Source organism: Sphingomonas rustica (assembly GCF_039652585.1).
In the GTDB taxonomy this organism is placed as follows: Bacteria; Pseudomonadota; Alphaproteobacteria; order Sphingomonadales; family Sphingomonadaceae; genus Sphingomonas; species Sphingomonas rustica.
In genome coordinates this window covers 167,364-225,034 of record NZ_JBDIZK010000008.1, presented here as the reverse complement: position 1 = coordinate 225,034, position 57,671 = coordinate 167,364, and the positions used below count along the sequence as shown (strand labels likewise).

Below are 57,671 nucleotides of genomic sequence, written 5' to 3'. Positions count from 1 at the left end.
CGCTGGCGCCGCCGTTGAGGATCGACCCCAGCTTGTAGGTCTTCAGATCCTCGGGCTTGATGTTGGCGATGTCGACCTGGATCAGCTGGCCGACCTTGTCCTCGACCGACATGGCGGCAAGCAGTTGCTCGACCCGAGCCTCGATCCGCGGATCCCTGGTCACCTTGCTCTTCACCACCGGCCACAAGGCGGGGTTGGCGACGGCGGAGCCCGCGCGCTTTTCCTGCGCCGCGGCGGGCAGCGCGACGGCGACGCTGGCCAGGAGCCCAAGGGCGATCGGACCGAATCTCATGTCTAACCTCTCATCGTGATTTTCGGGCCTTGTGAACGTTCACAAAGCCCGGTGCAACGTCATTGCCGGGGGAGGCCAGCCCCTCCCCCGGGCAGAACGGACTATTGGAACAGGCGCGGCGCGAAATCGGCGAGATAGCGCCGCCAGTTGATCCAGGTGTGGCCGCCCGGCGTCTCCTCATAGACATGGGCGATGCCGTATTTGTTCAGCACGCCGCGGGTCGGCGCGACGGTGGGATAGAGGAAATCCTCCTTGCCCATCGCATAATAGACCAGCTTGAACTCCTTCGCCCCGCGCTTCAGCGCGGCATCGTTGGCGGTCTCGTAGTCGGTGACCTGCTTCTGCGCGTCCGGGCCGAAGCCCAGCCCCATCGAGAAGATGCCGATATAGCGGAACAGGTCCGAATGGGTCAGCCCGTTGCGGATCGTGTGCGCCCCGCCCATCGACAGGCCCGCCATGGCGCGGCTCTGCGGCGTGTTGAGCGTGCGGAAGCTGCGCTCGACCTGCGGCATCAGGTCCTTCAGCATGTCGTTGCCGAAGTCGTTGTTGTTGAGCAGGTCGGTGCCGGGCCGGTCGGGCGTATGGCCGAACGGCATGATCACGATCATCGGCTTCGCCTTGCCCTCGGCGATCAGGTTGTCGAGAATGTAATGGGCATGGCCGACGCTGGTCCAGCTGTCGTCGCTGTCGCCGGCACCGTGCACCAGGTACAGCACCGGATATTTGGTGGTGCCGTTCATATAGCCCGGCGGGGTATAGACGTGCGCCCGGCGCTTCACGCCCAGCGATTCCGACCAGTATTCGATCTCCGACACGGTGCCGTGCGGCACCTCGCGGCGATAGGTCTGGAACGCGCCCTCGGGACCCATCGTCTCGAAGGTCGAGTTGATCCCCATCCGCTCCTCGGACCAGGTGGTGCCCATCGGGTTCGGCACGCGGGCGCCGTCGACCTGGAAGTTGAAGCGATAGGTGTCGGCTGCCACCGGCTTGATCGTGGTCGCGCTCCACAGGCCGCTCGCGTCGCGCGTCATCGCCAGGCCGTACGGCGTGCCCGGCGGAAAGCCCATCGGGATGGCGTCGGCATTGTCGGTGCTGGTTACCTTCACTTCCTGCGCCTCGGGTGCGCAGATGCGGAAGGTCACGCGGCCGTCGGCCAGCTGCTCGACCGGCTTGTAGCTGGGCGGCGGCGCGAACATGCCCTGGGGGCGGCACGACGCCGCCTGGTCCGGGGCACCCTGCCCCGGCGCCGGCGCCGCCGGCTGAGCCCAGCCGATGGCCGGCGCCATGAGTGCGACGGCAGCCACTGCCATCCTCGATCCGATCGTCTTCATTGCCTTATGCTCCCTGAATTGATCCGGGGTTCCCCGTGAAGGGAACCCCGCCCCCTTTGATATGATCGGCCCGCTCAGAAGGCCTTGGTGACCGACAGCTGCATCGCGCGGCCGAATGCGTTGTGCGCGAACAGGTCGATCGACGAATTGCCGCTGGCGGTCGACAGCACGATCGGCGGTTCGCTGCCGAACAGGTTGTTGACCGTCAGGCCCAGCCGGACGCCGCGCATGAAGCTCCAGCGTTCCTCGCCGCGCGGATAGCTGAAGGACAGGCTCAGGTCGAAGGTGGTCCAGGACGGTACCCGGCTCTGCGGCATCGGGCTGGCGTTACCGCTCAGCGTGATCGGCAGGTCGTTGACATAGCTGCCGACATAATTGCCGAACATCGTCGCGGTGAACGGTCCGTTGTTATAGGTCACGCTGCCGCGTCCGCGCCAGCTGATCGGGTCGCCGACCGTGTCGAGCCGCTTGACCAGCGGCGCGCCCGCGACCGTCGCCTCGGCATTGCGCAGGATGTGGTTGACCGACACGTTGAAGCTGAACGCGCCGATATCGGTCATCCGGCTGTAGTTGACCGAGACGTCGATCCCTTCCTGAACCGTCTTGGCCGCGCTGATGCTGCGCCCGTCGATGATCAGGTCCGCGTTGCACAGGTCGCGGGGGTTGAAGCCGGCGATCGCGGAATAGAGGAAGCCCGAAAACTCCTGTGCCCGCGGATCGATCGAGGTGCATCCGGTCGCGGTGCGAACATTGTTCAGCGGGATGATATAGGCGCTGTAGCGATTATAGAGATCGACCGTGGCCAGCGCGCCCGGCACGAACGTGTTGATCGTGAACGGCACGCCCGCCGTGCCCAGCTTGTTGGCATAGTTCAGGTTGTAATAGGTGCCGGATATGCGCAGCCCCGGCGCGAAGGTCGGGGTGAAATCGGCGCCGAACTGCCAATTGGTGCCGGTTTCGGGGCGCAGGTTCTTGTTGCTGCCGATGATGTTGATGACGTTCAGCGACCCGTTGGGCTGGCGGGTGCCGTCCAGCAGCGCGGCGATCTCGGGCGTGGGGGTGATGTTGCCGCCCAGCGCGAACGAGAAGGCGCCCGAATTCAGCTCGGGCAGGCCCGGCGCACGGAACGACGTGCCCCAGGATCCGCGGATCTTGAACCCCTCGGTCACTTCCCAGGTGGCGCTGACCTTGCCGTTGGTGGTGTTACCGAAGTCCGAATAATCGTCATAGCGCAACGCCGCGCTGGCCGTCAGGTCACGCACCAGCGGCACGTCCATGTCCTGGTTGACCAGCGGCATGTAGAGTTCGCCGAACGCGGCATATTGGCGGCGCGTGGTGCGGGCATTGGCGTCGGGCGTCGACACCGATCCCGGATCGGGCGGACGGTTGCCGGCATTTTGCAGCTTCTGGATGCCGTAATAATATTCGCCGCCCACCGCGAACTTCCAGCGGCCCGGCGCCCAGTCGATCAGCGTGCCGTCGACCTTGGCGACGATGTCGTGGCTCCAGTTCTGGGCATATTGCTGGTTGTTGCCCAGGATGAAGTCGAGCTGCCCCTGGGTGAACGGTGCGGTCGACAGCGGGTTGAGCGCCAGCGGGTTGCTGGATGGCAGGTTGACCAGCTGCTGGATCGCGCTGACCGCGGCCAGCCCCGCGAGATTGTTCTGCTCGAACGAGATATAGGTGCCGAGATAGCAGATGCCGCAGGTCTTGTTCTGGCCGAAATTATAATAGGCCTCGGCCGTCAGGTCGGAGAATAGCGGCAGCCGCGCACCGAAGGTGTTGTTGAAGCTCTCGTCGAAATTCTCGTTCCCGATGCGCAGGTCGGCCGGCATCCGGTCGACCAGGTTATACTGCACCTGGATCGGCTGCGGCCCGAACGTGAAGTTGGTGGTGTTGAAGCGAAGCAGGTCGGGCAGGCCGGCCAGCGGCGCATAATATTGGCTGTCGGGATTGATGTTCAGCGTCGGGTTGGTGGCGGCATTGCCGCCGGCGAAGGTGCGGGTGAACTGGTCGGTCCGCGTCCAGAAGAATTCGTTGTAGAGGCTGAGCGATCCGACTTCCTGGTTGATCAGGATCGATGCCTGCTTGCGCGTCTGGCGGCTGAGATAATCGTCGTAGAATCCGCGTTCGGCCACGTTGGGATAGGTCGTGCAGGTCGTCGTCGCAGCACCGACGCACGATCCGCTGCGCACCTCGCGCAGGTCGGCCAGCGTCAGGATGCGGCCGTCGGGATTGGCGGGCAGCGCGTAATAGGTGTTGGCGCCGCCCAGGATGAAGTCGGGATTGACCAGCCCGGCGCCGAACGGGTTGGCGGGGTCGGTCGTCGGGATGACGATGTTGCCGTTCAGGGGAACCGTGGCGGTGCCCCCGGTCGTCAGTCGATTGTCGTTGCCGCCATAGGGCCGCTGATCCTCGCGCAGGCGCGGGTTGCGTCCGCGCAGATACGGATTGCGGCGCGAATATTCGAAGGTGGCGATGACGTTGCCGGCGCCGCCGGCGACGGTCCAGTGGGTTCCGGCGACGCCGCTGAGCGCCCATTCGTCATTGCCATAGGCACCGGCGGTGTAGCGGCCCGACAGCTCGACGCCGTTGAAATTCTTGCGCAGCACATAGTTGATCACGCCGGCGATCGCATCCGACCCGTACACGGCGGAGGCGCCGTCCAGGACCACCTCGATCCGCTCGACCGCCGCGATCGGCACCTGGTTCGCCTCGGTAAAGGCACCTGCGGTTCCCGACGGGGTGACGCGGTGGCCGTTGACCAGTGTCAGCGTGCCGCCCTGGCCGACGCCGCGAATGTTGATCGCGGTGCCGCGCGTCGGATTGCCGCCCGACTGGGCGCTGCCGCTGGGACCCGCGCTGGCGCCGTCGAACGATCCGCTGACATTCTGGACCTGCGGCAGGGTGCGCAGCACGTCGGCGACCGAGTTGCGGCCGCTCGACAGGATGTCGTCGCGGCTGACGGAGATCGCCTGGCTGCCGATCGGCTTCACGCCCGAGATGTTGGATCCGGTGACGACGATCTCTTCGCCGGCGACGGGTTCGGCATCCCGAGCCTGTTCCACTGGTGCGGCGACGGTTTCGTCCTGTGGCGCCGTTTCGGTCGGCGCTTCCTGAGCCAGTGCCTGGCCCGACATCAGCAACGTGGTGGCGATGACCGCCATGCTGGCGCGACCGCGCACGTCGCGTGCAAATCCCCTCATAATCCTCTCCCCCTCAACGAATTGACCCCTCGCCACCGGTATTCCGGCCTGCCGAGACACCGATGTCTAGTCACGGCCGGACATCGGTGTCCAGACAAATTCAGACAACGATGTCGGGATCGGGATGCTATTTGGCATAGCAGATTGAAAGAACAGGATTTCCTGACATTCCAATCGGTTGCAGTGTTAGCGCTACCTTGCTTTGGGAACGTTCACTCGAAAGGGAGGTTCGGGATGCCGGCCGACTCGGCGGTCTCGTGCGCCAGAAGCGCCAGTCCCGGATCAGAACCGAAATACGCCAACAGGCCGTCTGGCAATGCGCCTGTCGGTGCAGTGCGGCACCGGCCCACTCCAGAATCGCTCTTCCGCGATTTTTCAAACAGTCTCTAGAGCCGTCGCAGCGCCTGCGCCGGCCTGACCGAGAGCACGGGGATCGATCCGATCAGGCCGATCCCCAGCGTCAGCACCGCGCCCGCGGCCAGCGTCGACAGGACCACGATCCAGTCGGGCGACCAGTGGAATTCGAACACGCCGGTGATGACATACCAGGCCGCCAGCGTGCCCAGCCCCAGAGCCAATGCGGTCAGCACCAGCGCCAGCAGGGCATATTCCAGCGCCTGCGCCGCCAGGATCTGGCCGCGGGTCGCGCCCAGCGTCTTGAGGATGATGCTGTCATAGGTCCGCGCCTGCCGCCCCGCCGCGATCGCGCCGATCAGCACCGCGATCCCGGCCAGGATCGCGACCGACGCCGACAACAGGATCGCGGTCGCCATCTGGTCCAGGATCGTGCGCACCTGGCCCAGCACCTCGCTGACCGCGATGATCGACGCGGACGGGAAGGTGCCGAGCAGCGCGCGCGACACCGCGCCTTCGTGGCGCGGCTCGACATCGATCGTGGCGGTCAGGCTGTGCGGCGCCGCGATCAGCGTGTTGGGTGAGAAGACCAGCACATAGTTGAACCCCATCGTGTCCCAATTGACCTTCCGCAGCGAGGCGATGCGCGCCTCGATCTCGCGGCCAAGCACGCTGACGGTCATCCGGTCGCCGACCTTCAGGTTCAGGATGCGGGCCGCCTCGCGGTCGAGCGAGACGAGCGGCGGCCCGGCATGATCGCGCGGCCACCAGCTGCCGGCGACCAGCTCGCTCCCCTGCGGCAGCGTATCGGCATAGGTCACGCCGCGCTCGCCGCGCAGGAACCAGGCGCCCTCGGGCAGGGTCTGGAGGTCGGCGACGCGGGTGCCGCCATAGGCGGTGATCGTGCCACGCAGCGAGGGCACGACGTTCATCTGCGCCTCGGGCGCGGCGGCGTGGACGATGTCGTCGAAGCGCTCGCGCGATTCCGACGGGATGTCGAGCACGAACAGGCTGGGTGCGCGCTGCGGCACGGCGCCGTCGATCTCGGTCTTCAGGCTGGTCTGGATCGCCGCCAGCGTCACGAACAGCGTCAGCGCCAGGCCAAGCGCGATCACCAGCGCGACGGTCTGCGCGCCGGGGCGATGGAGGTTGGCGACCGCCAGCCGCAGCAGCGGGCGGCGCGGACGCGGCAGGCGCGCCGCCACCCGGCGAATGAGCGCGCCGATGCCCAGCAGCACCAGCAGTACCGCCGCGATCGCACCCAGCACCGCGGCGGCGAACAGCGGCTCGCGCGCGGTGACGAGCGCCAGCGCGACCACCACCGATCCGGCCGCGGCGACCAGCAGCGCGGTGCGCCGATCGATCCGCACCCGTTGCTCCACCCCGCTGCGCAGTTGCGCGGCGACCGGAAGCGCCCGCGCCCGCGCCAGCGGCGGCAGGGCAAAGGCAAGCGCGATCAGCGCGCCATAGGCGGCACTGGTCATCAGCGGCAGCGGATGGATGCCGATGCCCGGCGTGACCGGAAGCAGATCGCCGGCCAGCGCGATGAACGCCAGTGGCAGCACCGCGCCCGCGGCCAGCCCCGCCAGCACCGCGGCCGCCGTGGCGGCGCCGATCTGGAGCAGATAGATGCGGCTGATATCGCCCGAGCTCGCGCCCAGGATCTTCAGCGTCGCGATCCCGCCGCGCTTGTGCGCCAGATAGGATGCGACGCCGTTGCTGACGCCGATCCCGGCGATGACCAGCGCCGCCAGCCCGATCAGCGACAGGAACTGGCCCATCCGCTCGAAGAAGCGCACCGCGCCGGGTGCCGCCCGGTCGCGGTCCTTATACTCCCAGCCGGCGCTGGGGAACTTCGCCTTCAGGCGCGCGATCGCCGCCTCGGGACTGCGCCCGGGCGCCAGGCGGATACGGTATTTGGTCTCGTACAGCGCGCCCGGCTGGATCAGCCCGGTCCGCGCCAGCCCGTCCAGCGACACGATCGCGACCGGCCCCAGCGTGAACCCCTCGCCCACCCGGTCGGGCTCCACGTCGAGGATCGCGGCGATCCGGAACGCCGCCTCGCCATAGCGCACCGTGTCGCCGACGCGCAGCAGCAGGCGGTCGGCCAGTGCCCGGCCGATGACCACCTGGTCGGCGACCAGCGGGGCATAGGTGCCGGGCGCCAGCGTCACCGCGCCATAGAGCGGATAGCGCGGATCGACGCCCTTCAGCTCGGTCAACACCGCATCCGGCGCACCCGCCGCCGGAAGGGCGCGGCGGGCCATGGCGCGGGTGCGGATCGTGTCGCTGACCCTGCCCAGCCGGGCAAGCTCGGCATGTTCGGCCGGCGACGCCTGGCGCTGGGTCATCGCCACCTCGACATCGCCGCCCAGCAGCACCTGGCCGCGCGACGACAATTCGGAGGTGATCGACGCGGTCAGGCTGCCGATCGTCGCCAGCGTCACCACGCCCAGGAACAGGCAGACCAGCAACAGCCGCAACCCGCGAAACCCGGCATTGAGGTCGCGCCGCGCGATCCGCCACGCGGCGCGCCAGCCAAGCGCCCGCGCGCCGGTTGCCGTCCCGCTCAAGCCGCGCCGTCCGCGACGATGACGCCGTCGCGCATCGTCAGCACCCGGTCGCACCGCGCGGCCAGCGCGGGATCATGGGTGATGATCAGCAGGGTGGCGCCGGCGGCGCGCTGGCGATCGAACAGCAGGTCGACGATCGCGCCGCTGGTCGCACCGTCCAGATTGCCGGTCGGCTCGTCGGCGAACAGGATGTCGGGCCGCCCCGCGACCGCGCGGGCAATGGCGACGCGCTGCTGCTCGCCGCCCGACAGCTGCACCGGATAATGGCTCAGGCGGTGGCCCAGCCCGACCGCCTCCAGTTCGGCCGCGGCGCGATCGAACGCATCGGCGGCACCCGCCAGTTCGAGCGGCACCGCGACATTCTCCAGCGCGGTCATGGTCGGCAGCAGGTGAAAGGCCTGGAGCACGATGCCCACCCGCCCGCGCCGCGCCCGCGCCAGCCCGTCCTCGTCCAGCGTGTCATAATCGATGCCGGCGACGCGCACCGTCCCGCCGCTCGCCTGTTCCAGTCCTGACAGGATCGCCATCAGCGACGACTTTCCCGAACCCGACGGCCCCAGGATCGCGACGCTGGTGCCGCGGGCGATGTCGAGGTCGATCCCCTTGAGGATTTCGGTGGGCGCCGCGACGGCGCCAAGCGTCAGGGTGACATTGCGTGCGCGGATTGCGATATCCGCCGCCGGATCGATCGACATTATGGAAGGTGACATCCTTGTCCAACAGACTTGCGCCATATGCGGCCGCGCTGCTGCTGCTCCAAGGGCTGGCGGCGTGTTCGGACGGGAATAATGTCCCGAATCGGCAGGAAAATGCGAGCGATACGGCACCGGGCAACGGCACGGCGGTCGCCAGCATCAGCGAGCAGCGGCTGATCGTCGCGTTCGGCGACAGCCTCTATGCCGGGTACGGCGTGACCCAGCAGCAGAGCTTTCCCGCCCGCCTCCAGCGCGCACTCGCCGAAAGCGGGATCGCCGCCAGCGTGCGCAACGCCGGTGTCTCGGGCGACACCAGCGCCGCGGGGCTGCGCCGGCTGGCCTTCACCCTCGACGGGCTGGAGCGCAAGCCCGACCTGGTGATGGTCAATCTGGGCGGCAACGACATGCTGCGCGGCATCGACCCGGAGGAAACCCGCAAGAACCTGACCGCGATCTGCGAGGAGCTGAAGCGGCGCGGCATCCCGATCCTGCTGACCGGCATGATCGCCGCGCCGAACCTCGGCAAGGACTATGCCGACAGCTTCAACGCCATCTATCCCGACCTTGCGAAACGCTATGACGCCGCGCTCTACCCCTTCTTCCTCGACGGCGTGGTGACCGACCCCAGGCTGATGCAGGACGACCGCGTCCACCCGACCGCGCAGGGCATCGACGCGATCGTGGCGAAGGTCACCCCGCTGGTCGCCGGGGCGCTGGCGCAGCAGTGAGGCGGGGCGCTCAGTCGAGCCCGGTCTTGCCGGGCGCCCAATAGGCCTTGGTCGCGATGCGCGCGGCCGGGACGTGCCGCGCCTTCAGCGCGCGCTTCAGCACCTGGATCGATCCCGCGCGCCCGGTCAGGACCAGGGACGCGCCGGCATCGGCCTGTTCGACGAGCAGTTCCGCCATCGCCGGCAGATGCCCCTCGTCCGCGCACCGGGCGAACAGCGCGATGTGGCGAAGGCCGAGCGCCGCGGCGACCCTGCGGCCCCGATCCAGATCGGCGACCTCGAGCAGGATCGACACGTCCCATCCGGCCAGATGATACACGGCAGCATAGGCAAGGCCGAGCGACGTCTCGTCACCGCAGATCACCAGCGGTCCGGGCATCCGGTCGAGGGACAGCGACGCGCGCGGCCCGAACAGGTCGCAGCGGTCGCCGGGGACGACGCCGTTCAACCACCGGCTTCCCGGCCCGCCGCCATCGGCGACGCCCAGGATGCAGGCGCGCCCGGCGACCGGGTTCCACTCGATCGGCGTATAGGTCCGCGCCACGAACGCCGATCCCATCGCGACCTGCAGCTTCTGCCCCGGCGTCCAGTCGACGCCTTGCAGTACCGGTCCCTCCATCGTGATCAGCCGAAAGCCGTCGGCGACCTGCTCGCTGGCGACGATCGTCGCCGGCTTCATCAGCAGCCGGATCAGCGCCCGGTCCAGCCGGCCCGCGACCCTGAGCCCGGACGGTGCGGCGGCATCCATCGCGCCCATCACGCCAGCCTGACGGCGAAGTCGTTGCCGCGGCGAGAGTCCGGCAGCGCCAGCGACACATAGCCGTTGCGCGAATCGCGAACATGGTTCCGATAGTCCGGATCGAACGCATTTTCCGCGACCACCACCGATCCGGGCCTCAGGTGTGGCTCCACCAGCTTCAGCACCGGCAGATAGAGAGAAAAGGCGCCGTCGATCAGCAGCAGGTCGACCGTTCCGCCGACATCCCGCAAGGTCTCGAGCGCGTCCCCCGTGCGGATCTCGGCCAGGTCGGACAGGCCGGCGCGCGCCAGATGATCCTCTGCTCGCGCAACCTTGGCCGGCTCCATCTCGCTGCCGATCAGCGTCCCGCCGCCATTGTCGCGAAGCGCGGCCGCCAGATACAGGGTCGAGATGCCCATCGACGTGCCGAATTCGACGATGCGCCTCGCCGCGCACGCGCGCGCCATCGCATAGAGGAACCGGCCATAATCGGCCGACACCGCCAGGAAATTGCCGGCACGGGCGCGATAGGTCGCCGGGTAATCCGCGCGCTCCTGCGCCAGCAGATCGGCGACCACCGTATCGATCGAGGCACCCGGCGCCTCGATCGCCGCCATCATCTCCGCGACATGGTCCCGATCCGATCGTTCCGCGTCCTGGTGCAGCACCGCCAGAAGCTCGGCGAAGCGGGGGCTGGTCAATGTCGTCATGCGTGATCCTCAAACTCGTTGCCGCAAGGCGGGACGCCTCGACGAGGGACTGAAGATCGGATACCGGGCATCGCCAGTGGCGTCATTACGAAGTCCGGACAGAATGTTATTCGATTCCGCCATCACGGTCCGGCACAGGAGGGACAGCGAATGCCGATCCTGACCGATCTCGATGCCTCCCACTGGATGGAGCCCGACGAGGTGCCCCGCCCGATCGTCGCCTTCGGGGCGGAGATGTCCGACATTGGCGGGTTCGAGCTCGATTTCCATCGCCACGCCAAGGGACAGCTGCTGCTGGTCCAGCGCGGCGCGCTGAGCTGCGAGGTGGAGGGCGGATTGTGGATCGTCCCGCCCGGCAGCGCGCTGTGGATCCCCGGCGGCGCGCTGCACGCGATCCGGGCGACGGGTGCGCTCAAGGGGTACAACGCCTTTATCGGCTTCGACGTGGCGGTCGGGCTGCCCCAGGCCTGTCGCACGGTTTCGGTGACGCCGCTGCTGCGCGAACTGCTCACCCGCGCCGCACACCTGCCCTATCTCTACGAGGAAGGCGGCGCGAACAGCCGGCTGGTCGCGGTCATCCTCGACGAACTCGCCGCGGCCCGGGTCGAGGACCTGCACCTGCCGATGCCCGGCGATGCCCGGCTGAGGAAAGTGGCCGAGGCGATGATGGCCGCGCCCGCGGACCGGGCGACGCTGACCGGATGGGCCGCCCGCGCCGGCATGAGCGAACGGACGCTGGAACGCCTCATCAGCCGCGAGACCGGCATGAGCTTCGGCCGCTGGCGCCAGCAATTGGCCGTCGTCCTGGCCGTGAAATGGCTGGCCGACGGCGCATCGATCCAGCAGGTCGCCGGCGACCTCGGCTATGAAAGCGTCCCCGGCTTCGTGACGATGTTCCGCAAGGCGCTGGGGACGTCGCCCGGTCGGTACATGGCGGAACGCCACGCGCGATAGGGCGCACGCCTCTTGCCCTGGTGAAGTGGCGTGGCACATCCCGTACGCAAGGCCCTTGAGGCGTCGGCTCGCACTGGGCGAGGTACGGTCGCCATCGTCGTGCGGAACTGGGCAAGGGACGAATGCGCACATCCGGCCCGAGCAGGATCAAACCTCCGCCAGTCGTCGCATCAACCAGCTTGGATGCCCGGCCCGCCCGCGTTGCCGCTCCGGCGAGTCTCGTCGATCAACGCCCTCATCCGCGACATCAGGTGAACGATACCTGCGAGAGAGACCAGGAGCGTGATCCCTAGAGCCAATAGGACCGTCAGTATCCCGCTCCAATTTGGCTGGCCGCCCAACAGAAAGCCAATCTGCACGAGCGCGATGAGCACCCAAAGTTGCCAAACCGCCGCGCCAGCCAAGCCGAGCAGGATCAGCGATAAAACTGAATATCCCATCAGCTTTCGCGTCACTGACATGCTTCCGTCCTCCGGCCCATCCGCCTGCCGCATCGTCGCGATCACCAATGATTTGATAGTCTGCCTGATCGGCATAGACCAGCCGGGTTCGAACCGATGCGGATCGGCTCAACCTACGCTGCCGCCACGAGAGGTCGTATTCACCCGGCACCGATTTCCGTGAACGAGAGAGGCGAAAGCCCTTCATTTCTGCGGAAAGAATTGCGGGCAACGGCACACGCGCACGCAAGGTTACTACGTGGCGCAAGAAATCGCGCCGACCTATTGAAGTCCCTCGAGATGTTGTGAATGGTCCGCAGATGATGGTCTTTACAGCCCGATCGCCCTGGTTTGTTCGTTGACCGCTCCTGTACCTTTGGACCGCCGCCCTCGCCGTGGTCATAAATGTTGCCGCGGGCTGGCAATATGACGGTGATCTTGGCTGGTGGCTGACCACACTCTACGCTGCGCCCGTTCTGGGCCCCGCAAGCTATGTTCTTCAGTTCTTCGATGACAAGGGTGCCGCGATCGTGAGTTTCAGCTTCCTCATCACCCTGACGATCGGCCTCGCAATCGCCGTTCAACGGTGTGAGACGGCGAAGCTGACACGCTTTGACGACGGATGGTGATCGGTCGCTACCCCGTCCGCTTCACCGCCGCCCTATCCCGCGCCTCGCATCGCTCAATGATCGCCAGCGTGTCTGCCGTGCGGCCATTGGCCTTGTCGAGCTGCCCGGTCTGAGCATCTGCGAAGGCGATCCAGTCGCCGACCACGCCGCCCACCGGCAACGGCGCGCCGGGGACCCCCTGGCGCCAGCTATCGGGGATCAGCGTGCTGCACGCACCGGGGGTCGCCACGATAGGCGGCGCGCCGGCACAGCCCGGCAAGACCGGCATCGCGCACGCCATCGGCAACAGGCGCGCCAGCACCCTCGGCATTCCGGATCGCATCGTCATTCTCCCGTGTGAGGGCGTCGCCCCGTGTGTCGGCGGCGGCACGGTTGCCGACCGTGTCGACCGCGTCGCGGCCCGATCGGACCGCGGCATCCGCCTGGCCCTTGTTCAGCCTGGCCTCGCTCCGCGCGTTGCGCGCCGACTGGCAGGCGTCGAGCCACAGGATGCCCAGGACCAGGATGATGAGCCCAAGCCCGACCAGCAGCTTCGACAGGCGGGTCATGGCGCCGTCCCCTCGCCGTCCGCCGGCGGGTCGCCGCGCGCGGCGGGGATCGAGTTGGACAGCGCCTCGGTCAGCTTGTCGCGATCCTGATGCTCCCACAGCGACTTGATGACGCCCAGCACCTCGCGGAACGACAGCAGCAGCGCCGTGAACAGCCCGGCATCGGCCAGCGGCACCTTGCCGTCGGGCGTCACCTCGCCCAGCATCCCGTCGAAGGTGTGGCCGATCAGGAAGAGGATCGCCATCGCCAGCATCGTCATCGCGATCAGCCCGCCCAGCTGGAGCCGCACGCTCATGCCGCCACCCGCGTGCGCAGCCAGCCATAGGCAAAGGCGCGATTGGCCGGCCGCGCCTCGCACAGCTCGATATAGCGCGCCGCCTGCAGCCCGTTGAGCGCGGCCAGCAGCACGCGCTCGCCCTCGCCGCCGCGCCGCGCCAGAAAGGCGCCCAGCGCCGCCAGCGTCGCCCGTCCGGCCATGCCGTCGACGACCAGGTCCGGGCTGCCCGCGCGGTCGTTGCACGCGTTCAGCACGCGCTGGAGGAAGCGGGACGCGACCGGCGGTCCCATGTTGACGCCGGTATCGACCAGTTCGGCCGCGACCGGCATCGACATCCCGGCGATCGCCGCATAGCCCGGCGCGACGACATAGCGCCGGCGATAGATGTCGAAGGCGGTTGCGCGCGGCAGGTCGCGCATCGGCCCGGAATAGCCATTGGCCCGCGCCGTCGCGATCGTGATGCCGTAATTGGTCTCGCCCCCGGCATCGCGCGGGTCGTTCACATAGCCGCCCTCATTGGCCAGCACATCCTCGATGATGGCATCGATGGTCTTCATGATCACGGGCCCTCCGTTGGGGTTGCGGCGCGACGCTCGATCGCGACCGGCGGGGGAAGCGTCGCGGGCGGCGCCGGGATCAGGCCGGCGGACCTGCCGGCCAGCCACAGCGCGCTGAACAGGCTGGCGATGCCGATCAGTGCCGGCCACCAGCTGCGGATGCCGCCGATCAGGCCGATCGCGCCGTCGCGACGGTCCTTGTCGCGGAACAGGGTGTCGACACGGTCGTCGAGCGTTTTCAGCTCGACCGCCAGCGCGGCGACCGACTCGCCGACCTTGTTCGCCTCCAGCGCGGCCAGCCGCTCGAGCATGGTGACCTGGGTGCGCTGCATCTCCGACATCGAATCCGCCAGCCGCCGGATGCTGGCGGACAGGTCCTTGATGATCTCGTACTGGAATCGCGTGTCGCGTTCGGGCGAGGCGTCAGACATGGCCCGCCTCCCGGCCGATATCGCCCGGGACGCCGGCGGCAGCGGGGATCTGGGGTGGCGGCAAGGCGGCGGCGGACACGCTGCCGGCCGCCGGACAGGGGCCGGCAGGCACGCCGGTGGAGATGACGATCATTGGCTTTCCCGAGGATGGTTTCTCCTCGGGTTAGCCGCGCCCTGCGCGTTCAGGGGCGCCAGTGCACAGCCCGGCGCCGGGCGCTCTCAGGTCCGTGCGATCACTCGTTCCACAGGCGCGCGGCGCCGCGCACGCCCGAGCTGTCGCCCCAGCGCGCCGCCACGATCTGCCCCGACCAGCTGCCGCCGAAGCTGAACCGGTCGATCACCGCGGGCAATGCGGCATAGAGTTCGGTGACGTTGCTCATTCCGCCACCCAGCACGAACACGTCAGGATCGACGATGTTGACGACCATCGCCATCGCCCGGCCCAGCCGGTCGACATAGGCGTCGAACGCGGCGACGGCGTGCGCCTCTCCCGCGCGCGCGGCGGCGATGATCTCGGGTCCGGTCAGCGTCTGGCCGCTGCGCGCCGTCATATCCTTCTGAAGGCCGGTGCCCGACACCAGCATGTCGAGACAGCCATGATGGCCGCACCAGCAGGCGGGCCCGGGAAATTCCCCGGCCGTCATCCAGGGCAGCGGGACATGCCCCCATTCGCCGCCCATGCCGTTCGCGCCCTCGACGATCCGCCCGTCGATCACCAGCCCGCCGCCGACACCGGTGCCGATGATCACCGCAAAGGCGGAGTGTGCGCCCGCCGCCGCACCGTCGACCGCCTCGGACAAAGCCAGGCAGTTGGCGTCGTTTGCCATGCGCACGTCGCGGCCCAGCGCCTCTGCCAGATCCTCGCGAAAGGTCCGCCCGTTGAGGAAGGTGGCATTGGCGTTGCGCATCCGCCCGTCGCGCGGGTTGATCGATCCGGGCGTGCCGACCCCGATCGTGCCGACGCTGCCCGCCTCCGCCTCGGCCCGGGCGATCAGGTCGCGAATCTCGCGGATGGCGCGGTCATAATCCCCGGGGTTGGGCGTACGCAGCCGCGCCAGGAAGGTGCCGTCGGCGTCCAGCGCCGCGGCTTCGATCTTCGTGCCGCCCAAATCAATGCCGATCCGGATCATCATCCCCTCTGTTCCGGCCGAAACCGCACGACGCGATCCGGCCCCTCGATTCTTTTCATTTCCCGGAGCACGCGGCGTCCGAAGCGTCCCGTTCGCCGAAATGGCATAGATCGGCAGGATCGCTCCACAATAAATAACATAATTTGTGATATTTTTTGAAGCGCGATCGGATAGGAATTGCGATCCCACATGACGATCGGCTTGGACCCGGCTAAGTGCTGAATCGGGGCACGAAAAACAGACGCCTGGGGGATGGGATGCGGAACAGTTTCGGGGACAAGGCCGGCGTTCGGCCGGACGCATCCACCATTGACGGACGCGACTCGCGCCTGTCGCGCAGCCTGTCGGGTACCAATCTGGAACGGGCCGGCGACTATAATCTGCGCACCGTCCTTCAGGTCGTCCGGCTCAACGGCGACACGACCCGCGTCGCGATCGCGCAACTGACCGGCCTGACCGCGCCGACCATCGCCAACATCACCGGCCGGCTGATCACCATGGGACTGGTACGCACGGCCGGACGCATCAAGGGCGGGCGCGGCCAGCCCGCACTGCGGCTTCAGGTCAATCCCGACGGCGCGTTCGGGATCGGCCTGAACATCGATCGCGACCATCTGACGCTGGTGACGCTGGACCTGGCCGGCGAGGTGCGCAGTCGGGTGACGCGCGAGATCGCCTTCGCCATGCCCGAGGATGTCGTCGCCTTTGTCGACGCGATGCTCGACGACCTGATCGTCGAGGGCGGCATCGACCGCAAGCGGGTGCTGGGCATCGGCGTGGCGATCCCCGACGACCTGGGGCGCATCACCCTGCCCCATCAGCCGACCGGTTATGACCGCTGGAATTCGGTCGACGTGGCGACGCTGCTGCGGGCGCTTCCCTGGCCGGTGCACCGCGACAATGATGCCGCCGCCGCGGCGCTGGGCGAGGCCGAATATGGCACCGCGTTCGACAATCCCAGCTTCTTCTACCTGCTGATCAGCGCGGGGCTTGGCGGCGGGCCGGTGATCGACCGGTCCTATCATCGCGGCGCCAATGCCCGCAGCGGCGAGATCGGGCTGATGCCCGACACGACCGGCCGGCCGGGCGCGACGGTTCAGGACACCGTGTCGCTGTCGGCGCTGCTGGCCCGGCTGGAGGCAGCCGGGTTCGACGCGCCGACCGTCGCCGACCTGTCTGGCGACGATCCGCGGCTGGAGCCGGTGGTGGCGGCATGGATCGAGGATGCGGTGCGCGCCCTCACCGCGCCGCTGGTCGCGATCAACTGCCTGCTGGACCCGGACGCCATCCTGATCGGGGGCCGCCTGCCCATGACGGTGATCGAGAGGCTGACCGCGGGGCTGACCGCCGCGCTCGACGACGTGCCCCAGCCCTCGCGCGCGCGGATCATGCCGGCAGTGATGGCGCGCGACGCCCCCGCGATCGGCGCGGCGATCCTGCCCTTTCTCGACCATATCCTGCCGTCGGACTCGATCCTGATCCAGACCGGGCGATAGGTCGCGCGCTTCCGATCCGGGCACACCCGACTTTCATCTGCCCCAGACACGAAGACGGGGTGGGACGCCGTGTGGCGTCCCACCCCGCAAGGGGGGATCACTGGATCAGAAGCTCAGGCGGGTCGTGATCGAGAACTGCCGGTCGCTCTTGAAGAAGGCACGCGGCGCTTCCTGCCCTTCGGAGTTGAGCACGAAGGTCGTCCGCGTCGTCGAGTCCAGCAGGTTCTGAACCTGCAGGCCGATCTTGAACTGCTTGTTGACCGTGTAGAACAGCGAACCGTCCATCTGCCCCGCTGCCAGCGCATAGACCGGCAGGAAGGGGAAGCAGCAGTCGCGGTTGGTCAGCAGATACTTGGACCGCCAGCTATAGGCGAGGCGGAAGTACAGGCCGCCCAGGTCATAGAAGCCGGCGACGTTGACATTATACTTCGACAGCTGCGCCAGCGGCAGATTGTCGTAGATGCCCTCGACGTCCAGAGGCGGACGGCTGCCGTCCGCCGGACCGTTGGCCGGCCGCGCATTGGGAATGTTGCCCGCGTCGATATAGGTGAAGGTCGCCTGCGCACCCAATCCGCGCAGCAGCCCCGGCAGGAAGTCGAACGTCTGCTGGTACGAGACTTCCGCACCCTTGATGTCCGCCTTGCCCGGAACGTTGATCGGACCGTTGATCGTGACGTCGAAGGTCTGGCCATTGTTGGTCAGGCGGCGGCTGTATGCGGCATTGTCGAGGATGATGTTCGACAACTGCTTGTAGAACAGCGCACCGGTCAGCGAGCCGACCTTCGCGAAATACCATTCGGCGGTCAGATCGACCTGGTTGGCATCGATCGGGCGCAGGAACGGATTCCGCGAATTGGACGAGAAATTATAGATGCCGGTGGTGTTGCTCGACGACGGCGCGACACCGACGAAGTTGCGCAGGTCGGTGAAGCCCGGACGCGAGATCGCCTTGGACGCCGCCAGGCGGAACAGCAGCGTGTCGGTCGCCTGATACTTGATGTTCAGGCTCGGCAGCCACTTGTCATAGCTCTGGCTCGCAACATCGGCGATCGACCCGTTGTTCGAGAAGGCGACGATCGCGTTCTGCTGCGCAGCGCTCAGCGTACAGATCGGACGGATATTCCCCGAATCGTTGGGCGAGGCGCAGAATGCCGCCACCGTCGGATAGACGCCCAGCGTCGACTGGATGTTCGGGAAGGTGATGCCGCCATCGGAGGTGCTGCTCGTGTGGACGAAACGGACACCGATATTGCCCGACAGGCTGCCGCCCGCGAAATTGTCGGCGCCGAAGTCCAGCCGGACATAGCCCGAATAGGTTTCTTCGCGCGTCCGGTACACTTCGCTGGGGCGGAAATAGCCGTCGACCAGGTTCGTATCGCGATCCTCGAGCGGAGTGTAACCGCCGCCAGATGCCGCGGTGGCACGACGCAGCAGATCGGTCAGTGCGTCATGGTCGCGCAGGAGGCTGTCCGTGATGCCCCAGGTGGTCGGCGGCGTAACGGCCTGGCCACGGAAGAAATTGGGGAAATTGACGCCCGTGGTCTCGTTCGGATACTTGTCGACCGAGGCAGTGCCGCCCTGTGTCCAGGTGTCCGACACCGCACCCCAGTTGTTATAGTCGTTGGCCTTCACCGTCTGGTCGCGCTTCGTGTAGCGGCCACCGACGCGGATCTTGCGCAGGAACGACACGTCCGACAGGTCGTAGTCGGCATCGGCGCGGAACGCCCATTCATCGCCATCGCTATGCGTGCGATTGTTCATCGCGTCGCGGATGAAGACCTTGGTCGGGTCGCGGAAGTAGCTGGCGACGCTCGAGCCGTCCGGCGTCACCGTGGTGATCTGCGGCACCTTGCCGCGGCCGTCGATCGACACGCCGCTGAACGTCGCGAGCTCGACGACGTCGTCCGAATCACGGCCCTTCGAGAAGACATATTGTCCGTCGAAATTCAGGCGGAGCCGATCGGTCGGCTCCCACTTGATGTTGAGCGTCTGATCCTGGGTTGAACCGTCGGTCTTGAAGAAACGGTTGCCCAGCGTGGTGTACTGATTGCCGCCATTGCGGATCAGCGTGCCGCTGGTGAAGACACCGTTGCTGTCATAGGTCGGGCTGGCAAAGTTCTGACCCGCGATCGGCGCGAAGGGATTGTATCCCTGCGGAAAGATCTGGTTCGCGTCGGCATAGTAGACGTTCGGCTCGACCGTGCGGTCCAGCCAGGTCTGTCTGGACTCGGCGCGCAGGAATTGCGCGGTTACCAGGAAATTGCCGCTGGCATTCTCATACTGCGCCGCGCCGGCATAGCCGATGCGGGTGCGGTCGAACTGCTGCGAGCGCATGCCCGCGCCCAGCGGGACGAATACGCTGTCGCGACCTGCCGGCACCGGATAGCGGTCCCAAAGGGTCGACTCGTACGGGGTGCCGGCATTGAGCTTGCGGCCTTCGCCCGCATCCTGAACGCCATTGCCGTTGGTGTCGTCGTTGTACCGCGGCAGGAACGCCGAGTAGAATACCGAGTCCGAGCGGCTGTACTGGCGATTGTAGCTGGCGCTGGCGAGGATGCCGAAGCGTCCGCCATTGCCCAGTTGCCACTGCTTCGAGAACAGGCCGACGACGGCCGGCGCGCTACGATCGGCATAGTCGCCGTAATTGACCGTGCCCGACAGATACAGCAGCGTGTCCTTCGAATCGAAAGGCTTGCGCGTGTTGATGCTGACCGTGCCGGAGATGCCGCCCTCGATCAGGTCGGCGGTCAGGTTCTTGTAGACCTCGACCGATCCGACCAGTTCGGTCGGTACGTCGTTGAAGCCGATCTCGCGGCCGCCCGACACGCCGAAGCTGTCGCGGCCGTTGAATTCGCCGCGGACATAGCTGAGGCCGCGGATCGTGACGCCCGAACCCTCGACCGAGAAGTGCGCGGTGTCGCTGGCGGCGGCGAAGCGGGTGATCGCCACGCCGGCCACGCGCTGCAGCGCCTCGTTGACCGACCGGTCGGGAAGTGCGCCGATATCGTCGGCGGTGATCGCGTCGACGACGGTGTCGGCGTTGCGCTTGATGTTCTGCGCATTGGCAAGCGCCTGGCGCACGCCGACGACAACGATGTCATCAGGTTCTCCCGCAGCATCGGTCGACTGCGCCGGAGCGGCCGGATCGGCCTGCTGCGCGGGTGCATCGGCACCCGCGGTCTGCGCGAATGCGGGCTGCGCCGCACACATCAGCGCGAGTAGCGATACGCCGACACCCAGTCCGACACGGCTCTTCTGCCGGCCGACGCCATCTTCTGCACGAATGTTCATAAATTCCCCTTCCGTCCTCACCCGAACCGTTCTCCGTTCAGAGCCGGAGAATTCTCGTTGCCCACGCGCGGGTTTTCCCGTCGTGGTGCGCAGCGTGGTATCTCCGGCGAAATTGGCCCGCAAGCAAAATATCCCAACTTGATATAAGTATTCGAGCGGGTAAGCTTTTGGGCAACAGGCGGCGCCCGTTGAGGTATCGTCACGCGGCTGTCAACCGGGGGAGAGGCCAGAGTGAAGTCGGACGAGCGGATCAGGGTCGTCGTCATCGGGGGCGGGACCGCCGGCTGGATGACCGCCGCGGCGCTGACCACGCTGGCTTCCGGCGCGGCCGACATCCACCTGGTCGAATCGGCGGAGATCGGGATCGTCGGCGTGGGCGAGGCGACCCTGCCGCACCTGCGCGCCTTCGTGACCCGGCTGGGGATCGACGAGGCGGCGTTCATGGCCGCCACCCATGCGACCTTCAAGCTGGGCATCGAATTCCGCGACTTCGGCAAGGTCGGCGACCGCTATATCCACCCGTTCGGCGGCTATGGCCGTCCGCTGGCCGGCGTCGGCTTCCACCATTACTGGCTGCGGCGCCACCATGCCGGCGCGGTCGCCCCGATCGGCGAATATTCGACCGCGGTCGCTGCGGCCGAGGCACGGCGCTTCCTCCGCCCGGGCGGCGATCCCGACGATCTGGCGAGCGCTTTCGGCTATGCCTATCAGTTCGACGCCACCCGCTTCGCCCCCTTCCTGCGCGCCCATGCCGAGGCACGCGGCGCCGTGCGGACCGAGGGCCTGGTCGAGCAGGTCGAGCGCGATCCCGTCAGCGGCGACGTGGCCGCGGTCGTGCTGGCCGACGGCCGGCGGATCGAGGGCGACCTGTTCATCGACTGTTCGGGCTTTCGCGCGCTCCTGATCGGCGGGACGATGGACGAGGCGTGGGAGGACTGGTCGCACTGGCTGCCCTGCGACCGCGCCGTCGCCGCGCCCTGCGCCTCGCCGCCGGGCGGGATCGAGCCTTTCACCCGCGCCACCGCGATGCCGGCCGGATGGCGCTGGCGCATCCCCCTCACCCACCGGGTCGGCAATGGCTATGTCTATTCCAGCGCCCATCTGTCCGACCAGGACGCGACGGACGCGCTGGTCGCGGCGCTGGAGAGCCCGCCCCTCGCGGACCCGCGCCTGCTGCGCTTCCGCGCCGGGCGGCGGCGGCGCAGCTGGGTCGGCAATGTCGTATCTGTCGGCCTCGCCTCGGGCTTTCTCGAGCCGCTGGAATCGACCAGCATCTATCTGGTCCAGATGGCGATCACCCAGCTGATCGAGCATTTCCCCGGCCGCACCGTCGCCGATGCCGACCGCGACGGCTTCAACGCGCTGGTCGATGCCGAATATGACCGGATCCGCGACTTCCTGATCCTCCATTATCACGCCACCACGCGCGACGATTCGCCCTTCTGGGACCATGTCCGGACGATGGCGATCCCGGACAGCCTGGCCGAAAAGATGGACCTGTGGCGGCGATCGGCCCAGGTCTCTCGCTACAGCCACGGCCTGTTCCTCGAACCCTCGTGGATCGCGGTCTATCTGGGCCAGAACATCGTGCCCGAGGGGTGGGACACGCGCGCCGACCTGCCCGATGCCGCCGGGCTCGATCGCGCGCTTCAGGCGCTGCACGGGGGGATCGCCGCGGCGGTCGCCGCCATGCCCGATCATGCCGATTATTTGAAGGCGGCCGCGTGAACGCACGCCGGCCGATGAATGCCGTCGTCGTGGTGGGCGGCGGGCTGACCGCGCTATGCGCCGCGATCGCCTATGCGCGTGCCCTGCCGCGCGCGCAGGTGACGCTGGCCGTCACGCCGATCGACCCGGCCGCGCTCGCCGATCGGCTGCCGGCGGTCACGCCGCCGGTCGCCGCAACCTTCGACACGCTCGGCATCGATCCGCGAATGCTGGTCGCCGCCGGCGCAGCGACGCACCGGGTCGGCGAGCGGTTCGACTGGGGCACGCCGCCCTTCGCGATCGGCGAGGGCGAGGGTGTCCCGGCCATCGCCGGCACCGCACTGCACCAGCTGTGGCTGGCGCATGGCGACGGCGCCTATGACGCGCTGGTGCCGGGCGCCGCGCTGGCATCGGCGGAGCGGTTCGTGCTCCCGACGCAGGACCCGCGCTCGCTGCTGTCGCGCACCGACTATACGCTGCGGCTCGACGCCGACCGGGCGACGCCGCTGCTCGCCCAGGCGGCACAGGCGGCCAGGGTCCGGGTCGTCCGCGCGTCCGCGCTGTCGGTCACGGCCGGGCCGGACGGCATCGCCGCGATCGATGCGGACGGCACCCGGATGACCGCCGATCTCTATATCGATGCCAGCGGTCCGGCGGCGATGCTCGCGCCGCCGGGGGCCGAATGGATCGACTGGCGCGAGACGCTTCCGGCCGACCGGCTGCTGCTCGGCTCGGCCGCTGCCGCTCCCTCACCCACCGACCGCTATGTGCGCCATGCGATCGGCTGGACCGCGCACTGGTCGCTTGCCGGCCGGACGCTGTCCGCGCTCGCCTGTCGCGCCTCCGCCACCAGCGAAGCGACCGCGCGCAAGCAGATGCCCGGCGAGGCCGAGCTGATCGCGGTGCAGCCGCGCCGCCGGGCCGCGCCCTTTGCCGGCAATGTCCTGGCGTTGGGCGATGCCGCCGCCGCGGTCGGGCCGCTCGGATGGATGGGCTTCGCGCTTGCGCTGGCGCAGCTCGAGGTCGCGCTGGAGCTGATGCCCTCGGCCCAGCCGGAGCCAGGCCTGATCGCCGAATATAATCGCCGCGCGACGCTGCGCGCCGACCGCGTCCATGCCTATCTGGCCGCCTTCCACCTCGCCGCACCGGCGCGCACCGGCGGCTTCTGGCATCCGCTTCGCAAGGTGACGCCGCCCGCCGAGCTGGCGACGGCGCTGGCCCAGTTCGGCCAGCGGGGCAGCCTGCCCCCGGTCGAGGAAGAGATCGTCCCCAAGGCCCAGTGGCGCCAGGCGCTGATCGGCCTCGGCGTCCGGCCCGCGCGGCTCGATCCGATCGCATTGTCGGTCCCGGCGGCGCAGGCAAAGGCGGCGCTCGGCCAGCTTCGCGATGCGGTGGCGATGTTGCCCGCGGCGCTGCCGCCCTATCCGGACTATCTGACCATGACCAAGCGAGGCGGGCGATGAACGCGACACCGATTTCCCGGGTGGTGATCGTCGGCGGCGGCACTGCCGGCTGGATGGCGGCGGCCGCTGCCTCGCGCTTCCTCGACGACGGACAACGCACGATCACGCTTGTCGAATCCGATGCGATCGGCACGGTGGGTGTGGGCGAGGCGACCATCCCGCCGATCCGCGGCTTCAACGCGCGCCTGGGCATCGACGAGGCGGAATTCCTGCGCGAGACCGGCGGCACGGCGAAGCTGGGCATCGAGTTCGTCAACTGGGGCAATCGCGGCGAGCGCTATATCCATCCCTTTGGCACCCATGGCCGCGACATCCAGGGGCTGAATTTCCACCAGCTCTGGCTCAGGCTTCAGGGCGAACCCGGCATCGGCGAGATCGAGGACTATTCGATGTCGGCGGTGGCGGCCCGCGCCGCCCGGTTCGCCCCGCCGGTGGCCGATCCCCGATCGCCGCTGTCGCGGATCGAATATGCCTATCATTTCGATGCCGGCCTCTATGCCGCGTTCCTGCGGCGCCGGGCCGAGGCGCAGGGCGCACGGCGGATCGAGGGGCGGATCATCGGTGTCGAGCAGGACGAGCGCGGCCATGTCAGCGCCGTCCGCCTGGAGGGCGATCGCCGGGTCGAGGGCGACCTGTTCATCGACTGCTCGGGCTTTCGCAGCCTGTTGCTGGGCGAGACGATGGGCGTCGCGTTCGAGGACTGGTCGCACTGGCTGCCGTGCGACCGCGCCATCGCGGTGCCGACCGAGCGGACCCGGCCGCTGCTCCCCTATACCCGCGCCACCGCCCACGACGCCGGCTGGCAATGGCGCATCCCGCTGCAGCACCGCACCGGCAACGGCCATGTCTATTCGAGCGCCTTCGTCAGCGACGACGACGCCGAACGCGTGCTGATGGCCAATCTCGACGCGCCCGCGACCGCCGATCCGCGCCGCCTGTCGTTCAAGGCCGGCCGCCGCGAACGGATGTGGTCGGGCAATGTCGTCGCGCTCGGCCTGGCCGGCGGCTTTCTCGAGCCGCTGGAATCGACCAGCATCCACCTGATCCAGGACGGCATCTCGAAACTGTTCGCGCTGTTCCCCGACATGCGCTTCACCGATATCGAGCGGAACGAGTTCAACCGGCTGATGGGCAACCAATATGCCGCGATCCGCGACTTCATCATCCTCCATTATTGCGCCACGCAGCGCGACGACACGCCCTTCTGGGACCATGTCCGCACCATGGCCCTGCCCGACACGCTGGCGCACAAGATCGCGCTGTTCCGCGAGAAGGGCCGCGTCTTCCGCTATGACGACGAGCTGTTCTCGATCCCCAGCTGGGTCGCGGTGATGCTGGGCCAGGGGATCGTTCCGACCGGCTATGACCCGGTCGTCGATGCGCTCGATGCCGACCGCGTCGCCGCCGAGCTGCGCCAGATGCGCGCCGGCTATGCCGCGGCGGCACAGAAAATGCCACTCGCCGGCTGACCCGTTCCGCGGCGGCATGGGGGCCGCCCGATCCCGATCCGACAAAGGAGTATGACGTGGTGAAAGTGAACAGACGTTTGGCGCTGCTTGGGGGTGCCGCGACGCTCGCCGCCTGTTCGGCAGGGGCGCCGCTGGGCGGGACGCCCGCCGGCCCGTCGCGGTTCGTGACCGTCAGCGGCACCGGCTTCCGCCGCGACGGCAAGCCCTATCATTATGCCGGCGCCAATATCTGGTACGCCGCCTGGCTGGGCGCCGATACCGACTATGGCAATCGCGGCCGGCTGGGGCGCGAGCTCGACCGGCTGAAAGGCCTGGGCGTCCGCAACCTGCGCATCCTGGGATCGGGCGAGGTGTCGCCGCTGAAGAACTCGATCACGCCTGCGTTCCGCGACCAGAGCGCGAATTATAACGAGGACCTGCTCGAGGGTCTCGACGTGACGCTGGCGGAGATGGCGAAGCGCGACATGACCGCGGTCATCTACCTGACCAATTTCTGGGAATGGTCGGGCGGCATGATGACCTATCTCTACTGGGTCAATGGCGGCCGCTACATCAACATGAACGATCCCGCCCATCCCTGGCCGCAATTTGCCGACTGGAACGCCGATTTCTACACCAGCGGCAAGGCGCAGGAGATGTACCGCGACTATATCCGCGCGGTCGTGTCGCGCATCAACAGCGTCACCGGCAAGCCCTATGCCCAGGATCCGACGATCATGGCGTGGCAGCTTGCCAATGAACCGCGCCCGGGCGGGTCGGACAAGGTGGCGGTGCCCAACCTGCCGCACTTCTATCGCTGGGTCGACGAGACCGCGCGCTACATCAAGGCGCTCGACCCCAACCATCTCGTCTCGACCGGGTCGGAGGGGCTGAAGGGATCGATCGAGCGCGAGGAAGTGACGCTGACCACCCACCGCGCGCCGTCGATCGACTATCTGACCGCCCATATCTGGCCCAATAACTGGAGCTGGATGGACGCGGGCAAGCTCGCCGAAACCTATGACGGCGGCGCAGCGAAGGTCGCGACCTATATCGACGCGCATATCCGCATGGCCACGACTTTGGGCAAGCCGCTGGTGATCGAGGAATTCGGCTATCCGCGCGACGGGCAGGATGCGTTCGACCCGAAGATCGGCACGACCTTCAAGGACCGGTTCTACCGCCAGATCTACACCGCGGTCAAAACCAATGCGAAGGCGGGCGGCCCGCTGGTCGGTTCGAACTTCTGGGCCTGGAACGGCGAGGCGCGCACGCCGCATGCCGATTATCGGTTCCAGCGCGGCGACCTGGGGTACATGGGCGATCCCCCGCACGAGCCGCAGGGCTGGTACGGCGTGTTCGACAGCGACGCGTCGACCCAGGCGATCATCCGCGATCATGCCGCGATCATGGCGGCGCTGTGAGGCTCGACCGACGTCAGGCATTGGCGGCGGCGGCGGTTCTGGGCCTGGCGCACGGCGCGCCGGCCTGGGCCGCCGCGCCCGACCGCACGCTCAGCAACGCGCGCGCCACCCCCGCGGCGCGGCGGCTCTACGCCTATCTGTGGAGCCAATATGAACGAAAGACGCTGACCGGCCAGCAGGAACAGGGCTCGGGCCCGCCCAACCCCAATGGCGAGCTCGACTATCTGCAGCGGGTGACCGGCAAGCTACCCGCCATCCTCGGCCTCGACTATATCGACCCCGCCGACAATGATGCGGTCAACGACCGCGCGACCGACTGGGCGCGCACCGGCGGCATCGCCACGATCTGCTGGCACTGGGGGGCGCCCGATGTCGGCACGGGATACGAGAATTCCAAGAAGGACTTCGACCTCGTCGCCGCGCTGAAGCCCGGCACGCCGCAGAACACAGCGATGATGCGCGACATCACCGAGGTTGCCCGGCTGCTCTCGGTGCTGCGCGACCGCGGCGTGCCCGTGCTGTGGCGCCCGCTCCACGAATTCACCGGCACCTGGTTCTGGTGGGGGCGGCACGGCCCGGAGGCTTTCAAGGCGCTCTGGGCGCTGATGTATGACCAGTTCACCCGCGTCCACCGGCTCGACAATCTGATCTGGGTGCTCGGCTGGGCCGGCCAGAATGTCGACCCCGCCTGGTATCCCGGCCGCGCGACCGTCGATGTCGCCGGCGCGGACATCTATGTCCAGGATCACGGCAACCTCGCGCCGATGTTCGCGCAGGTGAAGGCGATCGTGGGCGACACGCTGCCGATCTGCCTTCACGAGAACGGCCCCGTGCCCGACCCTGCCCTGCTCGGCCCCTCGGCCGACTGGCTGTGGTTCATGACCTGGCACACGCGCTGGCTGACCGGCGCCGACCAGAACACGCCGGAACAGCTGCGCCGCGACTTCAACTCGCAGCGCTATGTCACGAAGGACGAACTGCCGGGCTGGCTGCGCGCGAAACGATAGAAAGTGGGACCGGGCGCGTGCCGGGCATCGCCCTGCCCGCCCGGTCCCTGCCCGGATCAGCGTCGCGCCGCGCGCGCCAGTGGCATGGTCAGGCAGTGGATCCCGCCGCCGCACGCCGCGAATTGCGAGATGTCGACGACCTCGACCGCGAACCCGGCCCTCACCAGCTGCTGCTCCACCCGCGGATGGCCGGCCGCGGCGAGGATCGTTCGCCCGTCGAGCGACAGGATGTTGCAGCCCAGCTTGCGCCCCTCCTTGTACGACACCGGCAGCAGGGTGATCCCCCGACCCTCCATCTCGGCGATGAAACCGTCGCTCAGAACATCGGTGCAGGCGAGCGCGGTTTGGCGATCGAGCATGCAGAAGATCGTGTCGAGGTGCAGGAAATGCGGATCGAAGGGATGGATGATCGCCTCCCATCCGCGCCGGCGGAACAGCCTGGCCAGCGCCTCGCTGCCCGCGCGGTCGGTCCGCTCGCCCGAACAGCCGATCACGACCAGCCCGGGGCGAACGATGCAGACATCGCCGCCCTCGATCGTCCCTTCGCGGATCCGCATGACCGGGCGGATGTCCTGCGCCGCCAGCGTGGCGACCAGATGGTCGACCTCGACCGAGCGATGCGCAAGCGCGGGATTGAGCGCGACGACGCCCCAGGGAGTGGTCACCGCGACATCGCGCGCGAAGCACAGATCGGCCAGACCCTCGGCAGCGGGGATCACGTGACAGGCGACGCCGTGCCGCTCTAGCAGGTCGACCAGCGCGGCGTGCTGGCGAACCGCGGCGGCACAATCGGTGGCGAAGCCCTCGCGCAGCGTCTCGCGCGTGACCGAACAACAGGGCACCGCCTCCAGAAAGGTCGGCGCGCCCAGCACGACATCGGTCAGCCGGTCGCTCTCGCATTCGACCCGCCACGGCGCCGTCGCGACGCGGTCGTCGATCAGACCGCCCGCACCTTCTTCGAAAATCAGCTTCATCGTGCCTCCAGGGCCGGGTCAACCCGTTGAAGACGGGCCAGTTCCCGGACCCAGGGCCGGCATCCGATCGCGAGCGAAAGACCGCACCGCGCGCGCATCCCTGCCCTGCTCTCGTGCGTTGGGGCGGCGACTTGGCAAAAGGGCAGTCTCATGAAAACGAGCGGCAGCACGATCCTGATCACCGGCGGCACCAGCGGCATCGGACGCGCGCTGGCGGAGGCGCTGCACGATCGCGGCAATCGCGTCATCGTGACCGGCCGCCGCCAGGCGCTGCTGGACGAGATCGCTGATGCCCGCCCCGGCATCGCGGGGTTGAAGGCCGACCTGAGCGATCCGGCGGAGCTGGACCGGTTTGCCGCGACGGTCCGCGAGCGCTTTCCCGAACTCGACATCGTATTCGCCAATGCCGGCATCTCGCGCGGCGAGGACGTGACCGCCGACGACTGGACGACCGCCGATGCCGAGGCGATGGTCGCGACCAACATCGTCGGCACGATGCGCCTGGCCGCGGCCCTGCTCCCGCATCTGCGGCGGCAGCAGGATGCCGCCTTCGTCGCGACCACCTCCAACCTCGCCTTCGTCCCCCTTGCCAGCTATCCCGCCTACAGCGCGACCAAGGCGTTCCTTCATTCCTGGCTCCAGTCGCTGCGCCATCAATTGCGCAACACCAGTGTCGAGGTGCTGGAACTCTCGCCGCCCTATGTGCAGACCGAATTGTCCGGGCCGGCCCAGGCGAGCGACCCGTATGCCATGCCGCTGGACGCCTTCATCGCCGAGGTGATGACCGTGCTCGAGACGGGCGCTCATCCGGACGGAGAAATCCTGGTGGCCCATGACCGCCAGGTCCGCACCGCCGAGCGCGATGGCCGGTTCGCCGAACAGTTCGGAGCGATGAACCCGGACTGATCGGGACCGGCGGACTGTCACAGCTCATGCAGGACTGACCGTCGGCCAGGCCAATCGTGCGCTCGCACGTCCGGGCGAGGGTTGATGTCGCCCGCACGAAATGTACAGGTCCGATAACTCAGCGTATTTTCTGTTTTTGAAATATTTTCTACAATTGCGTTGCAATTCTCCTTCGCGCCTGATTTGATCCCCTTCGGCAATTGATGGCCTGACGCAGAGCCTGTCCGATCGAGGGCAGGCCGCATCGGTCCGCATCTGCCGGACCGAACATCAGAGGGGGATCAAGATGAAGACCGTTCGCCAGCTACGGTGCGGAGCAAGCGCATTTTCGATGATCATGGCGCTCGCCGCGGCACCCGCCATGGCTCAGGATGCGCCCGAACCGACCGCTGCCCCCGAAGAGATCGTCGTCACGGGGTCCCGCATCCAGCGCTCCGGTTTCGACGCGCCCACCCCCACCACCGTCATCGGCGAGGCCGAGCTGAAGCTGGGCAACCGCCCCAGCATCGCCCAGGTGCTGAACGACACGCCGCAATTCCGCCCGACATCGACCCCGGCGACCACGGTCGGCAACACCACCAGCGGCGTTTCGAACGCGGATCTGCGCGGGCTTGGCGCGGTGCGCACGCTTACCTTGCTCAACGGGCATCGCTTCACCGGCAGCAACGACCTCAACATCGTGCCGCAGAACCTGATCAAGCGGGTCGATGTGGTCACCGGCGGCGCATCGGCCGCCTGGGGATCGGGCGCGGTCGCCGGCGTGGTCAACATCATCCTCGACGACGAGATGACCGGATGGCGCATCGGCGGCCAGACCGGGATCTCGTCGCGCGGCGACGCCGCACGCTATGGCGCGGACGCCGCCTGGGGCACCAATTTTGCCGACGGCCGCGGTCATTTCATGATCGGCGTCGACTATATGCAGGAGAATGGCGCGTTCGATCGCAAGAGCCGGCCCAATCTGGAGGCGGGCGTGTTCCAGCGGGCCGATGGTCAGCTGGTGCTGGCGCGCGACCCCAACCTGACCATCCTCAATCGCGGCGGATCGGTGCTGAGCCTGACCGCGGTGCCGCGCAACCTGGTGTTCAATCCCGACGGCAGCGTGAGCCCGGCCCCGCTGGGCAGCGAGACCGTCGGCCAGTACACCCTGGGCGGCAACGGGCAGAACCTGTATGATTACGTCGCGGTCAGCAGCCCGTACAAGCGCGCCAACATCTATGCCCGCGCGACCTTCGAGCTGACCCCGTCGCTCAAGCTGTGGGCCAATGGCGGCTTCAACCGGATGTGGGCCGATTACGGCTTCTTCCCGGAAACGCCGGTCGTGGCGATCATGCCCGACAATGCGTTCCTGACGCAGACGGCGCGCAGCCAGCTTGCCGCCGCAGGCGTGACCGCCCCGTTCGCGCTGGGCCGGATCCTGGACGATGTCGGCGCCGAGAAGATGCTGAACTTCAGCTATGCGCGCCGCAATATCGAGGGCGCGATCGGGCTGGACGGCAGCTTCGGCGGCGGCTGGACCTACCGGCTCTATTACGATCATGGCGAATTGCGCAGCGACCAGCAGCTGTCGAACCAGCGGATCGCCGCTCGCTTCAACCGCGCGGTCGACTCGGTGCTGGTCAACGGCACCGCCACCTGCCGCGTCAACGCCGATGCCAGCACCGCGAACGACGATCCGGCCTGCGTGCCGATCAACCTGCTGGGCAACGGCAACATCTCGGACGCGGCGGCGAAGTACGCGTTCGGCGCGGCGCAGCTGATCTATACGATCAAGCTGGACGCGGCGGGCGCCAGCCTGGCCGGCCAGCCCTTCTCGACCTGGGCCGGGCCGGTCGACATCGCGGTGGGAACCGACTTCCGCTGGGAAGGCCAGACCACCCAATATGTCGACCCGCTCTCGCAGGCGCGCGCCTTCGCCACGCTCAATTCGTCGGGCACCGACGGCAGCTTCAGCGTCAAGGAAGCGTTCGGCGAGGTGAACGTGCCGCTGCTCGACGTGACCGATGTCGCCCATCTCGAGGTGAACGGCGCGGCACGCTATTCGGACTATAGCACCAGCGGCGGGATCTGGTCGTGGAAGACCGGCGGCACGCTGCGGCTGGTCAACGACCTGCTGCTGCGCGCGGTCTATTCGCGCGACATCCGCTCGCCCAGCATCACCGAATATTTCCTCGCCCGGTCGACCAATATCGGCAACGTGCAGGATCCGTTCGTCGGCGCACCGGCGAGCAACGTGTTCGTCTATGGTGGCGGCAATCGCAACCTGACCCCGGAGACGTCGCACACGCTGACGCTGGGCGGCTCCTATTCGCCGAGCTATCTGAAGGGCGTCAGCCTGTCGGTCGACTATTACGAGATCACGATCGACAATGTGATCACGACGATCACCGCGCAGGACACGCTGAACCAGTGCTATGCGGCGAATCCGGGCGACCCGACCTGCGGCGGCGTGCTGACGCGCACCGCCAACGGCACGCTGGAGTCGCTGACCAACTCGTACCGCAACCTGGCACGCTACAGCACGCGCGGCATCGATATCGAGGCGGCCTATCGCGTGCGCCTGGGGGACGGGACGCTCAGCTTCCGGGCGCTGGCCAACCACATCTTCAACCTTCGGGTCAACGGCACGGACGTGGCGGGGATCGTCGGTGCGGATACCGCCTTCTCCACCCCCAGCTGGCGCGCGACGGGCACGGTCCGCTATGACGGCGAGCAGTTCGGCGCGAACCTGCGCGTCCGCCATGTCGGCGGCGGCATCTACAGCACGCTGCTGGGCGGCAACGGCAAGCGGATCGCGAACAACGAGATCGACGGCCGGACCTATGTCGACCTGGGCGTCGAGATCCGGGCCGGATCGTTCACGCTGTTCGGCAACGTCAACAACCTGTTCGACCAGGACCCGCCGTTCGTTCCGTACACCACGCCGCATTACGACACGATCGGCCGGTATTTCTCCACCGGCGTCCGCCTGAAGTTCTGATCGGGCCGGAGCCCCTACTCCGGAACCGGCGGCAGGGCGGCGGTGCGATGGCACCGCCGCCCTGATGCGTTCTGCATGAGCGCCGCCGACCGGCCATGAAAATGGCCCCGCCCCTCGATTGGAGGGACGGGGCCATGTTCAGCGTGCGACGCGGATCCCTGGCCTATGGCGCCTTGCGCGCCGTGGGATCGACGCTGCGGATCGGACGGTCGAGGCTGCGCAGCAGCGCCGCGGCGACCAGCGCGATCCCGCCCAGCATCGCGAAGAAGCGTGCCGGGTCGGTGTGGCTCCACAAGGTGCCGACGAGCCCGGCCGACAGGCTGCCGGTGAAGATCGCCAGATACCAGGCGGCGACGGTCGTCGCGCCGAGGCGCGGCGGCGCAAGCCGGGCGAACAGGCCGAGGCCGGTGGGGAGCACCAGCAGCTCGCCGAAGGTGAAGATCGCGAAGAACAGGACGAACCACAGCCAGGCGCTGCGTTCGCCGCCATCGCTCCAGGCGACCGCGGACAGCAGGAAATAGGCACCGGCCACCACCACGGCGCCCACCGCCATGCGCTTGGCGGGCGAGGTGTCGCGGCCCTCGTCCGCGCGGCGACGCCACCAGGCGAGCAGGGGCGGCGTCATCAGCATGACCAGCAGCGGGTTGAGCGACTGGAACCAGGTCATCGGGATCAGGAATCCGGCGACGCCGCGATCGAGACCGGTATCCGCCCACAGCGCGACGGTGTTGCCGACCTGTTCATATGCCCCGCGGAACACGGTGACCGACAGCGCGACGCCGACCAGCACCAGGAAAGTGCGGCGGTGGTCGGCCCAGCGCGTCGGCGGCAGATCGGGCGTCGCCTGGCGCGGCGCCTCGGGCGGCAGGTAGCGCTGGCCCCACAGATAGATCAGCAGGCCGGCGACCATGCCGATGCCGGCGGCGCCGAAACCGTAATGCCAGCCATAGAATTCGCCGAGCGTGCCGCAGATCAGCGGCGCGAGGAACCCGCCGATATTGATGCCGACATAATAGACATTATACGCCCAGCTGCGCCGCGGGTCGCCCGGGCCGTACAGGTCGTTGATCTGGCTGGGGAGGCTGGGCAGGAACAGGCCGTTGCCCAGCGCGATCGTGCCGAGCGCCACGTAGAACAGCGGTTCGAACGCCATCATGAAATGGCCCGCGGCCATGATGCTGGCGCCGATCACCACCGCGCGCCGCTTGCCCAGCAGGCGATCGGCGATGACGCCGCCGACGATCGGCGTGAAATAGGCGCAGGCGGTATAGGCGCCGTAGATGAACGACGCCTGCCCCTGCGCCAGCAGCAGCTCCTTGGTCATGTAATAGACCAGCAGCGCGCGCATGCCGTAATAGGAGAATTGCTCCCACATGTTCGTCAGGAACAGCACGGTCAGGCCGCGCGGCTGGCCGAACCAGGTGGGGTCCGCGGCGGCGGCGAGCGGCGCGCGGCTCATGCGACCAGCTCCTGTCCGGCACCCCATACCGCGTCGTCGCACCAGACGGTGCCGTCGCGGTAGATCAGGCCGGGGCTTCGGTCCTCCGCCAGGAAGATCGGGCCGTCGAGATCGACCACCTCGCACCGTTGTCCGACGACGAATCCGGGCGCGGCGCCCAGGCTGCTGCACACCATGCAGCCGACCATCACGCCCAGCCCCGCATCGCGCGCCGCATCGGCGATCATCAGCGCCTCGGTCAGGCCTCCGCACTTGTCGAGCTTGATGTTGAACACGTCGAACCGGCCGACCAGCCCGGCGACATCGGCCAGCGTCTGCGCGCTTTCGTCGGCGGCGATCGGGATCGGCGAGTCGAGCCCGTCGAGTTCGGCCTCGCGCCCGCGCGCCAGCGGCTGTTCGATCAGCGAGACGCGGGATGCGACCATCGCCGCGACGAGCGCGTCGAGATCGGCCGCGACGAACCCCTGGTTGGCGTCGACGCCCAGCCAGACATCGGGCCGCGCCGCGCGGATCGCGGCAATGCGCGCCCTGTCGAGATCGAGGTCGCCGGTCAGCTTGACCTTGATCGACAGCGCGTCGCGATAGGCGCGCGCCTGCTCCGCCATCGCCGCCGGGTCGCCGGCACCGATGGTGAAGGTGGTGCGCAGCGGCCGGGGGATGTCGAGTCCGGCAAGTGCCCAGACCGGCATGCCGCGCCGGCGCGCCTCCAGTTCCCACAGCGCAGCGTCGATCGCGTTGCGCGCGCCGCCGGCCGGCAGGATGGTCAGCAGTTCCTCGCGCGTCGCGCCCGCCTCGACCGCGCCGCGTGCCTGCTCGACCGCATCGATCATGAGGGGCACGTCGTCGCCGAGATAATAGACGCCCGACGCCTCGCCGCGGCCGACATGGGTGCCGTCGCCGATGGTGACGAGGATCGCGTCGCGGCCGTCGAAGACCTGGCCCGAGATGCGGAAGGGAGCGGCGAGCCGCAGTCGTTCGACTGCGACATCAAGCGTCAGGCGTGTCATCGGCGTGCACCATCTTCACGGGAAGAAACGCGAAATGGACCGGCCGGCGCTTCCCCCGCCGGCCGGTCCGGATGCCGCCGGAGCGGCACCTGTGTCAGTCGGCGGTCGCGCGGACGACGGTGCCGCCCTTCATCACGAAGGCCATGTGTTCGAGCACGCGAACGTCGCGCAGCGGATCGCCGCGCACCGCGACGATATCGGCCGCCTTGCCGCGCGCAATCGATCCGATCTCGTTCGACAGGCCCAGATGGTCGGCACCCCAGACGGTGGCCGCGCGGATCGTGTCGAGCGGGGTCATCCCCGCCTCGACCATCAGTGCGAATTCCTGGGCATTGTCACCGTGCGGCGAGACCGCCGAATCAGTGCCGAACGCGATCTTCACCCCGGCGCGGTGTGCGCGGCGCAGCGCGTCGACCATCAGCGGCCCCACGGTGCGCGCCTTGGCGCGGACGTTTGCGGGCATCCATTCGGCGGTTTCCGCCTGGCGCTTCACCGTGTCGCCCGCCAGCAGCGTGGGGACCAGATAGGCGCCCGACGCCTTGAACAGCCGGATCGATTCGGGGTCGAGATAGGTGCCGTGCTCGATCGAATCGACGCCGGCGCGCAGCGCGGCATTGACGCCGTCGGTGCCGTGCGCATGCGCCGCGACCTTGCGGCCGAGCCGGTGTGCGGTCTGGACGATGGCGACCAGTTCATCGTCGCTCATCTGCTGGCCCAGTCCGGCGGCCGTGTCGGACATGACGCCGCCGGTCGAGGCGGTCTTGATGATGTCGGCGCCCTGCTGCACCGCCAGCCGGACCGCGCGCACGCAGTCGTCAGCACCCGAACACAGCGTTTTCGGGCGCATCAGCTCCATGATCTCGCGGTTGAACCCATGGGCGTCGCCATGCCCGCCATGCGCCGCCACCGCGCCGCCGGCAACGATGCGCGGACCCGGCACCTTGCCCGCCGCGACCGCATCGCGCAGCGCGTTGATCGCATCGGGTCCGGAGCCGAGATTGGCGACGGTGGTGAAGCCCGCGCGGACCGTGCGATTGGCATATACGACGCCGTCCAGCACTTCGTCCGCGCTGGTCTTGGTCACCGCGTCGAGCCGGTTGCCCGCGCCCGATTCGAAGGTGATGTGGACATGGCTGTCGATCAGGCCGGGCAGCACGAATGCGTCGCGCAGGTCGACCACGTCGCCCTCGCCGACGAAGCCGTCGCGGATCTCGACGACGCGGCCATTCTCCACGACGACGGTCTTGCTCTTCTCGACGCGGCCGCTGGCCGGATCCGCCAGAAGCGTTCCGGCCTGGACATAGGTGCGCTTCGCCGCCGGCTTGTCCTGCGCCGCCGCCGGCTGGGCCGCTGCGGCAAGCGCAAGCGCCGCCAGGATGATCTTCTTCATCTTCCGCTCTCCCCTTGATGTCATGATCGTCGCGGTCATGCCGCGCGTCCCCAGATGTCCTCGCCGCACCAGGCATCGCCATTGGCATATCGGATCGCGGGCTGGCGGTCGGCGGCGAGGAAGATCGGCCCGTCCAGGTCGACGATGTCGCACAGCTGGCCGACGACGAAGGCAGGCGCCATCGACAGGCTGGTCGAGACCATGTTGCCGACCATCACGCCGAGGCCGAGTTCGCGGGCGCGGCGGGCGATCGCCAGCGCCTCGGTCAGCCCGCCGCACTTGTCGAGCTTGATGTTGACCACGTCGAAGCGGCCGACCAGCCCGTCGACATCGGCGAGCGTCAGCACGCTTTCGTCCGCGGCGATCGGGATGGCCGAGCGATAGCCGTCGAGATCGGCCTCGCGCCCGCGCGCCAGCGGCTGTTCGAGCAGCTTCACGCCCGCGTCGAGAAGCCCCGCTACCAGCCGGTCGAGCTGGTCGATGGCAAAGCCCTGGTTGGCGTCGACGCCGATCCAGCATTCGGGGCGCGCCGCGCGGACCGCCTTCACCCGGGCGAGGTCGAGGTCGAGATCGCCGGTCAGCTTGAGCTTCAGGGCGCGTGCCTGGGCAAAGTCGCGCGCCCCCTGTGCCATCACCTCCGGATCGTCGGCGCCCAGGGTGAAGGTGGTGCGCAGCGGGCAGGGCTCGGGCACGCCCGCCGCCTGCCACACCGGCACGCCGCTGCGCCGCGCCTCCAGCTCCCACAGCGCGCAGTCGATCGCGTTGCGCGCGCCGCCCGCGGGCAGCAGGCCCTGAAGATCGTCGCGGGTCAGGCCGGCTTCCACGGACTCGCGAACATTCTCGATCGCGGTGACCATCGCCGGCACGTCGTCGTCCAGATAATAGACGCCGGCCGCCTCGCCGCGCCCCTGGTGAACGCCGTCGGACAGGGTGACGACGACGACCGGCGCCTCGGTGAAGACATGGCCCGAGATCCGGAACGGCTTGGCGAGCGGAAAGGTCTCGACCATCACGTCGAGCGACAGGGCGGGGTTCGGGGTCATCGCGATCGGTCCTTCCGCGTTCATCGTGCGACCGCAGGCGGCAGCGCCGCCGCGATCCGGGAGAAATGCGTGTTCACGTCGAAGCGCTGGCCCTCCGGCGTCCAGCCCAGGCGGACGATCACCGCGTCGAGCGAGGGGATCGCGGCGACGACCTGGAAATTATGCCCGCGCGCCATGATCGCATCGGCCGGCAGTCCCGGGAACAGCCGCGCGGCCGGCCCGGTCTCGTCCCCCCGGTTCAGCCAGAATTGCGCGCTGTAGACGGGCCGCGGCGCCGCGGCGACGGGGGTGCGGACGATGTCGACCCAGGCGTCGGACAGGATTTGCCTGCCCCCGGCCCTGCCGCCGTTCAGGTACAGCAGGCCGAACCGCGCCCAGTCGCGCGCGGTGCCATAGGCATAGGAGCTGCCGACCATCACCCCGGCTTCGTCGGGCTCGATCAGCATGCCGGTCATCCCCGCCGGCTCGAACAGCCGGGTGCGGGCATAGCGGTTCATGCCCGCCAGCGTGCCGCCGGTGGCGCGAAAGACGATCGCCGAGAGCATATTGGTGGTGCCCGACGAATAGCTCCATTCGGTGCCCGGCGCCTTCGCCAGCGGCAGCGCCGCCGCGACCGCCGCCATGTCGCTCGCCTCGAACAACATGCGGATCGAGTCGGTGCCGGGGACGTAGGATTCCTCGAACTTCAGGCCGCTGGTCATCGTCAGCAGCTGGCGCAGCGTGATCCTGCCGCGCGGATCGCCCGGCTTCTGCCATTCGGGGATCGGCGCCGGCGCGTCGAGCTTCAGCACGCCGTCGTCTACCAGCAGGCCGATCAGCGTCGCGGCGATGCTCTTGCTGGCCGACCAGCCGAGCAGCCGGGTGTTGCGATCGAAGCCCGGAGCATAGCGTTCGGCGACGATCTCGCCGCCCTGCACCACCAGGATCGCGCGGGTGTCGGGAAGGCCGTCCTTGTTCTGCTCGGTGAACGCGCCCTCGACCGCCTTGTCCAGCGCGGCGCGGTCGATCGGGCGGCTGCGGCGGACGGTGTCGGGCCGGGCGGGCGCGTCGCCCATCGGCCAGGGCTTCGCCGCCTGCGACCGCATCGGCCGCAGCCCCGCGGCCTGGCGCAGCAGCGTCGGCCGGGCGACCGTGCCGGTCAGCAGCGTGCAGCCGACCTGCGGCCGGTACAGGGCGGTGCGCGTGCGGGCGCCGGGGGCGGATGCGGTGACGGTGCCCGCCTTGCGATCGACCGTGAGGGTGATCGCCCTGGTGAAGGGCGCATAGCCGAGGATATCCTCGCGCAGCACGTTCGCCTGAGTCCGGCCGCTGACGAAGATGCCCGCGCACGCGATCTGTGCGGATACGGCGGTGCCGAGATCGTCGGCCCCCGCGATCAGCCGGCCATCCTGTGCCGCCGCCACGCCGGGCGACGACCAGGCGAGCGCGGCAGCGGCGAGGCCGAGGACCGACCGGGTACGACGCGCGATCATGCCTTGCACTCGTGGCGCAGCACCGAGCCGGCGCGCGCGCCGGTGTGCCTGCCCTTGTCGATCGTGACGACGCCGTTGACGATCACAGTGTCGATCCCGGTCGGCAGCGCGGTGGGCTTGTCCCAGGTCGCGCCGTCGTCGATCCGGTCATAGTCGAAGATCACGATGTCGCCGCGCATCCCGTCGCGGATCAGGCCGCGATCGGTCAGCCCCATGCGCTGCGCCGGCCAGCCGGTCATCTTGCGCACCGCATCCTCCAGGCTGAGGATCGGGCGGCGCTTCACATATTCGGCGATGACGCGCGGGAAGGTGCCATAGGCGCGCGGATGGGGCAGGCCCAGCGCGTCGACCGCGCCCAGTTCCTGCGACGCGGCGGCGTCGCTGCCGATGCTGACCCAGGGCTGGCGCAGCGCGGTCTCGATGTCCTGCTCGCTCATCATGAAATAAAGCGCGACCGACCGGTTCGGCAGGCCCTCGAGCAATATGTCCCAGGCCGCATCGGCGGGATGGCGGTTCAGCGCCTTGCCGATCTGCTCCAGGCTCTGGCCGTGATACTGGCGGTACTTGTCGCTGAAGCCGTTGGCGAGGCGGACATTGGCCCAGCCGCCCGAGGCGTGGACGAGGTTCGACCAGCCGGGCATCGACCCGGCCGCGACCTCGCGCTTCATCCGCTCGCGCAGCTTCGGATCGCGTAGCCGCTCGATCCCCTTCTGCACCCCGTCGGCCCATACCCAGGTCGGCGCGATGATCTCGAGCCCGGTGCCGCCCGCAGTATAGGGATAGAGATCGGCGGCGATGTCGACGCCGCGCGCGCGGGCGGCGTTGATCGTCGCGATCGCCTGCGGCATCAGCTTGCCCCAGCCCGGCGCATAGGCCGCCTTGAGGTGAAAGATCTCGACCTTCACCCCGCCCTTCTCGCCGATCTCGACCGCTTCCTCGATCGCCTTGACCAGCCCCTCGCTCTCGTCGCGCATGTGCGTGGCGTAGAATCCGTCACAGCGTGCCGCGACCTTGGCCAGCGTGACCAGGTCCGACGTGCTCTGGAAGCTGCTGGGCGAATAGATCAGCGCGCTGGTGATGCCGAACGCGCCGTTGCGCATCGCGGTCATCACCTCGGTGCCCATCGCGTCGAGCTGGGCCGGGGTCGGCGCGCCCGCGCCGTCGCCCATCACCGTCACCCGGGCCTGGGTCGAGGAATAATAGGTGCCGAAATTGACCGAGATGCCCTGCGTCTCGAGCTGGCGGAAATAGTCGGGGATCTTCGCCGCCTCGACCGGGGTCCCGCCTTCGCCGGCGATGACGGTGGTGACGCCCATGCGCAGCTTGTTCTCGGCGGCGCCATTGGCCAGCAGGACGCGGCCCGACTGGTCCATCATGTCGATGAAGCCCGGCGAGACATAGCGGCCGGTCGCATCGATCTCGGTCTTGCCGCGCCCGGGAACGGTGCCGATGCGCACGACCCGGCCGTCCTTCAGCGCGACGTCCGCCTTCACCCAGGGATTGCCCGCGCCGTCGAGCACGCGGCCGCCGCGGATGACGATGTCATAGTCGGGCGCCGCGCTGTTCGAGACGAGCAGGACCGCCGCGACCAGGCAGCCGAAAATCTTGCGCTTCATCTTCCTTCTCCCCTTCATCGTGCCGCCATTGTGCCGGCGCGCACCTGACCCACGACGTCCCGGACCGCGGCGATGACCGTGTCCGGCCGGTCGTATTGAATGTAGTGGCCGGCATCCGGCACCAGCTGCTGCCGGCTGCGCGTGGACAGCGCGGCGATCTCGCCGTTCAGCGTGGCCCAGCGCTGCTTGAACCGCGCGCCCTCCTCGGGTGTCAGGCCGAGCGCCTTCAGTTCCGCCGGGGTGGGCGGCTTCATCGCGGTCAGCACGACCAGCGGACGATCCCCCAGGGTGCGGACGGCGCGCGCGGCATCCATCGTGCGATCGAACCCGGCAAGCTCGGCCCTGGCGCCCCGGATCGAGCTGCTGGCATAGGCCGCCATCCGCTCGCGGTCCCGCGCCGACAGCAGCGGCGAGCCGGTGCCGGCGGCCAGGAACCGGACCAGGCCGGTCCAGGACAGCGCCGAGGCGGTGTCGACCACGGCGGATACCTTGCCCGGATGCATGTTCGTCCGGGTCACCTTGCCAAGTTCGACGACCTGGTCCGGATGCGAGGAGTCGACGAAGACGAGCCCGGCGACTTGGTCGCCGTAGCGACCGGCATAGGTCCGGATATAGGGTCCGCCGATCGAATGGCCGACCAGCACCAGCGGATCGGTGATCCCGGCCGCCTTCAGCGTGGCGTGGAGATCGTCGGCGACCGCGACGGCATCCTGCGGGCCATCCTTCGCGTCGCTCCACATGATCCCGGCACGGTCATAGGCGCAGGCGCGCGTGACCCTGGCGACCTGCTCATGGACCAGGCTCCATTCGACCGACCCGCCCGAGCCGAGCCCCGCTTCGAAGACGACCGTCGGCGATCCGGTGCCGCGGCAATCGATGTGGATGCTGCGCCCGCCGATATCGACGCGCTTGCCCGGCGGCGGGAAGTCGCGCGCGGCAGCGCGGCGGCCCAGCGCCTCGTAGATCGCGCCGACGATGACGACCAGGATCAGCAGGGCGAGCAGCCCCAGCAGGATCCGCTTCGCCCAGCGCCATGCGCGCCGCCATCCGGTGACCCTGGTCATTCGCCCCTCCCCTGCCCGGTCGCGGTTCGCGCCGGTCCGTTCGCTTCGGCTGCAGGGGCGGCGACGCTCATGCCAGGCAGGCGTCGACCAGGCGCGCGAACGCGTCGCCCCCGCGGATCGGATCAGCCACCGGCAGGCCGAGCCGGCGGCTCTCCTGAGCCATCAGCGCCTCGGCCGCGTCCGCATCCAGATGCGCGGTGTTGAACGACAGCCCGGCACAGCGGATCGCGGGGTTGGTCCGCGCGCCCATCCGCAGGTTCAGCTCGATCGTCTCCTCGATGCTCGGCAGTGCATAGCCGGGCGCGCCCAGCACGTGCGTGCGGCCCGGCTGGTGGCAGACCACGATCACGTCGGGCTGGCTGCCGTGGAGCAGGCCGAGCGACACACCGGCATAGGCCGGGTGGAACAGCGATCCCTGTCCCTCGACCACGTCCCAGTGGTCGGGCGCCGCATCGGGGCTGAGCAGTTCGGCGGCACCCGCGCCGAAATCGGACACGACCGCATCCATCGGCAGGCCGCCGCCGGCGATCATGATGCCCGTCTGGCCGCTTGCGCGGAAATCGGCGTCGACGCCGCGATCGGCGAAGGCGCGGGCCAGCGCCAGCGCGGTATATTTCTTGCCCAGCGCACAATCGGTACCGACGGTCAGCAGCCGCTTGCCGCTGCGCTTGGCGCCATTGGCGACGGTCAGCCCCTCGGGCGGATGGCGCACGTCGATCAGCCGGCGTCCCAGCCGCTCGGCCGGCTCGGCCAGGCCCGGCACGTCGCGCAGCCGGACGTGCATGCCGCTGACCAGGTCGAGCCCGGCCTCCAGCGCCTCGATCAGCGCGGGGACCCAGTTCGGAGGAATCACGCCGCCGCCATTGGCGACGCCGATCAGCATCGATCGCGCGCCGGCCGCTTCTGCCTCGGCAGGCGACAGTGCCTGCAGCCCGGTAGTCACGCTGGCGCCGGCCAGGCGATATTCGCCCATGCACTTCTCCGGCGCCCAGTCGCGCAGGCCATAGGCGGTCTTGGCATAGCCGCCCTCGGTCGTGTCGCCGAGGAAAAGCAGATAGGGCTGCGGAAGCTGCAGCGCGCCGATGGCGATGTCGTTCTGTGCGATGGTCACTGCTGGCCCCCGGATAGTCTCTGACGGGAGCCGCAACCGGCCCCTCTCCATATCCACTGGATATTTTCTGATTAGGATCATTGCAAGCCTAATCAGAAAACTTGGGTCAGAAATTCAGCCCGAAGCCGATGAGATGGAAGCCGATCGCGACCCACAGCAGGACGAGCGCGCACAACGGCACCACGATGCTCCACAGCCGCGCCAGCCAGCCGCGCTTTCCGTGCCAGACGAGCCAAGCGTTCCACAGCGACAGGCCGAGCAGTCCGACGAAGATGATCGGCGTCGCCAGCTGAAGCAGGATGAGCGCCCAGTCGAGCTGGCCGCCGAGATTGTCGAAGCCGGACAGGAGCTGCTGCAGGAACATGAACCAGCCGAGGAAGACCGCCACCGCCAGCGCGGCGAAGGCACGCGTGAAACGATGGCCGCGCAGCGCCGTGCCGGAAAGCGGGGATGTCGCGCCATAGCGGCGGCGCACCAGCGCAGCGACCGGCCAGGCAAGTGCGGTAAGCAGCAACGCCGCAAGGCTCAGCAACAGTGCCGGCGTCAGCCATGCGGTTGAAAGTGCCGCCGACACCGGTTCGAACACCATGAAGGGTGAGGAATCGAGGCCGAAGCGGACGACCTTGCCATTTTCCACCACCGCGGCGAGGCGCATCCGGCCAGTCGCGTCACGCCAGACGAACGGCTCGATCTCGACCCATTTGCGGACCTGCCCGCCCAGGCCCGCCGAGGGCGTGAAGCGGATACCGCCCTCGCCGTCCGAGGTCACCTTCACCTGGCCGGCGAGTTCCAGGACCTTCAGGAACGTCGTCTCGAACCGGCGCGACTTGTTGTAGGTGCCGATCATCATCCGCGCATGGAGGCGCGCCGTTTCGGCATCGACGCGGCCGTCACGCGGTTCCGCGGGGTAATAGCGGTCGGCAAACCCGTCCAGCAGGTCGCTGCGGATCGCGCCCGACACCTTGTCGCTGCCGGCCGCGTTCATCGAGAAATAGATGCCCAGCCTTTCCTGCGGGAACATCCACAACTGGCTGTGGAACGCGAGCGTGTCGCCGGCATGCGACAGGACCCGGCGGCCGTTGATATTCTGTTCGTAGAAGCCCAGCGCCATGCCGTTCAGCCCCGGGATGCCGAGCGTCCGGCGCTGCATCAGCGCTTCGGTCTGCGGCTTCAGCAGCGGCCCGCCGTCCGCGAGGTGCGCGATCAGAAAGCGGCCCATGTCCGCACCGGTTGCGCTCAGCGCCCCCGCCGGCGACAGGCTGTTCATCTCGAACTTGCCCGCCGGCCCCGATCCCAGGAGATAGCCGGACGCCATCAACGGACGCAGCGACGGGGGCAGCGGCTGGCGGAAGCTGGAATGCGCCATCCCGGCGCGCGCGAAGATGTTGCGCTCGGCATAGTCGGCGAACGGCATGCCCGAGACGCGCTCGACGATATAGCCCGCCAGCGCGGTCCCGTAGTTCGAATAGGCCGGGGTCGTGCCGGGGTCGAAGATGCGCGTCGGCGTCCAGCGCTTCAGCACCGCGCCGAGCGGCGGCATCCCGGCCGGATCATAGCTGTTCAGCCCGCGCTGCGCCTCCTCGAAGCCGGCGCTGTGCGTCATCAGGTTGCGCATCGTGATCGGCTTGCCACCCCGCGCCGGGATGGTGAAATCGAGATAGGCGTTCACGTCGCGGTCGAGATCGATCTTCCCCTGTTCGACCAGTTGCATGACCGCGGTCCAGGTGATCGTCTTCGAGATCGAGGCCTGACGGAACAGCGTGCGTTCCGGATCGACCGGCTTGCGCGAGGCGACATCGGCATAGCCGAAGCCGCGCTGGGTCAGCACCTTGCCGTCCTTGACGACGACGACCACCGCTCCGGCGGCGTCGCCGCGCTGCAGGGCATAGGGCAGATAGCCGTCGAGCCACGCATCGACATCGGCCTTCGTCAGCGGGGCAGCACCGACGCGCGCCGTCGGAGGCGTTGCGGGCGCGGCGGCGGCGGGCGCCTGTGCGGGCGCCTGTGCGCGGACACCGCCGGTCATCGCGCCGGACGTCGCGACCATCGCCGCCAGCACCGCGGCAAAGGCGGCCTTACCGAATTTCCCCATCATCCCACCCCGCGACTCATGTTTCAATTTATGAAACATTTTTCATATCGGGCAGATTGAGGGTCGATCCAGAAATTTGTCAAGCGAATGCATCCGCCGCAGCGGACGGCCGGGCTCGGCGATGCCGAATTTTCAGGGGACCGGGTCGGGCAGCGGCTGGAGGCGGGACTTCAGATCGGCATCGGTGGCGGAACAGACGCTCAGGATCCGGCAGGGTCCCTCGCTCACCGCGACATAGCCATGGCCCATCGATCCGTCGAAATAGATCGAGTCGCCGGTCCTGAGCAACGAGGGCGAATACAGGTCGCTGTGAAACTCGCACTCGCCTTCCAGCACCAGCGCATATTCCTCGCCGGTGTGGCGCATCAGCTCGCCGAACGCCTCGATCGAGCGGACCTTGATCTCGATGATCATCGGATTCAGCGTCTTGTTGAGCAGTTCGGCGGATGGATAGGTGTAGTTATAGGTCGCGGTCTTGATCGACGGCCCCTGCCCGGCCGGCGTGATGCTGCGCCGGCCGGTGGCAGCGTTGACAACCGGGCCAGGGGCGGCGGGCCCGGACGATGCGAACAGGCGCGCGATGTCGACGTCGAGACCCCGGCTGATCCGCAGGAGCTTTTCATAGCTCAGCGACATCTTGCCCGTCTCCACCTTGGAAAGGGTCGAGACCGGGATCCCGGTCCGCTCCGCGACTTCCGCGAGCGTCCAGCCATTGGTGGAGCGGATCTGGCGCAGGACCGTTCCGGGCTGGGTATCGACAGCGGTCAGCGCAGTGTCCGACGGCAGGTCGCGACGGCGGGAAACGGGCATTTCAATCCTTTCAACCGATTTCCCGATCTTGCACAATTTCGCTATTCTGTCTCTCCCGTCGTCGCCCAGGTGTCTGGCCGCGAAGCCTTTTCGCCCGCGGCGGAGACTATGCCCTCCGCGTGACGTCACCATGTCGGCTTTCGGGTCCGGGCCCGGAACGCTCGGCTCAATGGCCCTTGCGGGTCGATCGCTTGCCCATCTGCCGGTCGAAGGCGGCCAGGACCTTGCCGGCCGCACCCGCCACTGCGGCATCGATGCTCGCGGCCTGCTGGACCGCGGACACGGGCGGCATTCCGGCGGGGCGGACCTCGATCGCACAGCGTTTGTCGATCCCGCCGCGCGGGCCGTTGATATCGCCGACATGAACCTCGACGCGCGTCAGGCGCGACGAGATGCGGTCGAGCCGACGCAGCGTGATGTCCTCGACCCGCGCCGCCATCTCGGCATTGCCGGGGGTCTGGTTATCGGAATTGAACTGGAACTGCATGATTACCTCGTCTCTATCGTGTGTCGCGGACCGCGCATTCAGTCGTCGCGTTCTTGCCGTGCGCGCGGGGCGGGCGTCGCCGTCGTGCGTGCCGGGGACTGAGCCGCCCGCTGCGACCGCGCCCTGCGCATCTCGGCGATCCGGCCACGCCGGTTCACCGTGCGGAGTCGCCGGATCCTTGTCATCGAACGAATCTCGAACGCCCCAGCGCCGGGCGATGGCCTTCGGCATCGAAGGCGCCGGATGGCGGATAGTCGCGCCGCGGCAGCGATGCCGGCCCCTCGTTGGGATGATCGCCGGTCTCCGGATGGTCGGAGATACCGGCGTTCGCCTGTTTCGCGTCGAGGGCCGCAGCGCTCAACCTGGCCTGATCGTCAGATCGCGGATCGGTCATGATTGCTCCTTATCGAGAGCGCGAACGACCGGGAGGCGCCGATGAGGCACCGGGACGTTCACGCATGTCGCCAATTCGCCGTCCATCCCGCCGAACGGGGACACGATCCTGAACCGTGGCAGGTCGCTTCATGGACCCGGCCCTGCAATCCTCGGGGAGGATCGCGTCGGCCGGCAGCACCCACTTGTTCTCGAACGGACCTCGGCGCGGATCGTTCCGCCCGCATCGACGCGCGACCCGCGCGATACCGGCTCAGCGGGTCCAGCGGATCCAGGCCGACACGGCAAGCAGCGCCACTGCCGGCAGGCCGAGGGCGGCGGCGACTGCGGGCAACGCCGGTGCCGCCGCCGGCCCGGAAGCCGCGCCGGCAAAGGCATAGACCCCGCCCAGTCCGATGTCCGCCAGCGCCGCCGCGGCGATCAGGGGCATGCGCCGTCCGCCGGCGCTGCCCAATGCGATCACCGATGCCTCGGCAAGCACCGGCACCGCCCGGCACAGCACCAGCGCCAGCACGCCGTGACGGCGCGCCCAGCCGGTGAATTGCGCATAGCCCGTCTCGCCCAGCATCCGCCGGGCGACCGGGGTCCCCGCCTGGCCGAGGAACAGCCCCAGGATGCATCCGATCGTCAGGCCGGTCGCATTGACCAGCGCGCCTGCCGGGCCGCCCAGCATCGCGCCCATTGCGGTCGCGACGACGCTCGACGGCACCGGAAGCACGATGTCGAGGGCCAGCAGGGTCGCGCCGCCAATGGCAGCCACCCCCCGCTGGCCGGACAGGATGTCATCGCTGACCCGTTCCAGCGGGCCGCCGACGAGGAAGAAAGGGACCAGGACCAGGGAAAGCAGCAGGAGGGCAGCGCCCAGCAGCCTCGGCACCGTGCGGGGTGCCGCGATCATGCGGGTGCCCGGTACGGAACGCGCGTCCCCGGGAAGCGAGTGGCGGTCCGGAGCCCGCCCGGGCGCAACCGCGACGGTCGCGGCCCGCCCTCTCCCGCGGCGCCTATTGCGGTTTCCACCGGCCGATATCGCCCCAGGTCGGCGCCCGCTTGACCGGTGCCGCCCCCGCCTTCAGTCCCGGCGTCGCCTCCTGCGGCGGCTGGAACAGCTGGCACGCGGGAAGCGTCGTCGGATCGATCCCCGCGACCTCGGACCAGACGTCCTGGCTCGGCTGGGTCGAGGCGAAATTGACGTAGTTCTGGCTGACGTAGGGCGCGTTCGCCGGTGCAAAGGGATAGCCGGAGAAATAGAAGGACTGCGGCATCACCTCGCCCTTCGCGTTCGTCTGAAAGCCATAGCCGAACAGGATCCCGCCCTGCTCCGTGAGGTCCGGGCTCGCGCCGACCTGCATGACATAGCCGTTCACCGCATTGACCCAGAAGGAATAGCCCTGTCCGCCGGGGCCGATGCGCGCGCTGTCCTCCTTGCTGTAGGGAAGGTGCGACACGAAGTCGCGCCGCGGCGGATGGTTCATCCCCGAAAACAGGCACAGCTTCGGCATCCAGTCCGGTCGGCCCTCCCCGGCGACGAAATAGGCGGTGTTGCCGAGCGAGATGAACTTGCACGAATAGTGATTGTCGAGCGGGAAGATCGGCAGGCAATATTCGTCATACCGCTCCTCCATCGCCCCCTCGCCCGACTTGCCGCGCCAGGTGGAGTCGTAGAAGGTACGGCCCCGCGACGTCTGGTAGGTCGCGCCCTGGGGCGGCTTGCCGCGATAGGGCGGTGGATATTTGCCCGCATCCGGCCCATAGACCCGGTACATCGTCCAGTCGGATTGCCAGAAGGCGGGCCAGACCGGATCGGCGGGCTCGCCCGGCTCGCGCTTGTAAACGCAATTCTCGACCTGGCACGGGCTGACCTCGGCGGGATTGTGCGTGCCATAGGTCTGATAGGTCTGGGCCATGGCGGACGGCACGGCCATCGCGCCCAGTCCGATCACGGTCGACAACGCCAGTATCTTCTTCATCAGCCCCTCCCAGACTCAATATCCGCAGGCAAAGCCATAGTGAAACGGGACCGCTCGGCAGGAGCGGGCACCGCGATTCAATATAAGGATACGATGGAGTCGCACATCGCGACGACTCTCCCCCATTCGACATCAGCTTATGAACTCGCGGGCATCACATCAACGACCTCAATCATCAATTGAGACCGGAATGGCGTCGATATCCAATTGACCTTTATTTCGGTTCGATGATCTGATCCGCGGGCGGTCAACCTCGCCGGACCATGACGGCGGCGTCGGGATCGCGGTAGCGGCCGGCGGCCGACAGGGGGAATGACCGAGATGATCAAGCTTGTATGGCGCGAACCCGAAAGCCTGGCCGACGTCCAGGCGCTGGTTCAGGGCGCGATCGACATCGAGTTCTCGACGCTGCCGCCCTATCTCTATGCCTCGCTCACCATCCTGCCCGACACCAACGCCCCGGCCAAGGCGCGGCTGCAGTCGGTGATCATGCAGGAGATGATCCACATGTGCCTGGCGTGCAACGTCATGAACGCGATCGGCGGCACCGTGGAGATCTCGCCCCCCTCCTATCCCGGCAACCTGCCCCATTCGGTGGGCGGCAGCCTGGTCGTCCATCTCTATCCCTTCTCCGAAGCGGCGATGGACCAAGGCATGGCGATCGAGGCGCCGCTGGAGCCGATCGATCCCCGAACGCTCCTGCTGTCGGCTGGCGACCAGGACGTGGTGACGATCGGCGTCTATTACGAACGGCTGAAACAGGCGCTCCAGGCGCTCCCCGCATCCGACTGGACGCCCGATCGCAACCAGGTCGACGATGCCCAGTTCTTCCAGGGGCAGGTGTTCGCGGTGAACAGCTATGACGACGCCTGCAACGCGATCGACCAGATCGTCTCCGAGGGCGAGGGAACGCCGAAGACCCCGGAGGTCCAGGGAAGCCCGCTCGATTTCCAGAACGAGCTCGCCCATTATTACCGCTTCTGGGAGATCAAGCGGAACCAGGTCCTTCAGAAGGACATCTCGGCCGAGAAGAACGACTCCGGCTATGTCTGGGGCGGCCCGCTCGGCGTCGATTGGTCTGCGGTCTATCCCGCCATCCCCGACCCCGAACAATATGATTTCAGCCAGGAATCGGCCGCGGTCCAGCTCACCCAGGCCAACTGTAACATCGCCTATACCGCGATGGTCGATGCCCTGACCGCCGCCTTCAACGGCGGCACCGGCCAGCTCGGGGTGGCGGTCCGCGCCATGTTCGACCTGCGCATGGCGGCGATCGCCGCGCTCAATACCCCGCTGAAGGACGGATCGGTCGCCGGCCCGGCCTTTATCGTCGATCGGATCATCGACGCCGACGCCACCCGGATCGGAGAGGCAGCATGAGCATCCTCGAATTCCCCCGCATCTATTTCAGCGGCGAGATCAGCTGGGATCCCGTCACCACGAACAACAACACCTATCAGGACTGGACCGCCAATTATGACGAGGTCGGCGCCGATCCCCAGCTGAACGGCAACCCGCTCCTGCCGACGCAGGTGTCCAGCTATCGCCAGGCGGCGATCGACCAGATCGCGACGCAGAACTGGAATCCGGCCGGGACCTATCGCTCCAACTTCTACAATTGCCGCGTGTCCGGCGTGGATACGGGGGGCGGGCTGAAGACCGACGACCCGTTCGTCGGCGCCCCGGCCAACTTCTCCGGCATGCTCATCGATGCCGAGCCCTATGGCCCCTATTCGTCCCAGCTGTTCTTCGATTCGCTTCACCTGGGCATCGACGGCGGCTGCCGGATCCTCGGAACCCCGGTGCGCCGGTCCAGCGACCGGTACATCAACTTCTTCGCAAATCGCGCGAACGCCGTCATCGCCGGCGTCGCCTCGGTCCTGTGGCAGGCCTGCTATGCCTGGGATCCCGATACGCTGAAGATCGATGCGTTCGACTCGCCCGCGCTCCAGGCGCTGCTCGCCGCCATGGCCGAACCCGGTGTGAAGGGGGTGATGACCCGCTTCTGCACCTATCGGACGATCTATTATGACGATCTGAGCCTGGCCGGCGGTTCGGACGAGGCGATGGAGGCCCAGGCGAAGGCGCTGATGGCGAAGTTCGCCGCCGGCGGCTTCCAGCCCAATCCGGCACGCAGCCTGCTGGTCGGCACCGCCGGGCTGTGGCGCGAGGGCGATCCGATGCACGAACCCGGCGACCGCGCGCTGGTCACCACCAATGCGATGATCCCGGTCCCCAATCTCTCGAAGCCGATCCCCTTCGGCACCGCATGGGCGCGGGTCGACGGGCAGCGCCTCGCGCTCGATCTGACCAACGCCGTGCCGTGGAATACCGCGACGCCGGACAAGGCGAACCTGGGCAACCTGTACCTGTCCGCCGGCGACATGCCGCTCGCGACGCTGACGCCCGACCAATATGGCCAGGCTGCCTATCTCGCCACGTCCGGCCTGGTCGATGTCGCGCTGCCGGTCTCGGACGCCCCGCTCGACCTCGGCGACATCACCGTGTCGGTCGATGTCGACGGGGTCCGCACGACAGTGCTGGCGGAACAGGCGCTGCGAGCGATCCCGATCGAGCCCAATCTCTATGTGACGCAGAGCGACCCGGCGATCGGCCAGGCGCAGGTCTACGATCGCGGCGTCCCGGCCGGAGCCGGCATCAAGGTCACGATGACCGAAGTCGGTTCGATGGAGAACCAGCCGGTCAGCGCACAGACCGATGCGAAGGGCCTGGTCGGCTTCCCGCTCAAGACCACCGCCCCGACCGTCACGGCACTGGTCTTCCAGCCGGGCGACGACCCGGTCCTGCCGGTGACCGCCAACGCTTTCAACCCGCAGGTCTTCACCTATATGTATCTGCGCGTCCTGCCCAACGACGACGATATCGCAAAGCTCGATCCCAGCTGGGACAATGTCTACGCCAAGGTCCTGTCCTATTGGGAGGCGATCGCCCCCTGCATGGACAATTGGCTGCGGCTTGGCGACGAGGCCCAGGTGCGCGCCTATGCGCCCGTCATCAAGAAGCTGACCGATCCCGACTATTTCGAGCGATTCCGCTTCATGCCGGTGACGCGGGACCTGACCCGCGGCCAGCGGACGTTGCTCTACAATTTCCTCGACGGGACCCAGCCTTCGGCCAGACTTCTGGGTGCGGAGGAACCCGAGTCAGCTGCGGCGGCGCCCCCGCCCGACTTCGCCACCCTGGCCCGCCAGATGCGCTGAGCGACCGTTGAGTTTCAGGACCGTTTCGGCAGCACTTGCCGTGCTGGCCGCGATGCCCGTCGCCCAGGCCCAGACCCTCGCCCCGGAGGACGGCGAGGACGGGATCGTCGTCACCGCGTCGCGCACCGGGAGCGATCCCGGCACGACGATCGCCGACCGCGAGACGATCGCGCGGCGGCAGCCGGCATCGCTGCTCGAGGTTCTGGAGGATCTGGCCGGCGTCACCGCGTTCTCGACCGGCGGGCCGGCGGGCGGCAGCTTCCTGTCGATCCGCGGCGGCGAGCCCAATTTCACCGCGGTGCTGATCGACGGCGTCCGGCTGAACGACCCGACGAACAGCGCGGGCGGGGCGTTCGACTTCACGCTGCTGGACCCGTCGATCGTCGATCGGATCGAGGTTTCGCGCACCGCCGGATCGGCCGTCCATGGCTCCGATGCGCTGTCCGGCGTCGTCCAGATCGTGACGCGCGATCCCGGTGCCGCCGGCGTGACGGCGGGCGGCCAGGCATGGCTGGACACGCGCAGCGGCGGCGCGGCCTCGGCGAGCCTGTCCGGCGCCTGGGCGACGGGCGGCGTGATCCTCTCGGGCGGGCGCTATGACAGCGGCGATTACCGGGACGAAGGCAGCCTGCGCCGCAACCAGTTCTTCGCCAAGGCGGTGCAGCGGGTGGCTGACTTCCGGATCTCGATGACGGCTCTGCGCGCCGAAACGCGCGGGACGCGCTTTCCCGAGGACAGCGGCGGGCCGTTGCTGGCGGTCATTCGCGATCGCGAGACGCGCAGGGGGCTGCTCAGCCTCGGCGCCCTGTCGCTGACGCGCGATCCGGAGGCTGCGCTGCGCCCCAGCCTGTCGGTCGCCTGGACGGTCCAGCGCGGGTCCAGCGTGTCGCCCCCGATCGCTCCAGGCGTGCTGGACGGCGTGCCCGCGGTAACGGCGCGGGATCGCTTCGGCCGGCTCGAGGCGATCGGGTCGGTCGCGGGCGATCTCGGCCCGCTGACGCTTTCGGGCGGCGGCGCGATCCTGCGCGAGGACGGCCGCAGCGTCGGCACGCTGGATTACGGGTTTCCGCTGCCGGTCGCTTTCTCCGTCACCCGCATCACGCATAGCGGCTTTGCCGAGGCCACGCTTCGCATTCCCCAGGGCCTGCAGGTCGGGGGCGCGATCCGCTACGACAGGCTGCAGGGCGGAAGCGGCAACTGGACCGGGCGCGGCAGCCTGAGCTGGACGCTGGCGCCATCGGGCCTGCGGCTGTTCGCGCATCTGGCACACGGCTACAAGCGCCCCAGCCTCTACGCACTCGGCCATCCCCTGATCGGCAATCCGGCGCTTGCGCCCGAGACGAGCCACAGCCTCGACGCCGGGATCGAAGCCGCCCTGCCGGCGGGTCGGGTTAGCCTCACGCTGTTCGACAATCGCTTTCGCGACCTAATCGACTTCGACCCGGTCCAGTTCCGCCTGGTCAACCGCGCCCGCGTCGGCACGCGCGGCATCGAGGGCGCGCTGTCGCTGACGCTGGGGGGACCATGGTCGCTTTCCGGCGCGATCACCTATCTGTCGCTGGACAGCGACACGCCGCTTCGCGGTCGCCCCGAATGGCGCGGCACCCTCCGCCTTGGCTGGGACAAGGGCCCCTGGCGGGCGGACGCGACCCTGCGCGCCAACAGCGACTGGAACGACAGCTCGATCCCGACCGGCGCGCGCGTCACCCCGGGCCATGCAGAGGCCGATATCGGTGTCGCCTATCGGCTGACCGATCGCGTTCGACTGCGGCTGACCGCGCGCAACCTGGGCGACAATCGCAGTTGGGACGCGGTCGGCACGCCGGCGCCTGGCCGAAGCGGGAGGCTGTCGATCAGCGTGGAGTGAAGCCGTGCCGGGCGCACAGGCCCTGCAGCTCCAGGACCTTGGGATGCTGCGCGCCATATTGGCGGCGGAATCGGGGCAGGCCGGCGCAGGATTGGCGTTGCTGTTCGCGGGCGGCGCTCGGGCCCGCTTCCTGCGCGCGCGCCTGCCGCGGGCGCGTCGGCTCTGGGTTGGAAGCGGTCTTAAGACTACCGCGCTGATTCCGGTTCGGTTGGCGCGCGAACGTGACGCAAATTCTTCGGATCAGCAGCGCCGATGATCGGATGCTTACCGTCCAGGTCACGCTGAAGGGCGCGATCTTAGCCAGGCGCCTCCGGGAGAGGACCAGTGTGCCGCCCGGCACGAAACTGCCGGCAGTCTCAGTCGGACGCGGGTCTTAGGCGAGCTTCGCGCTCAGCATGAAACGGGCGCGGCTCTCCGCCGACCGCTGCCTCAGTTCGGCGATTTCACGTTGCTCGGTCGCGTCCAGCATCGCCTCGATCAGCCTGCTGAAATGCTGACGCATCGCCAGGCGAGCGGCCTGTGGATCGCGGCGCGCAAGCGCATCGACGATCGCGCCATGCTCGTCATGACGCTGGCGACTGTCGTGATGACAGACCGACGAGTGCGTCTGGCGAACTTCCGCAATCTCGGTACGAAGCCGCCACAGCGACTCGACAACGTGGATGATGGCCTTGTTGCCGGAGGCTGACGCGATGGTGAGATGGAAAGCGCGATCGACCGTCGTCACCTCCTCGTCGTCCATGCCCTCCTGGGACATTTGTTCGAGCAGATCGCGCAGTACGGCGATGTCGGAATCCGAGATGATCGGCGCAGCCAGCGCAGCCGCCTCGGACTCGAACAACGCCCTGGCCTCGGTCAGTTCGAAAGCGCTGACCACGGGCAGGTGTTCGCCCCCGCCGCTCGGGGTGTCGGCGACATAGACCCCCGAACCGGTCTTGATCCGCAGTCGCCCGCTCGCCTGCAACGCGATTTCAGCCTCGCGGATCGTCACGCGGCTGACGCCGAAACGCTCGGACAATTCGCGCTCGCCGGGCAGGCGCGATCCGGGCGGAAACGCACCCTGTTCGATCAGCGCCACGATCTGCTCGGCGACATCCTGGAAGAGGCGGCGGCTTGTCATCCGGACTAGCAATTCCCTCGCTGCAACATGGAATTGTCATACCACTTGCCGGGACGGACGCAAGCCGCCCCGGCGGATCCAAATCACAGTCGAATGCGCGCGCCGATGAAGTATTTCGGCCCGTAGAAATGATATTGGCGGCTGCTGCCATAGACCGGCATGTCGGTGACCTTGGGATCGTTGAATATGTTCAACGCCTCGAACCGCAGCGATACGTTGCGATTGATATTGTAGGAGGCGCGAAGATTGATCAGGTTCGATGGCCTGACGAAGCGCAGCTGGGAATTGCCGCCGACGAAATCCTGATAATAGCTCGAGCGATAGGTATAGACGCCCGAGAGCGACAGCCCGCCGATCTGGTAATAGAGCTGCGCCGAGGCCACATGCTTGGACGATCCCGACAGGCCGGCAGGCGGAATGATGCCCGGTGTCACCAGACCCGATTCCGGGTCGAGCACGTCGCCGAGGCGGATATCGTAATTCTTGAAGCCGACATCGGCATAGCTGTAGCTGAGTTTCGCGCCGAGCCCGTCGAGCGGCTTGGGCAGCCAGGAAAAGCGGTTCGACAGCGTGACATCGAAGCCGATCACCCGGCTCTGCTCGTCGCTGTTGGTGCGCTGCGTCACCGGCACGGTCACGTCCTGCTCATCGATCTCGAACTGCTCGTCGATCAGGACCGGCACGAAGCCGCCGACGAACCTCTTGTAGAAGAAGGTGCCTGCCAGGATGGTGTCGCGGTTGGGATACCATTCGAGCGACAGGTCGCCGTTCCAGGACATGATCGGCTTGAGGCTCGGCGAGCCGTCCGCCACGATCTCGCCGATTGCGTCGGAGATCGAGGTGAATGCCGTGCCGTCCTCTAGCGTGATCGTCCGCCCCGCCGCGAGGTCGCTCGGGCCGGGGCGAGACATGCCGCGATAGCCGGCGACGCGCGCGATCAGCTTCGGCGTCAGTTCGAAATTGGCGTTGATGCTCGGCAGCAACCGGAAATAGCTGTTGGTGAGCACCTGGCTATCGAAATCGCCATTCTCGACCAGCCGGATCGAACCGTCCGAATTCGTCACGACATCGAGGCCCGAGCGCAACCCGATCGAGCGCAAATCGGTCTGGACCGCACGAACGCCGAAATTGCCGCGGATCGGCAGGTTGCCGATACTGCCTTGATAGGTGGCCATCGCATAGCCGGCCCACACCTTCTCGGTGACGTCGGCATTGTCGACCGCGCGAAGGTCGTCGTTCGCGCCCGGATCGAGCGTGCCGAGATAGCCCTGGAACTGGCAAAGCGTGTCGAACGTCGCCCAATGGGTGATCGACTGCGCAGGCGCATCCGCCAGATAGTCCTGCTGCGGGAAGGCGCGACGGCAGGCGAGATTGACGTCGCGGTCGACCGTACGCGTGTCCTGGGTGATCTCGACCAGGTCGTTGATGTTCTCGTACCTGCGGTGCGAATAGCGACCGCCGATCTCGAAGCGCTTCAGGAAGCCGCCATCGACTTCGTAGGCAGCATCGACACGGGCGGCGAAGATCCTGTCCTGCTTGAATTCGAGGTCGCGCCGCAGACGGGCATCGTCGCTGTAGAGTGCCCAATTATCGACGGCGAAGCGCGGATCGAGGGTGATCACCGCGGCATAGCCGCCGCTCGCATCATAGGTGTACGGCACGCGCTGATTGTTCAGCGGGGTGCGGACATTGTCGATGTCGAACGGATCGGTTCGCAACCGGGTGCTGCGCTGGAGCGTGGTGCGCTTCGTCTGCGAGTAGGAAATGTCGGTCGACAGGGTCAACCGGTCGCTCGCCTTCCACGAGATGTTGCCGCCGCCGCCGATATATTCCTCGTTGCGGTCGAGCACGGTACCGTTCGCCTCGAGCGACGTCAGTCCTGACATGGAGATCAGGCGGTGCTGGTCGTCATAGACGATGTTGCGCAGCTGATAGCGCGTCTCGGACAGATTGAGATCGTGCCGGTCCTCGCGATAGTCGCGATTGGAATATTGCAGGTCCAGATTGACGTCGATCCGATCGTTGGGCTGCCACTGGACCGACCCCATGAAGGCGTCGCGCGTGTCCTGCTCGGTGATCTGGCGGAAGGTGATCGAATTGGGCACCAGGACGAACGGCGTGCCGGCATTGCCCTGCGCGCGCGTCACTTCGGTGCAGTTGCCCGCGACAGGAAGCGTCGGGTTGCACGCCACCCAGGTCGAGCTCGCCGCATAGGTCTCTTCGGGATTGTTCACCGCATTGCGCTGGAAGCCTAGCGCGATGCCGATCTCTCCCAATCCACCGAGCTTGAATTGATCCACATAGGAGATCGTGCCGCGCCAGCCCCAGGCGCCTTCGCCGGTGATCTTGTCCTGATAGGGGTTGTAGTTGGCCTTGGCCTCGAGCTGGATCGAGCGCTTGCCATAATCGAGCGGGCGTAGCGTGCCGAGCTCGATCGTCCCGGACACGCCGCCCTCGACCAGATTGGCCTGTTGCGACTTGTAGATCTTGATGCCGTTGACCAGCTCGGAGGGGAACTGGTTGAAGTTGACCGCGCGGTCGCCGCTGCCGTTGCTCGCCTCACGGCCATTGAAGGTGGTGGCGCTGAGGAACGATCCCAGACCGCGGAGCGAGATCTCGGTCGCCCCGCCCTTTTCCTGGTGACTGGTCGCGCCGGTGATCGTCTGGATCGCCTCGCCGATCGACAGCGCAGGCAGGTCGCCGATGTCGTTCGAGCTCAGCGCATCGACAATCGCATTCTCTTCGCGCTTGATGGCGTTCGAGGTCTCGATCGTCTCGCGCACGCCGGTCACGATGATCGCGTTGTTCTCCTCGGTCTCATCGTCGATTTCCGTTTCTTCGACCGCTGCGGTCTGAGCCGAGCACGGTGTGGCCGCCGCCAGGCACCACAGTGCGGCGCCGCCGACAAACATCGACTTGCGTATCGCCACGCCACGCGCCGACTGGATCTTGCCCCTCATTTCATCCTCCACCGTATTTTTATGCAAACTGGATTGATGAAGGTTGCGGCACCTGTCAAGCCGGTTACGCATACCAATTGCTAGACCAGTTGGTATGAACACGGCGCCGGAGAGGCTATCGGTTCCGTTTCGGCAGAGTGCCATCTTGCCTTCGCGCGCATGGCCAGGACTGCGCGCACCGGCGCGCGCTGGACGTAGGAAGCGCAAAGGCCAATATCGCCGGGGCGCTTTCCTCGTTCGGTCGCGTCGCAACGTTGGTGAGCGCTGCCCCGCCGGGCGTCCCGAGCTTACGGCAGCAGTT

General features: G+C 67.8%; 48 protein-coding genes (2 of these 48 cut by a window edge). 14 read left to right on the top strand and 34 right to left on the bottom strand.

The features are described from left to right. From TPR58_RS14760 to TPR58_RS14740, 5 genes are all read right to left on the bottom strand, one after another. Positions 1–292: the 5' portion of a glycoside hydrolase family 3 protein gene (locus TPR58_RS14760; protein WP_346247466.1), read on the bottom strand. The gene continues 2,240 nt to the left of window position 1, outside the view; 292 of the gene's 2,532 nt are visible here — the first part of the coding sequence; the start codon lies at positions 290–292; its stop codon lies beyond the left edge, outside the window. A gap of 101 nt (positions 293–393) precedes the next feature. Continuing rightward, positions 394–1,623: an alpha/beta hydrolase gene (locus TPR58_RS14755; RefSeq protein WP_346247464.1), complete on the bottom strand. Its 1,230-nt coding sequence runs from the start codon at positions 1,621–1,623 to the stop codon at positions 394–396. Between the two features lie 74 nt (positions 1,624–1,697). After that, entirely contained in the window at positions 1,698–4,829 is a 3,132-nt protein-coding gene (locus TPR58_RS14750) for a TonB-dependent receptor plug domain-containing protein (RefSeq protein ID WP_346247463.1), read from the bottom strand. A 386-nt stretch (positions 4,830–5,215) separates the two neighbouring features. After that, positions 5,216–7,756, bottom strand: coding sequence for an ABC transporter permease (locus TPR58_RS14745; RefSeq protein ID WP_346247462.1), 2,541 nt, complete (start codon positions 7,754–7,756; stop codon positions 5,216–5,218). Then, complete coding sequence (locus TPR58_RS14740) at positions 7,753–8,466, bottom strand: ABC transporter ATP-binding protein (RefSeq protein ID WP_346247461.1); 714 nt, start codon at positions 8,464–8,466, stop codon at positions 7,753–7,755. The genes TPR58_RS14745 and TPR58_RS14740 overlap by 4 nt, the downstream gene beginning before the upstream one ends. A 2-nt stretch (positions 8,467–8,468) precedes the next feature. On the opposite strand from TPR58_RS14740, the gene TPR58_RS14735 reads away from it, so the two are divergent. Continuing rightward, the gene (locus TPR58_RS14735; RefSeq protein ID WP_346247460.1) at positions 8,469–9,179 is read left to right on the top strand and encodes an arylesterase; all 711 of its coding nucleotides are present in this window, start codon (positions 8,469–8,471) and stop codon (positions 9,177–9,179) included. Positions 9,180–9,189: 10 nt separating this feature from the next. On the opposite strand, the gene TPR58_RS14730 is transcribed toward TPR58_RS14735, so the two are convergent. Then, positions 9,190–9,936 (bottom strand): siderophore-interacting protein, encoded by a 747-nt coding sequence (locus tag TPR58_RS14730; RefSeq protein ID WP_346247459.1) that lies wholly within the window; start codon positions 9,934–9,936, stop codon positions 9,190–9,192. Next, on the bottom strand, positions 9,936–10,628 hold the full coding sequence (locus TPR58_RS14725; RefSeq protein ID WP_346247458.1) for an O-methyltransferase: 693 nt from the start codon (positions 10,626–10,628) through the stop codon (positions 9,936–9,938). Before TPR58_RS14725 ends, TPR58_RS14730 begins: the two co-directional genes overlap by 1 nt. 150 nt (positions 10,629–10,778) lie before the next feature. Here TPR58_RS14725 and TPR58_RS14720 point away from each other — a divergent pair, with 150 nt between their 5' ends. Next, positions 10,779–11,582 carry an AraC family transcriptional regulator gene (locus TPR58_RS14720; protein ID WP_346247457.1) on the top strand — a complete coding sequence of 268 codons (804 nt, stop codon included), beginning with the start codon at positions 10,779–10,781 and terminating at the stop codon, positions 11,580–11,582. Positions 11,583–11,752: 170 nt separating this feature from the next. Here the strand turns inward: TPR58_RS14720 and TPR58_RS14715 are convergent, their stop codons facing one another. Then, entirely contained in the window at positions 11,753–12,118 is a 366-nt protein-coding gene (locus TPR58_RS14715) for a hypothetical protein (protein ID WP_346247456.1), read from the bottom strand. 299 nt (positions 12,119–12,417) lie between these two features. Here TPR58_RS14715 and TPR58_RS14710 point away from each other — a divergent pair, with 299 nt between their 5' ends. After that, positions 12,418–12,651: a hypothetical protein gene (locus TPR58_RS14710; RefSeq protein WP_346247455.1), complete on the top strand. Its 234-nt coding sequence runs from the start codon at positions 12,418–12,420 to the stop codon at positions 12,649–12,651. A gap of 7 nt (positions 12,652–12,658) precedes the next feature. On the opposite strand, the gene TPR58_RS14705 is transcribed toward TPR58_RS14710, so the two are convergent. From TPR58_RS14705 to TPR58_RS14675, 7 genes are all read right to left on the bottom strand, one after another. Further along, positions 12,659–12,880, bottom strand: a complete 222-nt coding sequence (locus TPR58_RS14705) for a hypothetical protein (protein ID WP_346247454.1) — start codon at positions 12,878–12,880, stop codon at positions 12,659–12,661. Then, on the bottom strand, positions 12,840–13,199 hold the full coding sequence (locus tag TPR58_RS14700; protein ID WP_346247453.1) for a hypothetical protein: 360 nt from the start codon (positions 13,197–13,199) through the stop codon (positions 12,840–12,842). Before TPR58_RS14700 ends, TPR58_RS14705 begins: the two co-directional genes overlap by 41 nt. Then, a complete protein-coding gene (locus tag TPR58_RS14695; RefSeq protein WP_346247452.1) occupies positions 13,196–13,495 on the bottom strand; it encodes a hypothetical protein in 300 nt (99 codons plus the stop codon). The genes TPR58_RS14700 and TPR58_RS14695 overlap by 4 nt, the downstream gene beginning before the upstream one ends. Then, positions 13,492–14,034: a glycoside hydrolase family 108 protein gene (locus TPR58_RS14690; protein WP_346247451.1), complete on the bottom strand. Its 543-nt coding sequence runs from the start codon at positions 14,032–14,034 to the stop codon at positions 13,492–13,494. Before TPR58_RS14690 ends, TPR58_RS14695 begins: the two co-directional genes overlap by 4 nt. Positions 14,035–14,036: 2 nt before the next feature. After that, the gene (locus TPR58_RS14685) at positions 14,037–14,465 is read right to left on the bottom strand and encodes a hypothetical protein (protein WP_346247450.1); all 429 of its coding nucleotides are present in this window, start codon (positions 14,463–14,465) and stop codon (positions 14,037–14,039) included. Further along, the gene (locus TPR58_RS14680; protein WP_346247449.1) at positions 14,458–14,598 is read right to left on the bottom strand and encodes a hypothetical protein; all 141 of its coding nucleotides are present in this window, start codon (positions 14,596–14,598) and stop codon (positions 14,458–14,460) included. The genes TPR58_RS14685 and TPR58_RS14680 overlap by 8 nt, the downstream gene beginning before the upstream one ends. Before the next feature lie 100 nt (positions 14,599–14,698). Then, complete coding sequence (locus TPR58_RS14675) at positions 14,699–15,595, bottom strand: ROK family protein (protein WP_346247448.1); 897 nt, start codon at positions 15,593–15,595, stop codon at positions 14,699–14,701. A gap of 257 nt (positions 15,596–15,852) precedes the next feature. Between TPR58_RS14675 and TPR58_RS14670 the strand changes: the two genes are divergently transcribed. Next, the gene (locus TPR58_RS14670; protein ID WP_346247447.1) at positions 15,853–17,091 is read left to right on the top strand and encodes an ROK family protein; all 1,239 of its coding nucleotides are present in this window, start codon (positions 15,853–15,855) and stop codon (positions 17,089–17,091) included. Positions 17,092–17,196: 105 nt separating this feature from the next. On the opposite strand, the gene TPR58_RS14665 is transcribed toward TPR58_RS14670, so the two are convergent. Next, positions 17,197–20,382 carry a TonB-dependent receptor gene (locus tag TPR58_RS14665; protein WP_346247446.1) on the bottom strand — a complete coding sequence of 1,062 codons (3,186 nt, stop codon included), beginning with the start codon at positions 20,380–20,382 and terminating at the stop codon, positions 17,197–17,199. 231 nt (positions 20,383–20,613) lie between these two features. On the opposite strand from TPR58_RS14665, the gene TPR58_RS14660 reads away from it, so the two are divergent. The 5 genes from TPR58_RS14660 (at position 20,614) to TPR58_RS14640 (ending at position 27,431) form a co-directional block, all read left to right on the top strand. Then, positions 20,614–22,110 carry a tryptophan halogenase family protein gene (locus tag TPR58_RS14660; protein ID WP_346247445.1) on the top strand — a complete coding sequence of 499 codons (1,497 nt, stop codon included), beginning with the start codon at positions 20,614–20,616 and terminating at the stop codon, positions 22,108–22,110. Next, entirely contained in the window at positions 22,107–23,552 is a 1,446-nt protein-coding gene (locus TPR58_RS14655) for a tryptophan 7-halogenase (RefSeq protein ID WP_346247444.1), read from the top strand. Before TPR58_RS14660 ends, TPR58_RS14655 begins: the two co-directional genes overlap by 4 nt. Then, positions 23,549–25,021, top strand: a complete 1,473-nt coding sequence (locus TPR58_RS14650) for a tryptophan halogenase family protein (protein ID WP_346247443.1) — start codon at positions 23,549–23,551, stop codon at positions 25,019–25,021. Before TPR58_RS14655 ends, TPR58_RS14650 begins: the two co-directional genes overlap by 4 nt. A 65-nt stretch (positions 25,022–25,086) precedes the next feature. Beyond that, on the top strand, positions 25,087–26,424 hold the full coding sequence (locus TPR58_RS14645) for a glycoside hydrolase 5 family protein (RefSeq protein ID WP_346247442.1): 1,338 nt from the start codon (positions 25,087–25,089) through the stop codon (positions 26,422–26,424). Then, a complete protein-coding gene (locus TPR58_RS14640) occupies positions 26,421–27,431 on the top strand; it encodes a glycosyl hydrolase (RefSeq protein ID WP_346247440.1) in 1,011 nt (336 codons plus the stop codon). Before TPR58_RS14645 ends, TPR58_RS14640 begins: the two co-directional genes overlap by 4 nt. Positions 27,432–27,487: 56 nt before the next feature. On the opposite strand, the gene TPR58_RS14635 is transcribed toward TPR58_RS14640, so the two are convergent. Further along, positions 27,488–28,405 (bottom strand): dimethylarginine dimethylaminohydrolase family protein, encoded by a 918-nt coding sequence (locus tag TPR58_RS14635; RefSeq protein WP_346247439.1) that lies wholly within the window; start codon positions 28,403–28,405, stop codon positions 27,488–27,490. A 150-nt stretch (positions 28,406–28,555) separates the two neighbouring features. Here TPR58_RS14635 and TPR58_RS14630 point away from each other — a divergent pair, with 150 nt between their 5' ends. Together TPR58_RS14630 and TPR58_RS14625 are read left to right on the top strand one after the other, a co-directional pair. Then, complete coding sequence (locus tag TPR58_RS14630) at positions 28,556–29,311, top strand: SDR family oxidoreductase (protein WP_346247438.1); 756 nt, start codon at positions 28,556–28,558, stop codon at positions 29,309–29,311. A 331-nt stretch (positions 29,312–29,642) separates the two neighbouring features. Next, positions 29,643–32,291, top strand: coding sequence for a TonB-dependent receptor plug domain-containing protein (locus TPR58_RS14625; RefSeq protein WP_346247437.1), 2,649 nt, complete (start codon positions 29,643–29,645; stop codon positions 32,289–32,291). A gap of 163 nt (positions 32,292–32,454) precedes the next feature. Here TPR58_RS14625 and TPR58_RS14620 read toward each other — a convergent pair whose 3' ends face one another. The 14 genes from TPR58_RS14620 to TPR58_RS14555 all read right to left on the bottom strand — a co-directional run bounded on the left by TPR58_RS14620 (position 32,455) and on the right by TPR58_RS14555 (position 48,202). Next, positions 32,455–33,750 (bottom strand): peptide MFS transporter, encoded by a 1,296-nt coding sequence (locus TPR58_RS14620; protein ID WP_346247436.1) that lies wholly within the window; start codon positions 33,748–33,750, stop codon positions 32,455–32,457. Then, positions 33,747–34,757, bottom strand: coding sequence for a dipeptide epimerase (locus tag TPR58_RS14615; RefSeq protein WP_346247435.1), 1,011 nt, complete (start codon positions 34,755–34,757; stop codon positions 33,747–33,749). The genes TPR58_RS14620 and TPR58_RS14615 overlap by 4 nt, the downstream gene beginning before the upstream one ends. A 94-nt stretch (positions 34,758–34,851) precedes the next feature. After that, positions 34,852–36,147 (bottom strand): metal-dependent hydrolase family protein, encoded by a 1,296-nt coding sequence (locus tag TPR58_RS14610; RefSeq protein WP_346247434.1) that lies wholly within the window; start codon positions 36,145–36,147, stop codon positions 34,852–34,854. 35 nt (positions 36,148–36,182) lie between these two features. Then, positions 36,183–37,190: a dipeptide epimerase gene (locus tag TPR58_RS14605; protein WP_346247433.1), complete on the bottom strand. Its 1,008-nt coding sequence runs from the start codon at positions 37,188–37,190 to the stop codon at positions 36,183–36,185. A 20-nt stretch (positions 37,191–37,210) separates the two neighbouring features. Then, positions 37,211–38,662, bottom strand: coding sequence for a serine hydrolase domain-containing protein (locus tag TPR58_RS14600; protein ID WP_346247432.1), 1,452 nt, complete (start codon positions 38,660–38,662; stop codon positions 37,211–37,213). Beyond that, a complete protein-coding gene (locus tag TPR58_RS14595; RefSeq protein ID WP_346247431.1) occupies positions 38,659–40,278 on the bottom strand; it encodes an N-acyl-D-amino-acid deacylase family protein in 1,620 nt (539 codons plus the stop codon). The genes TPR58_RS14600 and TPR58_RS14595 overlap by 4 nt, the downstream gene beginning before the upstream one ends. Positions 40,279–40,292: 14 nt before the next feature. Then, entirely contained in the window at positions 40,293–41,342 is a 1,050-nt protein-coding gene (locus tag TPR58_RS14590; protein ID WP_346247430.1) for an alpha/beta fold hydrolase, read from the bottom strand. A 67-nt stretch (positions 41,343–41,409) separates the two neighbouring features. Then, positions 41,410–42,453, bottom strand: a complete 1,044-nt coding sequence (locus tag TPR58_RS14585; protein ID WP_346247428.1) for an N-acetyltransferase DgcN family protein — start codon at positions 42,451–42,453, stop codon at positions 41,410–41,412. 106 nt (positions 42,454–42,559) lie between these two features. Next, a complete protein-coding gene (locus tag TPR58_RS14580; protein WP_346247427.1) occupies positions 42,560–44,545 on the bottom strand; it encodes a serine hydrolase domain-containing protein in 1,986 nt (661 codons plus the stop codon). 132 nt (positions 44,546–44,677) lie between these two features. Further along, positions 44,678–45,355, bottom strand: a complete 678-nt coding sequence (locus TPR58_RS14575; protein ID WP_346247426.1) for a helix-turn-helix domain-containing protein — start codon at positions 45,353–45,355, stop codon at positions 44,678–44,680. 166 nt (positions 45,356–45,521) lie between these two features. Beyond that, a complete protein-coding gene (locus TPR58_RS14570) occupies positions 45,522–45,842 on the bottom strand; it encodes an HPF/RaiA family ribosome-associated protein (protein ID WP_346247425.1) in 321 nt (106 codons plus the stop codon). Between the two features lie 181 nt (positions 45,843–46,023). Then, positions 46,024–46,236 carry a hypothetical protein gene (locus TPR58_RS14565; protein ID WP_346247424.1) on the bottom strand — a complete coding sequence of 71 codons (213 nt, stop codon included), beginning with the start codon at positions 46,234–46,236 and terminating at the stop codon, positions 46,024–46,026. Positions 46,237–46,488: 252 nt separating this feature from the next. Beyond that, positions 46,489–47,133, bottom strand: a complete 645-nt coding sequence (locus tag TPR58_RS14560; RefSeq protein ID WP_346247423.1) for a VTT domain-containing protein — start codon at positions 47,131–47,133, stop codon at positions 46,489–46,491. Between the two features lie 103 nt (positions 47,134–47,236). Then, complete coding sequence (locus TPR58_RS14555) at positions 47,237–48,202, bottom strand: hypothetical protein (RefSeq protein WP_346247422.1); 966 nt, start codon at positions 48,200–48,202, stop codon at positions 47,237–47,239. A gap of 321 nt (positions 48,203–48,523) precedes the next feature. On the opposite strand from TPR58_RS14555, the gene TPR58_RS14550 reads away from it, so the two are divergent. Genes TPR58_RS14550 through TPR58_RS14540 form a run of 3 tightly spaced genes read left to right on the top strand, consistent with a single transcriptional unit; the run spans position 48,524 to position 53,290 of the window. After that, complete coding sequence (locus TPR58_RS14550) at positions 48,524–49,582, top strand: ferritin-like domain-containing protein (protein WP_346247421.1); 1,059 nt, start codon at positions 48,524–48,526, stop codon at positions 49,580–49,582. After that, positions 49,579–51,423: a hypothetical protein gene (locus TPR58_RS14545; protein ID WP_346247420.1), complete on the top strand. Its 1,845-nt coding sequence runs from the start codon at positions 49,579–49,581 to the stop codon at positions 51,421–51,423. Before TPR58_RS14550 ends, TPR58_RS14545 begins: the two co-directional genes overlap by 4 nt. 7 nt (positions 51,424–51,430) lie before the next feature. Continuing rightward, a complete protein-coding gene (locus TPR58_RS14540; RefSeq protein WP_346247419.1) occupies positions 51,431–53,290 on the top strand; it encodes a TonB-dependent receptor plug domain-containing protein in 1,860 nt (619 codons plus the stop codon). A gap of 373 nt (positions 53,291–53,663) precedes the next feature. On the opposite strand, the gene TPR58_RS14535 is transcribed toward TPR58_RS14540, so the two are convergent. From TPR58_RS14535 to TPR58_RS14525, 3 genes are all read right to left on the bottom strand, one after another. Beyond that, on the bottom strand, positions 53,664–54,410 hold the full coding sequence (locus TPR58_RS14535) for a FadR/GntR family transcriptional regulator (RefSeq protein ID WP_346247418.1): 747 nt from the start codon (positions 54,408–54,410) through the stop codon (positions 53,664–53,666). Between the two features lie 83 nt (positions 54,411–54,493). Then, a complete protein-coding gene (locus tag TPR58_RS14530; protein ID WP_346247417.1) occupies positions 54,494–57,370 on the bottom strand; it encodes a TonB-dependent receptor in 2,877 nt (958 codons plus the stop codon). A gap of 287 nt (positions 57,371–57,657) precedes the next feature. Next, positions 57,658–57,671: the 3' portion of a rhamnogalacturonan acetylesterase gene (locus TPR58_RS14525; protein ID WP_346247415.1), read on the bottom strand. Its footprint extends 871 nt past the window's final position; the window shows 14 of its 885 coding nt (coding positions 872–885); its start codon lies off the right edge, out of view — the gene reads right to left on this strand; the stop codon is at positions 57,658–57,660.

Coding starts and splice junctions, on each gene's coding strand:
- TPR58_RS14755 (WP_346247464.1), bottom strand. CDS start 1,623: ATGAAGACGATCGGATCGAGGATGGCAGTGGCTGCCGTCGCACTCATG.
- TPR58_RS14750 (WP_346247463.1), bottom strand. CDS start 4,829: ATGAGGGGATTTGCACGCGACGTGCGCGGTCGCGCCAGCATGGCGGTC.
- TPR58_RS14740 (WP_346247461.1), bottom strand. CDS start 8,466: ATGTCACCTTCCATAATGTCGATCGATCCGGCGGCGGATATCGCAATC.
- TPR58_RS14730 (WP_346247459.1), bottom strand. CDS start 9,936: ATGGGCGCGATGGATGCCGCCGCACCGTCCGGGCTCAGGGTCGCGGGC.
- TPR58_RS14725 (WP_346247458.1), bottom strand. CDS start 10,628: ATGACGACATTGACCAGCCCCCGCTTCGCCGAGCTTCTGGCGGTGCTG.
- TPR58_RS14720 (WP_346247457.1), top strand. CDS start 10,779: ATGCCGATCCTGACCGATCTCGATGCCTCCCACTGGATGGAGCCCGAC.
- TPR58_RS14715 (WP_346247456.1), bottom strand. CDS start 12,118: ATGCCGATCAGGCAGACTATCAAATCATTGGTGATCGCGACGATGCGG.
- TPR58_RS14700 (WP_346247453.1), bottom strand. CDS start 13,199: ATGACCCGCCTGTCGAAGCTGCTGGTCGGGCTTGGGCTCATCATCCTG.
- TPR58_RS14695 (WP_346247452.1), bottom strand. CDS start 13,495: ATGAGCGTGCGGCTCCAGCTGGGCGGGCTGATCGCGATGACGATGCTG.
- TPR58_RS14690 (WP_346247451.1), bottom strand. CDS start 14,034: ATGAAGACCATCGATGCCATCATCGAGGATGTGCTGGCCAATGAGGGC.
- TPR58_RS14685 (WP_346247450.1), bottom strand. CDS start 14,465: ATGTCTGACGCCTCGCCCGAACGCGACACGCGATTCCAGTACGAGATC.
- TPR58_RS14680 (WP_346247449.1), bottom strand. CDS start 14,598: ATGATCGTCATCTCCACCGGCGTGCCTGCCGGCCCCTGTCCGGCGGCC.
- TPR58_RS14675 (WP_346247448.1), bottom strand. CDS start 15,595: ATGATCCGGATCGGCATTGATTTGGGCGGCACGAAGATCGAAGCCGCG.
- TPR58_RS14670 (WP_346247447.1), top strand. CDS start 15,853: ATGCGGAACAGTTTCGGGGACAAGGCCGGCGTTCGGCCGGACGCATCC.
- TPR58_RS14665 (WP_346247446.1), bottom strand. CDS start 20,382: ATGAACATTCGTGCAGAAGATGGCGTCGGCCGGCAGAAGAGCCGTGTC.
- TPR58_RS14650 (WP_346247443.1), top strand. CDS start 23,549: ATGAACGCGACACCGATTTCCCGGGTGGTGATCGTCGGCGGCGGCACT.
- TPR58_RS14635 (WP_346247439.1), bottom strand. CDS start 28,405: ATGAAGCTGATTTTCGAAGAAGGTGCGGGCGGTCTGATCGACGACCGC.
- TPR58_RS14630 (WP_346247438.1), top strand. CDS start 28,556: ATGAAAACGAGCGGCAGCACGATCCTGATCACCGGCGGCACCAGCGGC.
- TPR58_RS14625 (WP_346247437.1), top strand. CDS start 29,643: ATGATCATGGCGCTCGCCGCGGCACCCGCCATGGCTCAGGATGCGCCC.
- TPR58_RS14620 (WP_346247436.1), bottom strand. CDS start 33,750: ATGAGCCGCGCGCCGCTCGCCGCCGCCGCGGACCCCACCTGGTTCGGC.
- TPR58_RS14615 (WP_346247435.1), bottom strand. CDS start 34,757: ATGACACGCCTGACGCTTGATGTCGCAGTCGAACGACTGCGGCTCGCC.
- TPR58_RS14610 (WP_346247434.1), bottom strand. CDS start 36,147: ATGAAGAAGATCATCCTGGCGGCGCTTGCGCTTGCCGCAGCGGCCCAG.
- TPR58_RS14605 (WP_346247433.1), bottom strand. CDS start 37,190: ATGACCCCGAACCCCGCCCTGTCGCTCGACGTGATGGTCGAGACCTTT.
- TPR58_RS14600 (WP_346247432.1), bottom strand. CDS start 38,662: ATGATCGCGCGTCGTACCCGGTCGGTCCTCGGCCTCGCCGCTGCCGCG.
- TPR58_RS14595 (WP_346247431.1), bottom strand. CDS start 40,278: ATGAAGCGCAAGATTTTCGGCTGCCTGGTCGCGGCGGTCCTGCTCGTC.
- TPR58_RS14590 (WP_346247430.1), bottom strand. CDS start 41,342: ATGACCAGGGTCACCGGATGGCGGCGCGCATGGCGCTGGGCGAAGCGG.
- TPR58_RS14580 (WP_346247427.1), bottom strand. CDS start 44,545: ATGGGGAAATTCGGTAAGGCCGCCTTTGCCGCGGTGCTGGCGGCGATG.
- TPR58_RS14575 (WP_346247426.1), bottom strand. CDS start 45,355: ATGCCCGTTTCCCGCCGTCGCGACCTGCCGTCGGACACTGCGCTGACC.
- TPR58_RS14570 (WP_346247425.1), bottom strand. CDS start 45,842: ATGCAGTTCCAGTTCAATTCCGATAACCAGACCCCCGGCAATGCCGAG.
- TPR58_RS14565 (WP_346247424.1), bottom strand. CDS start 46,236: ATGACCGATCCGCGATCTGACGATCAGGCCAGGTTGAGCGCTGCGGCC.
- TPR58_RS14560 (WP_346247423.1), bottom strand. CDS start 47,133: ATGATCGCGGCACCCCGCACGGTGCCGAGGCTGCTGGGCGCTGCCCTC.
- TPR58_RS14555 (WP_346247422.1), bottom strand. CDS start 48,202: ATGAAGAAGATACTGGCGTTGTCGACCGTGATCGGACTGGGCGCGATG.
- TPR58_RS14550 (WP_346247421.1), top strand. CDS start 48,524: ATGATCAAGCTTGTATGGCGCGAACCCGAAAGCCTGGCCGACGTCCAG.
- TPR58_RS14545 (WP_346247420.1), top strand. CDS start 49,579: ATGAGCATCCTCGAATTCCCCCGCATCTATTTCAGCGGCGAGATCAGC.
- TPR58_RS14535 (WP_346247418.1), bottom strand. CDS start 54,410: ATGACAAGCCGCCGCCTCTTCCAGGATGTCGCCGAGCAGATCGTGGCG.
- TPR58_RS14530 (WP_346247417.1), bottom strand. CDS start 57,370: ATGAGGGGCAAGATCCAGTCGGCGCGTGGCGTGGCGATACGCAAGTCG.